The organism is Deinococcus arcticus (assembly GCF_003028415.1).
Lineage (GTDB): Bacteria > Deinococcota > Deinococci > Deinococcales > Deinococcaceae > Deinococcus > Deinococcus arcticus.
This window is the reverse complement of sequence record NZ_PYSV01000007.1, coordinates 57672-113356: the sequence shown is the minus strand read 5'-3', so window position 1 is coordinate 113356 and position 55685 is coordinate 57672. Positions and strand designations below refer to the sequence as shown.

The window sequence follows — 55685 nt, the reverse complement described above, 5'->3', positions numbered from 1 at the left end:
CCGGCCATGTCCAGGGTGGCCCGGCACACGCCCACACCCTGCCCCTGGGCGTCCAGGGCCACCACGCTCAGCGCGGGGTCAAAGCCCCCAGCGCCAGCCTGCGCGGCCTCGGGCGTGACCGCGTGGTGGCCAATGCGGTCTTCAAAGCTCTGCAGGGCGCGCAGGCGGGCCGGCGCCGGCGCCTCGGCCAGCGACACCAGCTGCACGCCCGGCGGGGGCGCGGCAACCCGGTACGGCGGGCGGCCCTCCAGGCGGCGGTAGGCGCCCACCTCGCGCCAGCCGGCCTGCAGCAGCGGCTCTGGGGAAAACAGGCGGCCATCGGCAAAGGCGTACACCCGTCCTAGGGCCTGCCGGGCGGCCCCGGCCAGCAGCGCCGTGACCTCGGCGCGGCGCAGGCCCCCGAAGACCCCGCCCAGCAGTTCGGCGCCGTGAGCGGGGCTGGGCCGGGCCCCGGCGGCGCCCACAACCACCTCGCGCGCCTGCCCCGAGACCACCTGCACCTCGGAGACCAGCCACGCAGCCTCGCAGCTGTCGGCCATCCAGGCCACGTCCTCAGGCGCCGTTTCGTACAGCGCGGCCAGCGCCGGCAACAGTGCCTGGGGCGCCACCCTCTCCACCTGCAGGTCGCCCAGCTGCACGCCGGGGCCCGTGCCCTTTGGCCCGGTCATGCCAGCCCCTCCACCGGCTTCAGAGGTGCCGAGCGCACAGCCTCGTACAGCCCCAGATAGGCGCCGGTGGGGCCGTCCCAGCTGAAGTCCAGGGCCATGGCCCGCTTCACGCGTGCGCGCCAGTCCACGCGGTCCTCGCAGGCGGCGCGCGCCTCACGGCAGGCGGCCAGGAACGCGTCCGGGGTGGCGGGGCCAAAGCGGAAGCCCACGTTGTGCGGCACGGTGTCTACCAGCCCGCCTGTTTCGCGCACCACCGGCAGGGTGCCGTAGCGCATGGCGATCATCTGTGACAGGCCGCAGGGCTCGAAGCGGCTGGGCATGGCAAAGGCGTCGGCACCGGCATAGATGCGGTGGGCCAGCGGCTCATTCATGCCCCCTACGTAGGCCACGCGCCCGTGCGCGGCCCAGTCCCGCAGGCCCGCTTCCAGCCGGGGATCGCCGCCGCCCAGCACGACCACATTCCAGTCCTGCACCAGTTCGGGCAGGGCTGAAAGCAGCAGGTCCATGCCTTTTTGCTCTGCGAGGCGGCTGACCACCCCCAGCACCGGGGCGCCGTCCAGGCCAAATTCGGCGCGCAGGGCCCGCCCGGCGGCCACCTTGCCGCGCAGGTCGCGGTAGGGGCGGATGTCAGGGTCGGTGCGCGGGTTCCAGCGCTCCTGGTCCAGCCCGTTCAGGATGCCGCTCAGGCGCCCTTCCCCGGCCAGCCGCTGCAGCAGGCCCTGCAGGCCCTCGCCGTACTCGGGGGTCAGGATCTCGCGGGCGTAGGTGGGGCTGACGGTGGTCACCTGCGAGGCGAACACCAGCCCCGCTTTCATCAGGCTCACGTCGCCGTAGAACTCCAGGGTGTCAGGGGTCAACGCCCAGCCGGGCAGGCCCGTCCAGGGGGCCGCCTCGGGCAGGTTCCAGCGGCCCTGGTACTGCAGGTTGTGAATGCTGAACACCGCTGGAATTCCGCGCAGCCGCGCCCAGGCCACCGCCAGCCCTGCCTGCCAGTCGTGGCCGTGCAGCACTTCGGGCACCAGCCCCAGCACGTCCAGCACTGGGCCCACCGCGCGGCCAAACTGGCTGTAGCGCCACACGTCGTCGGGGTGATACAGGCCGGGGCGGTCAAAGACGGGCAGGCCCAGAAAGAGGTGGCGCACGCCCTGAATCTCGGCCTCGCCCACGCGCACCTCGCCCAGCGCCGGATTCCCAGGGGCCCAGAGCTCGCCGCGCCACACTTCCTGCACCTCCTGGCGAATATCCGCGTACCACGGCGAAACCACCGTGACCCTGGCGCCCTGACGGGCCTGCACCGCTGGCAGCGCGCCCAGCACGTCGCCCAGACCGCCCGAGCGCGAGAACGGAAAGACTTCGGAGGCCACATGCACCGCACGCATAGCCCGCACTGTACCCGAGTGCCTGTGCCCGCAGGCGCCACGTTTGACAAGCGGTGAAGGGCGCTGCTACACTTCCCCTCGCCTTGAAGGCGGCCTGCCGAAAGGGCGGTGCCCACGGGCTCTTAGCTCAACGGTCAGAGCAGTCGGCTCATAACCGATTGGTTGCCGGTTCAAATCCGGCAGGGCCCACCACAGGTACTCAGATGGGCGGTTAGCTCAGCGGTAGAGCACTCGCTTCACACGCGAGGGGTCGTAGGTTCAAATCCTATACCGCCCACCACACAACCTCGGCTTTTGCCGGGGTTTTTTCGTTGAACTGGGATGGGCGCAGCTGGCCACACTCGCCGGTGACCTTCTGGCCTGTCCACGAACATGCGGCGCGGCCCCTGAAGATCACGGGGCCGCGCTGACTCTCGCCTCTCCTGCCGCCAGGGCTTGTGTGGGCCTCAGCTCACGGGCACGCGGGCGGTGCGGAAGCGGCAGCCCTGCCAGAACTTCACGATGTGCTCCACCTGCGCCATGAAGTCGCCCAGGCTCAGGGCCTTGACCAGAAAGGCGGTGGCCTGCAAGTCGTAGGCGCGGTCCACATCGTGCTGGGCCTCAGAGCCCGAGAGCATGATCACCGGCAGGTGGGCCAGTTCGGGCGTGGCGCGCAGTTGCGTGAGGAACTCAAAGCCGTCCATGCCGGCCATGTTCACGTCCACCAGCACGAGGTCGGGCAGGGGCAGCGAGCCGTCTCGCAGGTGGGCGAACGCCACCTGGGCGCCGCAGGCGGTGCGCAGCTGCACCGTGGGGGCATGGTCGCCAAAGACCTCCTGCGCCAGCAGCAGATCTGTCGGCGCGTCGTCGACCAGCAGAACAGACAGAGAACGGGACACAGCGCCGTTTATGCTGACGGCTTGCGGCCGTACGTGCCTTTAGCGTTTCCTGAATCTTGGGGGGACCAGACCCAGCCGCCGCACCGGCTCACCAGCCAGGACAGCAAGAGGCGGCCCCCAGCCCCCTGTTCTGGCAGGCCGGGTGAACGTTCCCCTCTGCCTTTACCGCGTGGAGAGCGACTCGCGGTGCTGCTTGAAGCGGCACTCGCGCCAGAACTGCACGAACTGGTCCACCTGCTCCACGAAGGCGGCAAAATTGCCCCGCTTGACCATGTAGGAGCTGGCAAACAGATCGTACGCCTGATCAATGTCCTTCTTACTGTCCGAGGTGGTCAGCATCACCACGGGCAGGTGCCGCAGTTCTGGGTCGGCCCGGATGGTGCGCAGCACCTCGAAGCCGTTCATCTGGGGCATGTTGATGTCCAGAATGACCACGTCCGGCAGCGTGTGCGAGCGGTCACGCAGGTAAGCCAGGGCCGACTCACCGTCCCGGCACGTGGAGACCGACACACCATCGGCATGTTCAGCAAACGCCTCTTGCGCCAGCAACAGATCGGCCGGGTTGTCGTCAATCAGCAGCAGGCACAAACGGTGCGACATGACCCCGATGATACCGAGTTCTGCGCGCCGGGCCGTCAATGTGCATTTGTCTCAAATGGCCGCCGTCTCTGTTGAGCAGCCCTCTCATACGGACTGCCGTCCATTTCCGTCACATCCGGGAAGAAGGGCGATGTTCCTCCAATTCCTAAGTAGCTCGCTGTTGATCTTTAGATCAACCGAGCGGAGCGAGTATCGAAAAAAGGACGTTGCACCGGGAGTGGAGACTTTGCGGTGCTCTCCTGCAAAGTCGTAACGTGAGGTGCAACGTCCTTAGAACTCCGTATTTATTCCTTCTCCCTCCGGTCGAAAAAATTCTGTAACGTGTTACGGAATTTTTCGGAAACCGTATCAGTTCAGCAGCCGCTCGCCCGGCGCCAGCACGAAAGGCGCGATGGGCGCGCGCACCTGTTCGCCCCAGGCTCCCTGCATGAGGTAATGCCCTCCCATGCGCCCCGGCGCGGCGTCCAGCGTGACAAAGGAATCGTAGACGAACACGCCGCCCGGGGCCAGCACCGGCTGTTCGCCCACCACGCCCTCGCCGTCCACCGTCACCGTGCGGCCCCGGGCGTCCACAATCTCCCAGTGGCGCGCCAGGAGTTTCCAGGTCTGATCGCTGCGGTTTTCAATGCGCACCACGTACGCGAACACCTGCCGCTCCGGGGTGCTGTGGCTCGCCAGATACTGGGGGTCCACCTGGACCTGGATCTCGGGCAGTTCGGGGGGCTCGGGGCGGGTCATGGGTCCCAGCATAGGGGCCAGGGGGCCGTGTGGGCGCGTAAACTCTCGGGTGTGACCTCAATCAACCGTGAATTTCTGTTTCAGCTGCTGGAGGTGGCTGCCCCCAGCGGTCTGGAGCGCCGCGCCGCCGACGTGTGGCTGCAGGAGGCCGCCACCTTTGCCCGCACCTCTGAAGACCATTACGGCAACGCCTACGCCGAGATTGGCCCCGAGAACGGCCCTGCCATTGCCCTGATGGGCCACCTGGACGAGATTGGGCTGATTGTCTCGCATGTGGGCGACGAAGGCTTTCTGAGCGTGCTGCCGGTGGGCGGCTGGGACCCGCAGGTGCTGGTGGGCCAGCGGCTGCGGGTGCTGGCGCCAGACGGCGACCTGATCGGTGTGGTGGGCAAAAAGGCCATTCACGTGATGGAGGCCGAGGAGCGCACCAAGGCCAGCAAGATTGAGGACCTGTGGATTGACGTGGGGCTGGGCAAGGAAGAGGTGCAGGCCAGAGTGCCCGTGGGCACCTACGCCGTGGTGGAACAGGGACCGCTGATGGTGGGCACCAAGATCGTGGGGCGCGCGCTGGACAACCGCGTAGGCGCGTTTATCGTGCTTGAAGCCCTGCGCGCGCTGAAGGACAGGGCGCTGCCCTACCGCGTGGTGGCCGTGGGCACCAGCCAGGAAGAGATTGGGGTATTTGGCGCGCAGGTGAGCGGTTACAGGCTGAATCCTGTGGCGGGCGTGGCGGTGGACGTGACCCACGAAACGGGGCAGCCCGGCGTGAGCGAGAAGAAGTACGGCGTGGCTCCGTTCGGCTCGGGGGCCAATCTGACAGTGGGGCCGATGGTGAGCCCGGTCGTCCTGCGCCAGATGACCCAGGCGGCGCGCGAGGCCGATATTCCCTTCACCCTCAGCGCCGCCGGCCGCTACTCCGGCACCGACGCCGACGCCCTGACGCTGGTGCGCGCGGGCGTGCCCACCGCTGTGGTGAGCATTCCCAACCGCTACATGCACTCGCCCAGCGAGATGGTGGACGAACGCGACGTGAAAGCCTGCATTGACATCATCGTGGCCTGGATTGAGCGACTGCCCGGTGAGGTGGACTTTACGCGGAAGGGGTGAGGCAGGAAGTGGGGAGTGGGGTGCCCGCTCAGCCACCCAACGGAAAGCGGTGGAGCTCTGAACTCCGCCGCTTTCCGTTATGCCGTTGCCTTCTCCCCCACCCCCGGCCGGGCGTCCAGCACACTTTCCGGCACGCCGGCCAGAGCACCGCGCACCACCTCTAACCCGGCGCCGGGCTTGTGACCCTGCTCCGAGAGGGTGCGCTTCCAGTGGCGGGCGCCGGGCTGACCGGCGAATAGGCCCAGGGTGTGCTTCATCATGCGGTTCAGGGGCTGACCCTGCGCCAGTTGCCCGGACACGTAGGGCAGGTAGGCCTCTATGGCCTCGCGGCGGGTAACCGGCGAGCCAGTTTCTCCAAACACCAGCTGGTCGGCGGTCGCCAGCAGATACGGCTCCTGGTAGGCCGCGCGGCCAATCATCACGCCGTCGGCCCAGGCCAGGGCCTCCTGCGCGGCGTCCAGGGTCAGCACGCCGCCGTTGAGCACGGTGATCAGGTGAGGAAAATCCACCTTCAGCTGGCGCACGACCTCGTAGCGCAGGGGGGGAATTTCACGGTTCTCTTTCGGGGACAGGCCGGAAAGCCACGCCTTGCGCGCGTGCACAATGAAGGTCTCACAGCCCGCCGCCGCCACCGTTCGCACAAACGTCGTGAGGTGCTCGTAACTGTCCAGGTCATCAATGCCAATCCGGTGCTTGACGGTGACGGGCAGGGTGGTCGCGCGGCGCATGGCCTCCACGGCACGGGCCACCACATCCGGGGTACCCATCAGGCAGGCGCCGAACGAGCCGTTCTGCACCCGGTCGCTGGGGCAGCCGCAGTTGAGGTTCACCTCGTCATAGCCCCAGTCCTGGGCCATGCGGGCGCACTCGGCCAGCGCGGCCGGGTCGCTGCCACCCAGTTGCAGGGCGAGGGGATGCTCCACCCCCGAAAACCCCAGGTGCCGCTCGCGGTCGCCGTGCAGAACCGCGCCCGTGGTCACCATCTCGGTGTACAGCAGCGTGCGCCGCGTAAGGGTGCGGTGAAAGACGCGGCAGTGCCGGTCGGTCCAGTCCATCATCGGCGCAACCGACAGCGTGTATGGGGGGCGGGCGGAGACGCTCATCAGCCCGTCAGTGTACGGGAAAGCCCCCGGCGCAAAAGGTGCCGGGGGCGGGATAAGGTGGGGCTTACTGGCGGGTGTCGTCGTTTGGGCCCGTGCCGAAGGTGGTGCCGGTGCTGGAACGGCCTTCGTCTGCCTGGTCCTGCATATCGCTGACGTGGCTGCCACCCACAGGGGTCTCGCTCAGGCCCGACTCGCTCTCATCAGTCTGCATGCTGCGCTCGCTCATGCCGTTGCCTGCGTCGGCAGGCAGGCCACTCTGGGTCTTCTGGTCGTCCATGTGGCACTGTCTAACGCGGGAGGTGGAAAGTGGTGAGTGGGGGGTAGAGAAAAGCTTTTCACCGCGCACCGCCAACCCCCTCCCGCGCACCCTCACGCCACCAAAGGGTGCAGGTCGCCCACGCTGACCAGCGCCAGCCAGTGCAGGGCGCGGCTGGCGGAGACGTACAGCAGGCGGCGTTCGTACTCGGTGCTTTCGTCGTAGGTGTCGGCGTTGGCGCTGGCCACAATGGCGGCGCTGAACTCCAGCCCCTTGGCCAGATTGACCGGCAGAATGACCAGCCCGCCCCGGAAGCGGTGTTCCTGCGTGGTGATGGGTTGGGCGTCGGTATCAAATTCGCGCAGGGCCTCGGCCAAGCGGTCGGCGTCCACACCCCGGCGGGTCACGATGGCGATGTTGGTGTGCCCGGCGGCCTGCGCGTCCTTCACCGCCTGGGCAATCAGAGGCAGTTCGCCGTGGGGGCTGTCCGCCGGGGCCACGTAACGCTGTACCTCGGCCCCATCGCGGTCCACGCCCTGCACAGCGGCGGCGCGGTTGTAGGTCGCGGCAATCCGCGCGCCCAGCTCTGTGATCTGGCGGGTGGACCGGTAGGTGCGGCCCAGCGTGCGCACCTCGGCGCCGGGCAGCTGGGCCTGCACTGCCTCCCAGGAACTGGGACCCTTATAGCCGTGCATCCCCTGGTTCAGGTCCCCCAGCGCCGTGATGTGGCCGGGGCGGGTGGCGCGGCCCAGCAGCGCGTACAGCAGCGGCGAGTAGTCCTGGGCCTCGTCCAGCACCACATGGTCAAAGGGTTCCAGGGTGCGGCCGTCCAGGCGGCCAATGCCGCCTGTGAACGCCTGCACGGCCAGCATCAGGGGGAGTTCGGTCACGTCGGCGTGGGCGCGGCGGGGGGTGGGAATACCGCTGAGGGGATCGGTGCCCAGCAGGGCAATCTCGCGCTCGGTCAGCAGGCCGCTTGCCGCCAGGGCCTCCGGGCTGCCCAGCAGGCGCCGGGCCTCGGTGATGGGGGTGGTGGAGGCGAACACGCGCCCCAGCAGGGTGGTCAGCGGGGTGGCCAGCTGACGCCGCACGCTGGGCTCCTCGTCTTCCGGCACGTGCAACTGGGCCAGGGCCTCGGCCTCAATGGCGCGGCGCATCCCCGTGCGGTAGCCCTCCAGAGGGTCGGCGGCAAACACGTCGCGCAGCATGGCGGCCAGCTGCGGCTCTTCCAGGGTGAACGTTTGCGGCTCACGGCCACGCAGCGCAACCGTCTCACTCAGGCGCTGGCCGCGCAGGGCCGCATTAAACCTGTTCCAGAGGTGGGTGCGCACCACGTCCAGCATGCGGGCGTCCCCCAGCAGCTTGGCCCGTCTCCAGGCCAGCGCGCGGCGGGTGTTGTCGCGGTCGGTCAGCAGCAGGCTCAGCGTTCGGTCGGTGACTTCCAGCTTTTCCAGGCCCAGCAGCCCGGTGGCCCAGGCTTCGGGGGTGGTGACCACCACGCGCTCAATGCCCAGTTCCGGCAGAATCCGCGCGGCGTAGGTGGCCAGCACGCGGTTGGGCATCAGGACCATGCAGGCCTCGGGGCGGGCGCGGTGGGGGCCGCGGTCGGCGTTGGTCATCCAGGTCAGGCGGTGAAAGCCGATGGTGGTTTTCCCGGAGCCTGCCGCCCCCTGAATGATGACCGGCATCCCCGCGGGCGCCCGCATGGCCTCGTTCTGCTCGGGTTGCAGGGTTTCCACCACGTCGCGCATGCCCGCCGTGCTGCCTTCCTGCAAGCGGCGCAGCAGCACTTCCTCGCGTCCGCCCGTGTCGCCGCCCTGCTCGTCGTCGTACAGGTCGGTCACGCGCAGCAGCCCCTTGGCGTGGATGTCCAGCTGGCGGCGGCGCTTGATCACCCCCGCGCTGCCCTTGCGCGGCGTCCAGCCCAGCGCCTGCGAGTAGAACAGGCTGCCCACCTCGCTGTCCCAGCTGACCACCGAATGCGGGCCCTTCACGTCCCGGAAGCCATGCTTGCCGATGTACAGGGTCTGTTCGCGCCCGGCCACGCGGACTTTTAAGCTGCCAAAGTACGGCTGGTGCACATGCGGCGAGAGCAGGGCGGCAAATTCCTCGGCCTGGTCCCCCAGGATGATGCTGGTTTCCAGGTCGGCGCCCATCTGGCGGTCGCGGTCTTCCCAGAATTCAATCTGCCGCAGCATGGCGGCCACAGTGGAGGCGAGGTGCTGGCTTTCCAGTTCAAAATCCGGGTGGGTTTCCGGACGTGATTCCGCAACAGGCATAACGTACAGAATACGGGAGTGGGCCAATTTTGGGGTGACTTACCAGAGGCGGCGCACGCGGTAGCCGGTTTGGTCGTCCAGTCGTACAGGCTCTGTGAAGGTGCGTGTAGACAGCCGCTGGGGCGGGCCAGTTTCGGTCCAACGGGTGCGCTGCTCAGTTGTGACAGCGGCGAACCGGGGCACCCGACCTTTCTGAACATAGATGCTGCGATTGACAGTCATCTGAACGGCGCCCAAGTCATCGCCATCTGGTGTGCTGCTCGAAGCGGACATACCACCCCAGAGTTTGAGGTTGCCCTTGGACCAGCCAAAGAGGTCGAGGTCCAATCCGCTGTTCGGGCCGTCCCCACACCCCACGACCAGCGCAAACTCCCGCTGCCCGTTCAGATCTAGGTCGCGCAGGGTATAGCCCTGGTGCCAGCCGCAGATGTTCATATTCCCCTTGGGCTCAATCAGCCACGCCGAGGACGTACCGGAACTGAGCACCACCAGCGCAATGGGCGGCTCACTCCTGTACACGTCAAAGACGGTCAGACGTTCGGGCTGAGCGGACCGGAATGGCGCCACCAGACTGAACTGCACACCAATCAGACTGAGCCCCCCGAAATACTCGTATTGCTTCTTCAGCGCCTGCACTTCGGGTTTGCGGTTCAGGGCGGCGATCAGTGCCGACAGACCAGCCTTTTCCTGCGCCGTGAAGGTCTGCTTCACCTCGCCCTCGCGGTACAGCACCGGCCAGCGTTCCACCTCGGCGCGGGTGAGGGCAGCGGCAGAACCCAGCAGCAGCAGGGGCAAGAGGAGACGGCGCATGAGGTCAGCCTAGCTTGACCCCCTCCCCCGCCGTGCCGCAAACTTGGGAGGCGTTGAGCCGCAGGAGTAACGCGAGGGGCCCCCTACGAGCGAGCCTGAGACGGTGAGAGTCAGGCAGGGCGAGGCGCGCGTGAAAGGCAGCGGGGAGCAACACAGCACAAAAGTGCCTGCTTTGGGGCCGCAGACAGCGGCGGCAGGAACTGGGGTGGAACCGCGCGTGACTTCATGCGTCCCCAGACGGCGAGATGTCCGTCTGGGGACGTTTCGTTGGATGGAGGTCGAAGGGTCGAGGGACTAAGAGTCTAGGAAAAACATCCGTTCCGTCTTTCCTTAGACCCTTTGACTCCTCGACCCTTTGATCCTCCGAAGGAGCCACACATGCCCGCAACCTCGATGGAAGAACTCGTCAGCCTGTGCAAGCGCCGGGGCTTTATTTTTCAGGGCTCCGAGATTTACGGCGGCCTGCAGGGCTTCTACGACTACGGCCCGCTGGGCGTGGAGCTGAAAAACAACATCAAGGCCGCGTGGTGGCGCTCGAATGTCTATGAGCGCGACGACATGGAAGGCCTGGACGCCAGCATCATCATGCACCGGCAGGTGCTGCGCCACTCCGGTCACGAGGCCACCTTCAGCGACCCGATGGTGGACAACAAGAAGACGAACAAGCGCTACCGCCTGGACCATCTGGTGAAAGACCAGAAGGCCGATGTGGTGGCCAAGGTGGCCGAGGGCATTGGCGCCGACGCGGGCAACTTTCCAGCCGTGATTGCCGCGCTGAATGCCAACCCCGCACAGGCCAGTGAGGCCCTGCGGGCGGCCGGCGTGCGCGACCCCTTTTCTGGCGAGGTGGGCGAGTGGACCGAGCCCAAGCCGTTTAACATGATGTTCAAGACAACCATTGGCCCGGTGGCCGATGACGAGAGCTACGGCTACCTGCGCCCCGAAACTGCGCAGGGCATCTTTACCAACTTCAAGAACGTGGTGGATTCCACCAGCCGCCGCCTGCCGTTTGGCATCGCGCAGATCGGCAAGGCGTTTCGCAACGAAATCACGCCGCGCAACTTTATTTTCCGTGTGCGCGAGCTGGAGCAGATGGAAATCGAGTTCTTCTGCGCGCCCGGCACCGATGAAGAGTGGCACCAGCACTGGCTGGAAAAGCGCCTGAGCTGGTGGGAAGCCCAGGGCGTGCCCCGCAGCAAGATCGAGATTCTGGATGTGCCCAAAGAGGACCTGGCACACTACTCCAAGCGCACCTATGACCTGATGTACGACTACCCCACCCTGGGCCACGAGGAAATCGAGGGCATTGCCAACCGCGGCGACTACGACCTGGGCAGCCACACGAAAAACCAGGCCGAGCTGGGGCTGGTGTCCAAGGTCGAGGAAAACCTCGACTCGATCGCCAAGCTGACCATTCCCCACCCAGAGACGAACAAGCCGGTCGTGCCCTTCGTGATTGAGCCCAGTGCCGGTGTGGACCGCGCGCTGCTGGCGGTGCTGAGCGAGGCGTTTACCAGAGAAATACTGGAGAACGGCAACGAGCGCATTGTGCTGAAGCTCCGGCCGCACCTCGCGCCCATCAAGGTGGCGGTTATTCCGCTGGCGCGCAACAAGCCCGAACTGGTGGAGCTGGCCCGCCGCATCAAGACGGACCTGCAAGGGCTGGGCCTGGGGCGCATTCTGCTCGAAGATAGCGGCAACATCGGCAAGGCGTACCGCCGCCACGACGAGGTGGGCACGCCCTACTGCGTGACCGTGGACTTTGACACCGTGGGCAAGGGCGAGGACCCCTCCCTGACCGACACCGTGACTGTGCGTGACCGCGACACGCTGGCCCAGGAACGGGTGAAGATTGCCGACCTGAGCACCCACCTGCAAGGAAAACTGCGGTGACCCTCCCCGAGGACCGCTTTCTGCCGGTGCTGAACAGCCTGGAACTGGCGGTGCTGGGCGTGTACGGCGAGCACCCGGACCTGACCGATGCCCAGGTGGACGCGGCCTACGAGGAACTGGCGCGGCGCTACCGGGCCGAGGCCACACACTTTCCCTTCAAGCCCGGCCACCTGGACGGCCTGCGCGCCGAGGTTCATGACGCCGCCCTGCGCCACCTGACCCTGATGCTGGACCACCTGGACACAGCCGACCGGCCCAGCGCCGAGGAGTTGCGCCAGTGCGTGAACCGCCTGCGGTCCAGCGTGAAGCGCTTCAGCCGTGAGGGCGGGCGCCAGGGCTACCTCAAGTTCATTGACCGTGAACTGAACAGCGAAGAAACGGACGAGTAGGAGAAGTCCGTCAAATCATGTCCCAATCCGGCCCCCGCCCCGCGCGGGGGTTCTTTATGCTGCGCAGAATGCTGGCGCCCTGGTCTGGTGTTGTGCTGCTCATCGTCTGCCCTCTCCTATGTCTGTGGGCGCTGCGGCGCCGCCGGGGGTGGCTGGCGGGCAGTGCGGGCGCGGCCTGTTTCACGGGACTGGCCTACCCCGCCCTGCTGCTGGGCGGCCCCAAGGCGCTGTGGTGGACCCGCCTGTACGGGTTGGAGCCGGGCAGCGGCTTTCCCGAGATCGGCCTGCTGGGCAACGCGCCCACGGTGCTGCCGGGGTTGGTGGGCCTGAGCGCAGGGCTCGCCCTGGTCTCCCTGTGGCGCGAGCGGTGGACGCTGGCGGCGGTCCCGCTGCTGGGCAGTGTCCTGGCCGCCCTTCAGTTCTGGGGATAGGCGCACCAAAGCCGGCTTTACTGCGGCGGGGACGCACGGAACTCTGCGCTCAGCAGGCCCCACAGAATTTGGGGGGTGGCCTGCGGGGGCAGGTGCCCCGTCATGACCAGCTGGGCCAGGCCATGCACTGCCGCCCACAGGCCCTGCGCCAGCACCTCGGGCTGGGCGGCGCGCAGGTCCCCGCTGGCATGGGCCTCGGCCAGAACCCGCGCCAGCAGCGCCTGATTGCGCTCAATCAGCGGCGTGAACGGGGAAACGGCGCCCGGCGGACACAGCTGCGGATCGAAGATCAGGGTAAAGGCGTGAGGCTGCTGCGCGGCGTAGGCCACGTAAGCCTCGCCCAGCGCCACCAGTTGCCGCAGCGGGGTGGGCTGGGCCGCCGCCGCCTGCTCCTGCGCGGTCACAAATTCGGTCATGCAGCCTTCACCCAGCGCCAGCAGGAGGGCGTGCCGGTCGCTGAAGTGGTGATAGGGCGCCGCGTGGCTCACCCCCGCATGCCGCGCCACCTCCCGCAGGCTCAGTTCGGCGGCGGGGCGCCCAGCCAGCAGAGCGCGGGCCGCGGCCAGCAGGCTCTGGCGCAGAAGGCCGTGGTGATAGGAACGGGCCGCTTGGCGCGAACTTGACATTGTCAACATTCTGCCGCACGCTGAAGGCAGGTCAAACTTGACACCGTCAAGATTCGCTGGCGGCACTCTGTGCGGCCCGGAGGCTCTATGTCCACCCTGGTCATCAACGCCCACCCCAACCCCGGCAGCTTCTGCCGCGCCCTGGCCGAACACTACGCCGAGGGCGCCCGCACCGCTGGCCCGGCCGACGTGATTCATCTGGCCGAGCTGACCTTTGACCCCATCCTGCACCGCAGCTATCAGGGCAGCCAGGCCCTGGAACCCGACCTGGAGCGGGTGCAGGCCCTGCTGCGCGGCTGCACCCACCTGTGCGTGGTCTATCCGGTCTGGTGGGGGGGGCCGCCCGCGCTGCTCAAAGGCTTTCTGGACCGCACCTTTCTGCCGGGCTTTGCCTTCCGGTACCGGGGGCGGGGGCTGCCCGAACAGCTGCTGCGGGGGCGCCGCGCGCGCGTGCTGGTCACCAGCGATTCGCCCCGCTGGTACCTGCACCTGACCGGCGACAGTGCCGTACGCAGCGTGAAAAACAGCACCCTGGCCTTCAGTGGCTTCCGGCCGGTGCAGGCCACCCGCCTGGGACCCGTGCGAACCAGCACCCCAGACCAGCGCGCCCGGTGGCTGGCCCAGGCGGGGCTGCTGGGCCAGCGCGACGGGCAGCGGGCCCGCCGGGAAGGAGCCCAGGGGACCGCCGCGCCCGCCTGAGGTCCAGGGGTTCTTCCGCCTTACTTCACCAGCGGGGCCAGCCAGCCGGTGATCCAGCGCGCCACCTGATCGCTGCGGGCCGCCGTGATGTCCAGGTGAGCCGCGCCCTTCAGGGTGTGGGTGGTCAGGCGGGCTTTGGTGGTGGCCGCAAAGGCGCGGTACTGGGCTTCCGTGACCACGCCCTCCCCGGCGGCAATTCCCAGCACCGGCAGGCTGAGGGTGTTCATGTGCCACACCGGCAGCGTCTTTTCAAAGGGTGTGGCGCGTGTGCCGGTGCGGGCGGCGGCCAGGTCCAGGGTCAGGCGCTGGGGAAAGTACCACTCGGCGTAGTCGCCCAGCGGGGTGATGTAGCGGCGCACAAAATCGGCGGCGTCAGTGGGCGCAGCAGGGTCAGACTGCCAGCCCACCGGCTGCCGGGTGTCTTTCGGACCGGCGATCCAGTGGCTGTCCCGACCACCCAGGGCCAGCGTGGCCAGGTTGGTGGCTTCTGTGGCGTTGGTGGCCTGGCCTGTCTTGAGGGCCATGAAGGGAATCAGGGCGTAGCGCTGTTCCAGTTGCGTCATGGCCGCTGCCAGGTTGGTGGCCGGGTACGGGGTCAGGCCGCCCCCGGGGGCCAGCCCGCCCGGATTCAGCAGGGCCAGCCGCGCCTGGGCCGCGCCCCGGCTGGCCAGGCGCGGGCTGAAGAACACGGCGTCCACATAGGGGGCCTGGGCCAGGCCGTCCAGGCCCGGCAGGGGGCCAATGGGGTTGCTGGCGCCCCGGCGGTAGGCCGCTTCGGTCATGGGCGCGCCGCTCAGCAGGCCCGGCAGCCCGTCCAGCATGACCAGGCCGCGCAGACCCTGCGCGCCGGGAACGCCGCCAAAGTTGTAGGCAGCGTACAGGCCACTCAGGACGCCGCCCATGGAATGCCCGCCCAGAACTACATTCGGCGTCAGGGCGCGCGCCGCCTGCACCGCCACCCGCCAGTCTTTCAGCGTGGTGTCCAGGCCCCAGTCCTTCATGTAGGCCACGCTCTGCGGCGCCCGCACCGGCAGGCCATTCTTGACCAGCCCGGCCAGGGCAGCAGGCCCCGCCTTCAGAATGGTGCTGTGGTCCTCCAGCAGGTTGCTGCGCCGGTCCACCGCCCAGACGGCCAGCGAGGGGTTCAGCGCCACGAGTTGCCGCGCCAGGCGGTCAAAACTGCCGGCCCCACCCAGAAAGCCGGGCATCAGCAGCAGCACAGCGCGCGGCTTGGCAGTGCCGTAGCGCACGGTGATGCTGGCATTCAACCCTGCCGGGGTCCCTGCCACCGGGGCGCCGCTCATCACCACGCGGGTGGCCGGCACAGCATTCAGCTGGGCCTCGGTGGGGGCGGCAGCGGCCAGGGAACCGGGCAACAGCGCCAGCGTCAGGGCAAGGAAACGGCGAACAGACATGGGCCCATGCTCCGCCGGGGCCAGGGGGCCAAACGTGCGCCGCGTCCCGATGCGTATTGGGACTTCGTGCAGCGCTTCTTCATGTGCCCGGCGAAGCGACCCCGGCCGCGCTACGCCAGTTCGAGGTGCAGTTGCCGGTTGCGCTCGTCCACATGCACCACGCGCGGCTGCAGGGTGCGCGCCTCTTCTTCCGTGAAGTTGCCGTACGCGGCGATAATCACCAGATCGCCGGGCTTCATCAGGTGGGCGGCGGCGCCGTTGATGCCAATCACACCGCTGCGGCGCGGGCCGCTGAGCGCATAGGTGCTCAGGCGGTTGCCATTGGTGATGTTGTAGATGTCCACGCGCTCATTGACCAGGATGTCGGCCGCGTCCAGCAGGTCCTGGTCAATCGTCACGCTGCCGACATAGTCCAGGTCGGCCTGCGTAACAGTCGCGCGGTGAATCTTGGCCCTGAACATGATGCGTTCCACAAAGCGGCATTGTACGCGTTTTGAGGGGCGGGACAGGGTGCGCCTTACTTTCCGCTCTCCCCGGCTCCGCTGGCCCCGCCACTTCCTTCTGTGGGCAGGGTGCCGTCCACGAAAACTGTTTTCTGGTCGGTGTAATGCACCTGCCCGGCCGGCGCGCCCCGGGGCCGCCACACGTGCTTGATGCGGGTGTAGTCCACCGGCACGTTGCTGCTGCCGCGCGCCTTGGAATGGGCGGCCGCCAGCCGGGCGGCGTACAGGATGTCCGGCAGGTCCAGGTCGCGCCCGCCCGAGCGCACGAGCACGTGGCTGCCCGGATACCCCTGGGCATGAAACCAGTGGTCCATGGACTTGCCCAGTCGGTGCGTGAGGGCCGCGTTTTCCTTGTTGTTGCGGCCCACCAGCGCCTCGAACCCACCGGGGGTGGTAAAGCGCGCGCCGTAGGGACTTCTCCCGGGCCGCCCGGCCTGCACCTGCACCGACAGCGTTTCCAGGGCTTCCAGTTCGGCGGTGTCCAGGGCGGCGAGGCGGGCCTCAGCCTCCTGCAATTCGGCGCGCAGGCCCGCTTCGCGGTCGGCCAGCCGCAGATACACCTCCTCGCGGCGCCGGGCGCGGGTATAGCGCTTCTCGGCGTTCTGCACCGCGCTCAGCATGGGTTCCAGGGCCACGGGCTGCTCGCCGCTCCCGTCGAAGGCCGGCAGTACGGCGCGCTCAGTCCCCGCCGGAATGGTGTGGGCGTAGGCCATCAGCAGGTCGGCCTCGGCGCGGTCGCGGGCGGCGTCGTCCAGGCCGGCCTCGGCGCGCGCCACATCGGACAGCTGGTTGCGCAGCAGGGTCAGGCGCTTGTCCAGCGGTTCGCGCAGGGCCTTGCGCAGGGCCGCCGCCTTTTCGCCGCGCGCCGCTGCCCGCGCGCCGCCGTGCAGCACCCCCTCGCTCACGGTGGGGTCCTGCACCAGTTCGCGCAGGGCGCGGAGCACCTGCGGCCAGCGCTCGCCCGGCGCCTCGGCCGGGTCCAGCGCGGCCCGCCGGGCCAGTTCCGCGCCCAGCAGCGGGCCCAGGCCGTCCAGCCGCTCGCGCCAGCGGCCAATGGGCAGGGCGGCCAGCTTCCCGGCTTCCTCTTCGGTCAGGGTGCGGGGGTCCAGCTTGTCGTAGGGCGGCGGCGGGGTGTAACGCCCGCCTGTGCGCACGGTGCGGAAGCGGTTGCGGCTGCCGGTAATTTCCCGCGCGGCCATCACGATGCGCCCAGCAAAGCCTTCGCCCTCATCCAGCACCAGCAGGTTGGCGTTGCGGCCTGTGACCTCGAACACCAGCCGGGTGGGCGCCTGGTCCACGAAGCCCGCCTCGCCGCTCAGGTGCAGGGCAATCACGCGGTCGAGCTTCAGTTGCTCGGCCCGCAGCAACTCGCCGCGCACCCGCGCCACCAGAAAGCGCTGGAAGGGATTGTGGGGCTCGCCGCGCAGGCGCTCGCGCGACAGAAACACCACTGGCGTGGGCGGCCGGTAGCTGAGCACCAGATTGCGCCGGCCGTCCAGCCCGGGGCCGTCCAGCAGCAGTGCAGCGGTGGTCTCGTCGGGAAAGGCCCAGCCCAGCGTGCGCAGCGGCAGCGCCGGGCCCAGATCGCGCAGCACCCGCGCGAGCATCAGCCCTTCCACAGGCGGCCTCCAGGGGGGTGGGGAGCGGTCATCGGGGCATGGTAGCAGCGCACGCCGGCTGATGGTCTATGGCAAATGGCAGATGGCGGGTCCTCCCCAGCCACCTGCCATTTGCTTTCAGCCATCTGCCGGCTTTACCAGAAGTTGCCCAACCGGAAGTAGAACTTACCCTGGCCCGTCTGGGGGCTGAAGCCGTAGTCGAAGCGCAGGCTGGGCAGCAGGGTGCCGCCAATGCCCAGGTTCAGCTGCACGCCCGCGCCCACGCCGTACTTCAGGTTGGGGGTGGGGTTGGCGCTGCCGCCCCAGGCGCTGCCGGCGTCGGCAAAGACCACGCCGTACAGGCCCTGGGCAATGCCCGCCTTCAGGCCAAAGTCATAGCGGTATTCGGCGCTGGCCGTCAGGTAGTTGGGGCCGAACAGTTCACCGTCAGCGAGGCCGCGAATCTGGCGCGAGGTGTTCACGCTGCCGCCGCCCACGCTGTAGCCGGTGCCCACGGGCGCGGTGCCCAGGCCCAGGGTGGTGCCGGCGTTGGCGCGCACGGCGAACACCTGCTGCTTGTTGGTCACACCCAGGTTCTTTTCCAGGGTGCGGCCAAAGCCGAAGTAGGTGCTGGCCCCGCCCTGCACCTCGGTCCAGCGCACACCCACGTTGTTCTGGTTGCCAAAGCGGTAGTTCACGCCCAGGTTGGCGCGCACGCCGCTGCCGGGAAAGTCGCCGTTGTCGGTAGAATCGTAGTTCAGGCCCGCGCTCACGCCGCTGATCAGGGAGTTCGTGGGCACCAGGCCCCTGACGTCACCCTCGGCAAAGGTGCGGCTCTGGTCGGCGCCGCTGGCGTCCTTGTAGGTCACCGTGTTCTTGTCGTCTTTCTGCAGCGGCTCCAGGTAGTAGGTGTTGTAGCCCACGCCAAAGCCCACGGTGGCGAACAGGTTCCTGGCGAGGTTGCGCCCGGCGCTCACGCTGAAGCTGGTGGTGCGGGTGGTGTAGTCCCAGCCGGTGTCGGTGCTCGCCGGGGTGTCGGTGGGCCTGGTAAAGAGCGGCTGGTTGCCCGTCACGCCGGTGCCCAAGTTCACCGACAGACTGGTGGGGGTCTTGCGGAAGTCCAGGAAATCCAGGTCCAGCCAGGGAATGGTGTAGGCCACGTTGCCCACCAGATTCTGGCCAGCCTCGTTCTGCTGGCCGCCCACGGTGGCCGTGAAGTTGTGGCCCAGGCCGAACACGTTGTTGTTCGTGTATCCGGCCTCGCCGCCAAAGCCACCGGCAAACGAATCGTAGGTCAGCGCGAGGTTCACCGGAATACCGCTGGTGGTTTCGGCCACGCCCAGCACGTAGGTGATGTTCTCGGGGTTGGCGGGGTCAGAGCGCACCTGCTCGCTGACCACGCGCACGAAGCCCAGGCGGGCAATGCGGCCCAGCGCAGCGTTCAGTTCCTCGCGGTTAAAGGCGCGCCCGGGCTCAGGCAGTTCGCGCAGAATGACGCGGTCCACCGTCTTGTGCTGGCCCTGCCACTGCAGCTCGTAGCCCGCCACCCGCACCTCGCGGATATTGAAGGTCAGCGCGCCGTTTTCAAAGGTGATGGCGTCGCGGGTGCTGATTTCATAGCCGGCCTTGCGGTAGGCGTCGCGCAGCGCGAAGAAGTCGTCCTGCGCCAGCTGGGGGCTGTACACGTCGCCCACCTTGGTTTTCACGGCCGAGAGCAGCGTGGCGGTGGGCACCAGGGTGTTGCCCTGCACCGCAATGGTCTTGACCGGGCCACTGGCCACGCCCGCCGAGCCGAACAGCACCGTCACCTGCGCCGGGTTCTGGGGGTTGGGGCGCAGGGCAAAGCCCACGGGCTGGCCGGTCTGGTTGGCCAGGGTGCGCACGTCGGCCTGCAGGCGCTCCAGCGAGATGGGCTGCCCGGGACGGGTCTGCAGCGTCACCTGGGGGTTTTGCAGGTCGCTCAGGTCCACGGCCGCCACCTGCCCTTCAATCACGCGCACCTTCAGCACGCCGCCCTCCAGGGCCGTGGTCTGGGTGTTCACGCCGGCCTGCAGGTACCCGGCCTCGTCGTACGCCTGCTGCAGCCCCTGCACGGCCGCGTAATAGGCTTCCGGGGTAAAGCGCCGGGCGTCGTACAGCGGCTTGAAGAGGTTGGTCACCGTGCTGGCGGGCAGCAGGGTCACGCCTTCGACCTCCACGCGGGTAATGGGCGCAGTCTCGTCCACCACAAAGTTCACGGTGACCGTGCCGTCGGCTCCGGTCTTCACGTCGCTGCTGATACTGGGGGCAAAGGGGTAGCCCTCGCCCTGGTAGTTGCTGGCCAGGGCCTCCTTGGCTTCCTCAATGCGCACATTGTTCAGCGTGGCGCCGGGGGCGATGTTCAGCAGGTCCGCCACGCTCTTTTTAAAGCCGTCAGCAGGGAGGAAGGTCAGGCCCGTGACCGTCACGTCCTTGATGGTGGGGTTGGGCGCCACGGTAATCACCAGGGTGTCGCGCCCCGAGACGCTGCGCAGTTCGGCCACAGCGGTCTTGAAGTAGCCGCTGGCCAGCACTTCCTGTTCCACCTGACGGAGGTTCACGCTGGACAGCGGCGCGCCGGCCTGCACCGAGAGGGTGGCGCGCAGGAAATTGGTCAGCAGGTCGCTGGTGCCAACCACCGTGACTTCCTGCACCGTGCCGGCCGTCTGGGCAACGGCGGGCGCGGCGAGGACAACAGTCAGGGCAAGGGTAAGGGGGTGTCGCATGCTTCTCCTAGTGTCGCACAGGCTCCTGAAATCGCCCCCGGCCCTGTGGCAGGCGGGGGCAGGCGCGGCGAGTCCTGCCCACACTTGCGACTTCGGCTCTGAGAAGGGTGAAGATTGGGTGCAGCTGCGCCCGGCTCAGGCTGGGCGGGCCTGGGGCGCGCGGCGCTTGAGCCTGCCGGCAGCGTGGGTGAGAATAGGCGCGTGAGTGCTCACCAACCCTTCGGGCTTGTGCCCTGTCTGCCACGCCGGGACCGGCCATGAGCCTGCCAGAGGTGCTGTCCAGCATCCGCGCCGCCGAGGCCCGGGCGGGGCGTGTGCCCGGCAGCGCCCGGCTGGTCGCCGTGACCAAGGGGCAGAGCCTGGAGGCCATTGACCGCTGCGTGCTCGCCCACGGCGCCTTTCCGCTGGGCGAGGGCCGCGCCCAGGAACTGCGCGACAAGGCCGCCCTGCGCCCCGGGCAGGAATGGCATTACCTGGGGCCGCTGCAGCGCAACAAGGTCAAGTACCTGCGCCCCGTCGCTCTGGTCCACAGCCTGGAAGCCGTGTGGCAGGCCGAGGCCATCGCCCAGGCGGCCCAGGGCTGGGGCCGGGCGCCCGGGGTGCTGCTGCAGGTGCACAATGGAGAAGCCCAGAAGCACGGCATAGACGCAGGCGCGCTGTCCGGCACGCTGCGCGAGGTGCAGGCCACCGGGCTGAGCGTGCGCGGCCTGATGGTGATGGCGCCCGATCTGGACGGCGACCCGGCGCGTGAGGAGCGGCTGCTGGCCCTCTTTACAGACACGGCGCGGCGCGCGCACGATCTGGGTCTGTCAGAGTTGAGTATGGGCATGAGCGGGGACTACCCGCTGGCCGTGCACGCCGGAGCCACCCTGGTGCGGGTGGGAAGGAGTTTGTTCTCGTGAAATTCACCCCCCTTGACGTGCGCCACCAGGAGTTTCCCAGCCGGCTGGGCGCCTATGACCGCGCCGCCGTGCGCGGCTTCCTGAACGACCTGTCCGATGACCTGGAAACCCTGCTGCACGAACAGCAGGCCCTGCGCGAGCAGGTGCAGACCCTGCAGCGCCAGCTGGACGAGCAGCGCCAGAATGAGGACGAGATTCGCCGCGCGGTGGTGGCGGCCGAGCGCATCTCGCACGAACTGCGCGAGAACGCCGTGCGCGAGGCCGACCTGATGGTGACGCAGGCCCGCACCCAGCGCGACGCGCTGGACGCAGAGACGCAGGCGCGGCGCGAGGCCCTGGAAGCCACCCACCACGCGCGCATGGCGGAGCTGGAGCAGAGCGCAGTGACCCGCGCCGCCGAACTGGAACGCGCCCACCACGACCTCAGCGCCAGCCGCGAGCGCGCCCAGGCCGAGCGCGTGGCCGGGCTGGAGCGGGCCTTTAGCGAGCGCCACGCCGAACTGACGGCCCGCCTGACCGGCGCACGGCAGGAATACGCGCAGTTCCTGAGCGCCTACCGCGCCCTGGTGGGCTCGTTTGCCGAACTGGCGGCGCGGCATGGCCCCCCCGAGGACAGCCCGCTGCCCCTGGGCACCCTGCCAGCGGCCCCGGGCAGCGCGGCGGGCCCGGCGCCGGGCCGCCCGGCTGCCACGCCACCCGCGCCCACAGAAGCCGCCGATGCCCAGGCGGCCCGGCGCGCCGCTGTGGCGGCGGGCGTGGCCCTGCTCACCCGCCTCTCGCCCGACAGCCCCGAGGAACAGCGCCCCGTGCGGGTGGAAGGGCAGCAGTTCCTTTGAGCGCCCCGCCGGCCCACGCGGACTTGCCGGCCTTCACCCTGCCGCTGGAGGACCCGGCCTTCCTGCGTGACCCCTACCCGCTGCTGGCCGAGTTGCGCGCCCGGTGGCCCGCCTTCTACGACCCTGGCATGCGGCGCGTGGTGCTCACCCGCCACGCCGAGATCTCGGCGGCGCTGCGCGACCGGAGACTGGGCCGCAGCGCCCTGCACCGCTACTCGCGCGATGAACTGGGCTGGCCACCCCCCGATCCCCGGCAGGCCAGCTTCGACGCCTTCAACAGCAACCACCTGCTGGATTCCGAGCCGCCCAAGCACACCCGGCTGCGCTCGCTGGTGGGGCTGGCGTTCACGCCCCGGCGGGTGGACGCGCTGCAGGGCCGCATCGAGGCCATTCTGGAGGCGCAGTTGCGTGGCCTGGGCGCGGCGGGGCCCTTTGATCTGGTGGCCGACTACGCCGAGCCGCTGCCGGTGACCGTGATTGCCGAGCTGCTGGGCGTGCCGGAGGGGCAGCGCCGTGGGCTGCGGCCCTGGTCAGCCGCGATTGTCAAGCTGTACGAACCGGCTCCCACCGCCGCCGATCAGGCCGAGGCCGAACGCGCGGTGCTGGAGTTCAGCGCCCTGCTGCGCGAGCTGGTGGCCGCCCGGCGCGCGCAGCCGCAGGACGACCTGATCACGGCACTGGTGCAGGCTGAACAGGAAGGCGACCGCCTGACCGAGCAGGAACTCGTTGACACCTGCATTCTGCTGCTGAACGCCGGGCACGAGGCCAGTGTGAACGGGCTGTCGGCGGGGGTGCTGGCCCTGCTGCGCCAGCGCGAGCACTGGGACACGCTGGTGGCCGCCGCCCACGCGCCGGACAGCCTGCCCGTCTTCCGAAAGGCGGTAGAGGAACTGCTGCGCTTTGACACGCCGCTGCCCCTGTTCGAGCGCATTGTGCTCGACCCCCTCACGCTGGCCGGCGCGGACCTGAAACCTGGGGACCGGGTGGCCCTGCTGTATGCCAGCGCCAACCGCGATCCGGCCAGATTCGAGGCCCCCGACGACCTGCGTCTGACCCGCGACCCCAACCCGCACCTGACCTTTGGCCTGGGCATTCACTACTGCCTGGGCGCCCCGCTGGCCCGGCTGGAACTGGCCCTGAGCCTGCGCGCCCTGTGCCGCGCCCTGCCGGGGCTGCGTCTGGCGGACCCCCATGAGCCGGGCCAGTACACCGGCGGCTTCGTGATTCGCGGGCTGGCGCGGCTGGACGTGCAGGCCGGGTGAACCCCGGCGCCCCGCCCACCCCCGCCGACCTGGCCCCGCACTGGCCGCTGGGGGCAGGGGCACAGCTGCAGGCCCTAGCGGGCGGCAGCATCAATGGGGCCTACCGCGTGCAGGCGCCACAGGGCTCCTTTCATCTGCGCCTTTACCGTGACCCCCGCCCGGAGCGGGCCCTGCGCGAGCACTGCGCCATAGAGGTGGCCCGCGCCGCTGGCGTGCCCACCCCGGCACCACTGCCCACACGGCAGGGCGGTCCCCTGGCCCAGTTGCCCCAGGGCTGGGCGGCCCTGTTCGAGGTGGCCCCCGGTCAGCCTGTGCCCCGCCACGCCCTGACCCCGGCCCACGCAGCGGCGCTGGGGACTTTCCTGGCGCAACTCCATGAGCAGTTGCCCGTCAGCGTGCCCTTCGAGGTGCCGGCGCTGGCCGCGCCCGCTGCGGTGGCCCTCACGATTGAGCGGCTGGACGCCGTTCGCGCAGCCATCGAGGCGCGGCCAGCGCCGGACGAGGTGGACCGCTGGGCCCTGGCCCGCACCCGGCAGCGGCTGGCCCACCTGCACACCGGGCCCCGGCTGGACACCGTACCCAACCTGCCGAGCCGCTTTGTGCATGGTGATTATCACGACGGCAACGTGTTTTTTCGGGAACAGCAGCCCGTGGCCCTGACCGACTGGGAGCAAACCCGGCTGGCCCCCCGCGCCTGGGAGGTGGTGCGCACCCTGCACCTGAGCCTGGGGTTGAGCGCGACCCTGTGCCGCCCCTTCCTGGCCGGCTACCGCACGCGTCTGGCGCTGCCCGGGGATGAACTGCAGGCTGGGGCCGACCTGTACGCCACCCTGCAGGAGCGCAATGTGTGGACTTTCGAGACCGTGTACCTGAAAGGCAATCCGGGGCCCCGCCGGTTTATTCGTCCGCCGCCCTACGTGCCTTTTGAGGTGGCCTGGGCGAGGGCCGGGCTGCGCTGAAGGGCCTGCCACCATACCGGGGCCAGTTCGCCCTGTGCCGCTTCAGCCTGCGCCTGGGTGGACTGCCCCAGCACCTGCAAGGCCAGCACCCGCGCCGGGCTGCGCGGCGCGCTGCGGTCCAGGGCTTTCTGGGCGGTGGCCTGGGCCTTGCGGGGGTTTAAGCGGGCCTGCACGCAGGCCAGCACGGCCAGCAGGTGGGAGTCAGCCGGCTGGGCACTCAGCTCGGCCACCTTCAGCCCCTCGGCCAGGGTGCGCAGCGGGGCGTGGGGCGAGGGCACCTGCGCGTACTCCTGCTCGGCCAGCAGAATGACCGCCGCCACCAGCGCCGCGCTGTCGCCTGCCGCTCTGGCCAGGGCGCGGGCTTCCCGGGCGGTCTCTGGGGCGGTGGGCTGGCCCAGCTGGTGCTCGGCGCGCGCCCGCAGCACCTGTACCCGGGGCCCGCCGGGCAGGGGTCGCAGGTCGTTCAGGGCCCCGCAGGCCTCGCCCAGCCGCAGGGCCGCCGCCGCGCGCACCAGGGGATCGGCCGCCCAGGCCAGCGCCACCCGGGGCCGCCCCAGGCTCAGGGCCAACGCGGCGGCCCCGGCCTGCTGTGGGGGCGCCAGCCCCTTATACAGCGTGACCGCCGCCTGGGGATCGTCCTGCAGGGCGGCGGTCAAGAGCGCGAGCGGGTCCGTCATGGCCGCCACTATGCCAAGTTTCTGGGGTGCAGTGCTGCGGGGTCCTGGCACCAGTCCAGGTGGCCGCTTGGCGGGGCCGAGCCACAAGCCAGGCGCCGCTTCTGCGCCTCTCCCGGCAGGCCCCAGCCTTACGCGCTCAGTGCCAGATCCAGGCCCAGGAAGCGCCACAGCGAACGGCGGGGCACGCGCAGGCCACTGGGGTGCTCCACGGCTCCCAGGCGCCCGTCTCTGATCCAGCGGCGCACGGTGCGTTCGTGGGTTCCGGTAAAGTCAGCAACCTCGCTGACCTTGAGGAGCTTGGGCATGTTCTGGTACTGGTCGGATAAGGTCACGCATTGCCTCCTTAAACGCAGCGGGGCTGCACAGAGGCAGCCCCACCTTTACACTCAGTTTTCACGGCACCGGACTGCTTTTGCAGCGCCACATGGCCTCCCCACACGCCACCCGGCCCACCGCAGAGGCGCGGCCCGGAGGGAAGGAGAGAGGCAAGGCGGTTCAACTTGCGAGCAAGGTACCACACCCCCTGTCAACGCCGGGTCAGGGTTGCCTTGCCCTTTTCTTGAGCCGCCTGCGGAGCGCCGGTGCCACGGCGTCCGGCAGGCGTGGGCGGCCACCCGGCGCGGTGCTTTACAGTCAGCCGGATGAGTCTGCTTGACCAACTGTCCGGGACGCTGGTGAATGTGGGAACGGTGCTGGCGGGCACCGCCCTGGGCCTGCTGGTGGGGCACCGCCTCCCCGAGCGCACCCAGCGCACCCTGCTGCAAACCCTGAGTCTGGTCACGCTGTTTCTCGGCCTGGACATGGCCGCTTCACTCAACCGCGTCAGCGGGGGCGCGGTCCCCGGGGTCATTCTGGCGCTGATCAGCCTCGCTGCCGGGGCCGTGCTGGGCGAGGCGCTGGGCATTGAGGAGCGACTGGAAGGACTGGGCGAGCGCCTCAAACGGCGCTTTCGGGGCGGCGGGCGCTTCACTGAGGGGTTTGTGGCCGCCAGCCTGCTGTTCTGCATTGGGCCCATGACCGTGGTGGGCGGCCTGCAAAACGGCCTGACCGGCGACGCTTCCACGTACATTCTGAAAAGCACGCTGGACGGCATTGCGGCGCTGGCGCTGGCCGGAGCCTACGGCATAGGTGTGGGCTTCAGCGCCCTGACGGTGCTGCTGCTGCAGGGCGGCATCAGCCTGGCTGCAGGGGCGCTGGCGGGCAGCCTGCTGGGCGGCGCCGACCCGGAAAGCCTGAAGACGAACCCGGCCGTGCTGCTGATCACGGGCACTGGCGGCGTCACCATTGTGGGCATCAGCTGGAACCTGATGCTCGCTGGCCTGGGGATCGAGGACCGCCGCGTGCGGGTGGGCAGTCTGCTCCCGGCGCTACTGCTTGCCCCGCTGGCTCTGTGGCTGAGCCGCCTGCTGGCCTGAGGGCCAGGGCCTCATGGCGGGCCACAGGATGGCGGCTGGCCTTGAGGCGAACTTGAAGCAGACTTGAGAAACCCTTGTGGGAGGCCTTTTTTTCAGCCGCCGGTCAGTTTGGCGTCTTACGGTGACCCCATTCAAGGAGGCACCATGAACCTGAAACGCATGACCACCATCAGCACACTGCTGGGCCTGAGCCTCGCTGCCGCCAGCCCCGCCAAGATCACGGCGCAGAGCATCATCGTCAACCCGGTGGAAACCAAGTTGAATGTAGACGTCTGGGTGAACAAGGACCCGGGCGGCCAGGGCAATCCCGTGTACCGCAAGGGCGAACGCCTGAGTGTGGGCCTGAAAACGAACCAGGACGCCTATGTGTACCTGTTCAACGTGAATGCCAACGGGACCGTGGATCTGTTCTTTCCCAACAATTACGAGGAAAGCAATTTCGTAAAGGCGGGGGTCACGCGTGTGTTTCCGCCCCAGGGCGCCAAATACACCTTCACGGTGGGCGGCCCCAACGGCCAGGACCGGCTGCTGGCGCTGGCCAGCAAGCGCGAACTGGACCTGAATGACATTGCCCGCTTTGCCCAGGGCCAGGGCTTTGCCGAAGTGCGCGTGAAGGGGCAGGAGAATCTGGCCCGCGCCCTGAGCATTGTGGTGAACCCGCTTCCGGCCGAGAGCTGGACCACCGACGTGGTGACGTTCCGGGTGGGCGGCACGCCCGTGACCCCTGCCCCGGCGCAGGGCGGCGCCAGCGGTACCGTGACCATCAACCCTGGCCAGGGCCAGCCGGCGCAGCCTCAACCCCAGCCCAGCCAGCCGCAGCCCACCCCCACCACCAGCATTGACCCGGGTGAAAAACGCGATGGCAGCCGCGATCAGGCCATGGTGGACGCCTACGCCCGCCTGAAGGGTGACGAGAGCCTGGGCGCCGCCACCACCTACGCGGTCCCCTGGGGCGACGGCTGGTGGCAGAAGTTCCGGGGTGTGGGTGCCTACGGCGACGCCGTGCTGCTTCACGCCAATGGTTCCAGCCGGGCCTACGCGGTTCACGGCATGTTGCTGGAGCGGTATCTGGCCCTGGCCCGGGCCGAGAATGACGCGGCGCGGCCCCCCAGCCGCCTGGGCTGGGCGGCTGGCGACGAGAAGGTGATTCCGCGCAACACCTACGGCACCAGCGGCCTGTACGGCTTTTTCCAGAATGGCGCGCTGTACGGCACCGAGAAATACGGCACCTTCTGGCTGACCGGCGACGTGCTGAAAACCTACCAGGGTCTGGGCGGCAGCGGCTCTTTCCTGGGCTTTCCCACCCGCGACCAGTACCAGATTGGTGGGGCCTGGGCAGCCGATTTTGAAGGCGGCACCATCCGTACCGTGAACGGCGTACCAAAGGTGTACCGCAAGTAATCCAGACTTCGGCCCCAGCGCCTGCAAAAGCGGTTCAGTCCGAGCGAGACCAGCAGAAACTCCACGCCCGGAAGCCGTACAAATCCTCCTCTCCCCTGCCCCGGCCTGTGCGCCGGGGTTTTCGTGTGGTGGCACGGATGGGCCGCAGTGAACCAGCACACGTCTGGGGTTGGTCAGGTCCCTGAACACGGGCAGCAGGTCTGAACAGGAGGAGCGTTCATACGGACTGCCGTCCATTTCCGTACCATCCGGGAAAGAGCCGGATGTTCCGCTCCTACGGAGCCTTTCAGGTTCAATTCCCGGAACTCCGTCTTTTTCCTTCTCCCTCTGGTCGGAAAAATTCCGTAACGTGTTACGGAATTTTTCGGAATCCGTATCAGACGTGGCCATAGATGGAACTGTGGCCCTCAGGCTGACGAAGCATGAGGCCGGAGATGAGCTGTGCTGGGCGGCCATTCAGCCGCTCATCAGGCCCGGCGGGTACACTGCCTTGACCGTAGAGGTTAAGACCACTCCCACCCTCCTCGCCGCTGGGTTCCGGCCCAGCACTGGCTTCTCCCGCCCTCCCCACCGCAGTGTGCGCGGTGGTCTGCGGGTTTCAATCGGCCCCAGGTGTCGCTGGCCCCGCACCTGCCCCCCTCGCCTCTCCACGCTCTGGTTTTTCAGCATGACGCCGCGCCCCTGGCCAGGGCGCGGTGTCATGTCGTGCGCCTGTGGAACAGGGCTGTGCAGCGCCCGGCCGGGCCAGCTGTCCGTGGGCTTATGGGGAAGCGGGGTCCCAGGCTTCCTGCTGTGCCCGCACCGCCTGAAAGGTCTGGCGCAGCAGGCGGGCGGCCTCGCGGGCGCGCACGCCCCCGGTGATGCGGGGGCTGTGCCCCCAGTGGGCGGCCAGCAGGTCGCTGACCCCTCCCAGGGCTCCGGCTTTGGGGTTGGACGCGCCGTAGACCATGTGCTCCACGCGGGCCTCCAGCGCCGCGCCCAGGCACATGGGGCATGGCTCCAGGGTCACGACCAGGGTGCAGCCTGTCAGATACGGCGTGCCCAGCGTGCGCGCGGCGTCCCGCAGCGCAGCCAGTTCGGCGTGGCGGGTCATGTCGCCGTGTTCGCGGCTGGCGTTGCGGCCCCGGCCCACCACAGCGCCGTCCGGGCCCAGCACCACCGCGCCCACCGGCACCTCGCCGGCCTGCGCCGCCTGCCGGGCCAGCGCCAGCGCCTCGCCCATGGCGGCGTGCAGAGGGTCGGGCGGCACCTGGGCAGCCGCCTGCGCGCCCAGCCCCCACACCGGCGGCTGCAGCCCCACCCACTCCACGCCCCGCTCAGACACCAGCAGCGGCACCCGGTCGCGGGCCTCGCGTGGAATCTTGCGGTCAGTCAGCACATCGCTGAGCAGGCGCGTGCCGCCCGGCAGCACCATCCGGTCCCCCGGCTGCCGGGTGCGCCGTGTCCAGCCTGGGGGCAGGGCAAAAGCCGGTTCAGGGAAGGTGGGGGGCTGCAGATACAGGTGCCCCCCCGTCACGGTCACGGGGTGGGCGCCGGGCAGCGTGAGGTGCGCGGTGTCGCCGGCCCCCAGCGCCCCGGCCAGGGCGTCCAGGTGCCCGGTATGCACGTCCAGCCCGGCGGCCCGTACCTGGGCGCGCACCCAGCGGCGCAGCACGGCGGGCGGCTGGCCCTGCAGGGGCGTGTGGGCCCTCAGGCGCGCGGCCTGGGCCCGCAGCGCCTCGTCATCCTGCGCCTGATGGCAGGCCACGCGGGCCAGCGTCTCTTCCAGGGCGGGAAAGCGGGCACTCAGGACCGGCATGGCCTCGCGGCGCAGCCAGGCGCGGGCATAGGTGGGGTCGGCGTTGGTGGGGTCCTCGCGCCAGTCCTGGCTCAGGGCGCGCAGGAAGGTTTCAATGTCGGCCCGGGGCACGGCCAGCCAGGGGCGGACCACGCGGCCCCGCATAGGGGGAATGCCGCGCAGCACGGCTTCACCGCGCAGCAGGGCCAGCAGGACTGTCTCGGCCTGGTCGCGGCGGGTGTGGGCGGTCAGGATGGCCTGTGCACCGCGCCGCCTGGCCACGCGACCCAGCAGGTCGTAGCGCAGGCGCCGGGCGGCATCTTCCACGTTCCAGCCGCGCTTCCGGGCCACCGCCGCCACGTCGACGCGCACACTTTCAAAGGGCAGCTCCAGCGCAGCGGCCAGTTCGCGCACCCACGCGGCGTCCTGCGCCGAATCGGGCCGCAGGGCGTGGTCCAGGTGGGCCACCACCGGGCGCGCGTCCACTGCCACCAGGGCGCGCAGCAGCGCCACGCTGTCGGCCCCGCCGGACACGCCCACCACCACCGGCTGCCCGGCAAAGGGGCGAAGAGGGGCAAGCAGGGACTTCACCCGCGCATTCTACGAAGCGGCGCCCGGCGCGGCCGGCCCGCCGTGTGGTCTAGACTCCGCCCATGACCCTCCGTGTTGGTCAGTCCGCCCCCGACTTCACCCGCCGCAGCGACGATGGCCGCGAGATCAGCCTGGACGCGCTGCGGGGCAGGTGGACCGTGCTGTATTTCTATCCCCGCGCAGGCTCGGCCGGCTGCTCCATAGAGGCCCAGCGCTTTGAAGCTGCCCTGCCCGAGTTCGAGCGCCTGGGCGCGCAGGTGATTGGCGTCAGCACCGACACCGAGGCGAAGCAGGCGGCCTTCCGCGACAGCTGCTCGCTGAGTTACCCCCTGCTCCCCGACAGCGACCGCAGCCTGTGCCGCGCCTACGGCGTGATGGGCGGGCTGGGCGGCCTGCTGAACATGGCCGCCCGCGCCACCTTTCTGATTGACCCGCAGGGCACGGTGGCCTGGACCCACCGCAGCGCCAACCCCATGAGCCACGTGACCGGCGCCCTGAAGGCACTGGAACAGCACCAGCAACCGTGAGAGCTGGGAGGTACTCGCCACTCTGTCCTACACTCGGCGGGTGACACCTCCCGTCCTTTCTGCCGCCCGGCTCCGGGGTCTGGCGCTGGCTTTACTTGGCTTGGGCAACGTGGCCGCTGCCCAGATCCTCCTGACCGGCACCGTCAAAGACCAGTCTGAAGACACTGACGAGGCCCTGATTTCCGTGCCGTGGCGGGGCGGCGCCGGTCAGGTGGAGGGCTGGGTGGCCAGCAGCGCAGGCGTAAGCAAGGTCATTGTGAGCACCCCCATGAGCGCTGACGGCCGGTTCAGCCTGAAGCTGCCCGCCACTCTGGAAGCCAGCCTGTTGCCCCCAGCGGGCCAGTCACCCCTGCCCACCTCCTGGGCGGCCCCGCACCCGGCGGCCACCTGCGCCGGCGCCGTCAAGATCAGCGATCCGGGCGCGCGCGTGGTGCAGCTGGGCCTGAATGTCAGGGCGCGCACCAGCGGCAACATCTTGCCGGTGCTCAGCAGCGGCCACTACGATGAAGCCCAGGCCACGGGCCACACCCGCACTCAGCAGGGTCTGGTGTATTACGCCGAGCGCTCCGTTCAGATCAGCGGCACCCAGGTCTGCCAGTGGACCGAGGGCGGCTTTCTCAACAAGATGACCTACGTGGCCGCTGCCCAGCTGGCGCAGGGCTGGACTCGCCTGACCCTGGACAGCACCACTGTTTCCAGGCAGAGCGGCGTGGAGATCACGTTCCGCCTGACGGGCGGCGCCCTGCCTACAAACGACTGGACCCTGCTGCCGGACGCCGCTCTGCCCTAAGACAGAGAACGTGGCGTGTGGTGGGGACAACCCCAGACCACACGCCACGTTCCACAGCGGGCGCGCCTTATACGGATTCCGTCCATTTCCGTAACATCCGGGAAAGAGCCGGATGTTCCGCTCCTACGGAGCCTTTCAGGTCCAATTCCCGGAAATCCGTATTTTTCCCTTCTTCCGCTGGTCGGAAAAATTCCGTAACACGTTACGGAACTTTTCGGAACCCGTCTTACTTCAGTTCTCTCAGCGTCTCGCGCATGATCTCCAGGCCCGTTTTCGCTTCTTCCTTCGTCAGAATCAGGGGCGGGCTGATGCGAATGACGGCCTCGCCGCAGTCCAGGTTCAGCAGGCCCTTCTCGAACATCGCCATGCTGGCGCGGTCACGCAGGGCGCCGTCGGGGCGGCCGTCGGGCGTCACGAACTCCAGGCCGATGAACAGGCCCCGGCCGCGCACGTCGCCCAGGAAGGGAAATTCGGCCTGCATGCCCTTCAGCTCGGCCATGATGTATTCGCCAACCTCGTGGGCGTTTTGCATCAGGTTGTCGCCGCAGCCGGGGTGCTTGACCACGCCTTCAAGCAGGTCCAGCGTGGCGTGAGACGCTGCCGCCGCCACCGGGTTGCCGCCGTAGGTAGAGCCGTGCGAACCCACCGGCCACGTCATCACGCTGTCCTTGGCCAGCAGCGCGCCCAGCGGCATGCCCGAGGCAATGCCCTTGGCAGACGTGATGATGTCCGGCTGCACGTCGAAGTGCTGGAACGAGAACATCTTGCCGGTGCGGCCCATGCCGGCCTGCACCTCGTCGAAAATCAGCATGATGCCGTGCTTGTCACACAGGGCGCGCAGGCCGGGCAGAAAGTCGGCGGGCGGCACGATGTACCCGCCCTCGCCCTGCATGGGCTCCACGATGATGGCGGCCACTTCATCGGCGGGCAGGATGCCCACGAACAGCGACTCGATGTGCTCCAGCACCGCCTGACCGCAGGTTTCAGGCGTGGAGCCCAGCGGCGGCCGGAATGGGTTGGGGTACGGCACGTGAGAGACGGCGGGCAGCAGTGGACCAAACCCGCGCTTGTACTTCGTCTTGGAGCCCGTCAGCGTGATCGCGCCGTAGGTACGCCCGTGGAATGAGCCCATCGTGGAGATGATGTGCGAGCGGCCGGTGTGGTTGCGCGCCAGTTTGACGGCGGCTTCCACGGCCTCGGCGCCCGAGTTGGAGAAGAACACGCGCCACTTCTCGCCGGGCTTTTCGACATGTTTCACCAGACGTTCCGCGAGGCTGGTGGTGATTTCCTGCGGGTAGTCCGTCAGGCAGACGTGCGTGAACTTGGCGACCTGCTCCTGCACACCCTTGACGACATGCGGGTGGGCGTGGCCGGTGGTGCTCACGGCAATCCCGGCGAAGAAGTCCAGCATGGTGTTGCCGTCCACATCGGTCAGCCACACGCCCTCGCCGCGCTCTGGGACGAAGGGATAGGGGCGCATGTAGGAGGTGGAGAGGTGCTGGCGGTCGCGCTCCATAATGGCGGCCGTGTTGGGGCCGGGGAGGGCGGTTTTCAGTTCAGGCTGGCGTGGTTTGGGGAGAGTGGTCATTGTTTGGTCCTCAGGGGTGAAGGGCAACTGTGTGTTAAGCGCGGACAGACCCACGGGCATCCAGTTCAGTCCAGATAAAAGCAGGCACCCCATTCTCCCAACCAGCCGTCAGAGAAGCGAGGTCAATCTGGCGACCGGGGATGGGGGATTTCAGAGCGGCAGGGACAGGTGAAACCACAGGAACATCGGCATAGACGAGAAGTTCGCGGCTGGGGTCATAGCCGAGATCAGACGCCGGGAATTCACCAGCCAGGAACAACCGCTCAATCTTCTTGATGAGATTAAAGCCCAGCTGCGCGTAAGCCGGCACCTCACTGCGATCGGCATACTGAACATAGAAACCGGCACCCAGTGCCCAGTACATCGCGAGCGCAACGGCGCGATCACACCTTCCAGAGCGAATCATCCAGCGCAGGGCGTCGACTGCAATGTCGTGGTTGGTGTTCAACACAAACGCTAACCACATGTCCTGCGGCTGCTCGTCCAACCACTGCGTGACGAGTTGCATCGCGGGGTCCATCTTTAAGGGTGTTTGACGTCGCGCCATAAAAGCTCTGTTGTTGTCAGTCGCCGCTGACGGGCTGCGCTTCACCCTCAATGGGCTGAGGTGTCTGCACCATGCCGTCGGGGGCGGTGTCGGTGACGGCGCCAGCCTTGCCAATGCCGTGGGCGGCCCACTTGTCCTCGCGGCTGTTCAGGCGGTGCACAGTCGCGCCGGGGCGGTTGCGGCTCTCGCTGAATTCCTTGGGCTCAATGGAAATGCGCTCGCCTTCCATCAGGCCAAAGATGCCGCTCTGGCCGGGTTCCTTACGCTGCCAGTCCTCGGGGACCACCATGTCGGGGCCGGTGTAGTCGGTGGGCTCGGAGTACGCGGCGATGTAGCCCTCGAAGTTGCGCAGAATCAGCTTTTCGGGGCTGTGGGACAGCACGTAGTTGGGCGCCACCGGAATCTTACCGCCGCCGCCGGGGGCGTCTACCACGTAGGTGGGCACGCTGTAGCCGGAGGTGTGGCCGCGCAAGCTCTCCATGATTTCCAGGCCCTTGCTGACGGTGGTGCGCAGGTGCCCGGCGCCGTGCACAAGGTCGCACTGGTAGATGTAGTAGGGCCGCACACGAATCTTGACGAGTTCGCGCACCAGCTTCTGCATGATGACTGGGTGGTCGTTCACCCCGCGCAGCAGCACGCTCTGGTTGCCCAGCGGCACGCCCGCGCGGGTCAGGCGGTCGCAGGCCTCGGCCACTTCGGGCGTGATCTCGCGCGGGTGGTTGACGTGAATGTTCATCCAGACCGGGTGGTTTTCCGCCAGCACGTCGCACAGTTCCTGCGTTACACGCATGGGCATGAACACGGGCACGCGGGTGCCGATGCGGATGATCTCAATGTGCTCGATCTTGCGCAGCTCGGCCAGCAGGCGGCCCAGCACCTTGGGCGCCAGCGTCAGCGGATCACCGCCAGAGAGCAGCACGTCGCGCACCTGGGGCGTGTTGCGCAGGTAATTCAGCTGCGCTTCGTATTCGGCGGGGTTAAAGGTCTCGGTAGGGTCCCCCACGATGCGGCTGCGGGTGCAGTAACGGCAGTAGCTGGCGCACTGGGTGGTCACCAGCATCAGCACGCGGTCGGGGTAACGGTGCACCAGGCCGGGCACGGGGCTGTGCTTGTCCTCGGCCAGGCTGTCTTCCATCATGGAGGTAAAGGGCTCCAGCTCGTGGTGCGTGGGAATCACCTGACGGCGCACCGGGCAGGTGGGGTCTTCGGGGTCCATGAGGGACGCAAAGTAGGGCGTGATGTCCAGACGGAAGATGCCGTCGGCGCTGGCGCCTGCATGCTCACTGGGGGTCAGGCGAATGACCTCTTCCAGTTCGGCCACGGAGTTGATGCGGTTCTTGAGTTGCCACTTCCAGTCGTACCACTGTTCGTCGGGCACATCGGCCCACTTGGGCGCGCGGTGGTTGCGGGGCAGCATCTGCTGGCTGCGGACTGTGGCCTGGGGATGAATGGGCATGGAAGAGCCTCCGGGGAGAAAGGGTGAAACAGAAATTGAGTTCTCCTTCATTTTCCACGTTCTGTACGCCACTTTGGAATGCCCGCCGACCCATACAAAGCGCAGGCGCGGAACACAGAAAGCTCGCAAACGCCACTCACAACCTTCCAAATGCTAAGGTGGTCTCCATGAGACAGTCCGGCGGCGCCCTCGATCCTCTTGACCACCGCATCCTGCAGGAACTGCAGACCGATTCGCGCCTGAGCATGCGGGAACTGGGCCGCCGGGTCGGCCTGTCGGCGCCGGCCGTGACCGAGCGGGTACGCCGCTTAGAGGATGCGGGCGTGATCCTGGGCTACGGCGTGCGGGTGGCCAGCAAGCCGCTGGGCCGCACCATCACGGCGTTTATTGGCGTGCAGGACAGTGGCCGCAACGACCCCACGCTGGTCCGCTGGGCCGGCAAGCACGACGGCGTGCTGGAGTGCCACTCGGTGACAGGCGACAATTCCTGCATTCTGAAAGTGGCGGTGCCCGATGTGGGCGCCCTGGAAGCCATGCTGACGGAACTGATCAACATGGGCTTTACCTGCGACACGAGCATTGTGCTGAGCACACCCCTGGAAGGGAAACTCATGCTGCCGCCGAAGTGAGGCTGCCGTGCCACGTCCCCTCCTGAGTGTGCTGATCCCCACCCACAACCGCGGCGCGCTGCTGGACGAGGCCCTGAGCAGCGTGCTGTCGCAGCAGGAAGACTTTGAGGTGGTGGTGGTAGACGACGCCAGCACCGACGATACGCTGGCCCGACTCAGCAGCTGGGCTGATCCCCGGCTGCGGGTTGTGACGCTGACCCGGAATGTCGGCGTACACGGTGCGCTGAACGCAGGGCTGGCCCACTGCCAGGGCGACCTCGTGGCCCGTCTGGATGCCGACGACCACATGGCTCCCGGCCGGCTGGCTGCGCAGGCCGCCTTCCTGGCCGAGCATCCAGAGGTGCTGGCGCTGGGGGGGCAGGTTCAGACCTTCGGGGCCCAGGAGCGGCGCCTGGACTACCCCACTGGTCCCGCGCAGGCACGCGCCTGGGCGCTGTTTTCCTGTCCGCTGCCCCATCCGGGCACCACGTTCCGCCGTTCGGCTGTCCCTGCCTACCCGGCTGTGCCCTTCGCTGAGGATTACATGCTGTGGGCCCAGCTGCTGGAACGCGGCGAGGTGGCCAACTTGCCCGTGACCGTGCTGCGCTGGCGTCTGCATGGGGGGCAGGTCAGTGTGCAGCAGACAGCGGCGCAGCGGCGCGGCACCCGGCTGGCGTGGGCCCGGCAGCTGGCGCGGCTGGACCTGTACCCAACCCCGGCGCAGTGGCAAGCGCACGCGCAGCTGCAATACGCCCGCTTTCGCGCCCTTCCGGTCTCGGCCGTACAGTGGCGCGCGGCCCGGGCCTGGGCCCAGACGCTGGAGCAGGCCAATGCTCGCCGCCGCCTGCTGTGTTCAGAACAGTTGCAAGGGGAACTGGCTCTGCGTCTTGGCGGCTTGCAGCCAGGAGCAGTGGGCCTGGCCTGAACCCGCCTGACCCGAAGAAAGAAGCGCGTGCCTCTGATACGGGTTCCGAAAAGTTCCGTAACGTGTTACGGAGCTTTTCCGACCAGCGGAAGAAGGAACAAATGCGGATTTCCGGGAATTGGACCTGAAAGGCTCCGTAGGAGCGGAACATCCCCCTTCTTCCCGGATGGTACGGAAATGGACGGCAGTCCGTATGAGGCCTGCTGGTGCTCGGGCGAGGGGCCGCGCAGCGGGGGTGAAGGGAACGGCAAGGAGGAGGTGTTGAGAAACGCCCTACCTCTTCGCCACGCCGCGCTGCGTGTGGGCCGCGTAGCGCTCCAGCATGGCCCAGCCCTGCCCGCCGCGCATGACCTCGCGCGCCTGCGCCACCCCCTCACGGATGGTGGCTGCCCGCCCCGCCGTGCGCAGGGCTGCCCCCGCGTTCAGGGCCACGATGTCGCGCTGGGCCGGGGTGCCGCCGCCGGTCAGAAGGGCGCGGGTAATCTCGGCGTTCTCGGCCGGGCTGCCGCCCGTGATGTCGGCGCGGGAATACAGGCTGACCCCGGCCTCTTCGGGGTGCAGTTCGCGGTCAATGACCTCGCCCGCCCGCAGGCCCGAGACGGTATTGACGCCGCAGACCGTGAATTCGTCCAGGCCGTGGCCATGCACCACGGTGGCGCCGCGTGCCCCCAGCAGCCGCAGCACCTCGGCCAGGGTGCGCGTGAGTTCGGGCTTGAACACGCCCACGACCAGGTGGGTGGCGCCCGCCGGATTGGCCAGCGGGCCCAGGATGTTGAACACCGTTCTGGCCGCCAGTTCCGAGCGCACGGGCGCGGCGTGGCGCAGCGCCGGGTGGTAGTTGCGCGCGAACATGAACCCCACGCCCAGGGTGTTGATGGCGTCTTCCACGACCTCGCGCGGGGCATCCAGATTCACGCCCAGGGCTTCGAGCACATCCGCGCTGCCCGCCCGGCTGCTGGCGGCGCGGTTGCCGTGCTTGGCCACCGGCACGCCGGCACCCGCCACCACGAACGCGGTGGTGGTGGAGATGTTGAAGGTGTGCGCGCCGTCGCCCCCGGTGCCCACCACATCCAGCAGCACCTCGCGCGGGCGCACGTTCACCCGCACGGCGTGCTCGCGCATGGCCTGGGCAAAGCCCGCGATTTCTTCCGGGGTCTCGCCGCGCACCCGCAGGGCCGCCAGGGCCGCCGCCAGCCGCACCCCGCTCAGGTCACCCGTCATGACCTCGCGCATAAAGGCCGCCGCCTCGGTCTGCGAGAGCCGTTCCCCGTTCATCAGCCGCGCGTGCATGGCGATCACGCCCCGGCCCCACTGCCTTGCCCCGTCATGCCCCGATGCTCGCGCACGAGCGCCAGAAAGTTGCGCAGCATGTCCATCCCGCCCTGGGTGGCCAGACTTTCAGGGTGAAACTGCACGCCGTACACCGGAAAGTCCCGGTGGCGCAGCGCCATCACGATCTCTTCTTCGAGGTCGGTGGTCCAGGCGGTGGCCACCAGTTCGGGGGGCAGGTCGCGCACCACCAGCGAGTGGTAGCGGGTGACGGTTACTGTCTCTGGCAGCCCGGCAAAGAGGTCCGTGCCCTGGTGCCGCAGCGGGCTGGTCTTGCCGTGAACCGGCTGCAGCGCCCGCCCCACCTGCGCCCCAAACGCCGCGCCGATGCTCTGGTGGCCCAGGCATACGCCCAGCAGCGGGTACTGCGGCCCCAGTTCCCGGATAACCGCGACGCTCTGCCCCGCCTCGGCCGGCGTACACGGCCCCGGCGACACCACGATGGCGTCGGGGTTCAGGGCCCGCACCTCGTCCAGCGTAAAGGCGTCGTTGCGCCACACGGTCAGGTCGCAGCCCAGCTCTCCGAAATACTGCACGAGGTTGTAGGTGAAGGAGTCGTAGTTGTCGATCAGCAGGATGTGGAGCGTGGAGCGTGGAACGTGGAATGTGGTTTCGGCAGGCATCACAACCGGGTCTCCTGGTATTGAATGAATCGGTTTAATCGTTTGAGCAAGCGTTCAAGGCCAAGCAGGACACTCTGGGTCTCCTTGGTGTCGCTCATGCCCAGCTGAGTGCCCAGATGCAGCAGGGTAGGCAGTTCATACACGCTGCCCAGCGCAATACGGGTGAAGCGGATGATCTCTTTCGGGCTGCCGCGACCCACCCCTTCGGCAATGTTGGCGGAAATGGACACGGCTGCTCGCCGCGCCTGACTGGTCAGGCCGTATGTTTCCTCCCTGGGCCACCCCGCACTGAGGCGGTACACCTGACCTGCCACCTCCAGACCCTGCATCCAAACCTCCGGCTTTCGGAGATTTCCCGGACTTTCAGACCGTTCTGTTGCCCGCCCTTCGCCGTTTCCACGCTCCACGCTCTACCCCCTACAATCCGCTGGCCGCCATCTCCACCGCCCGCATCAGCGCCGCCGCCTTGCTGCGCGTCTCCTGCTCCTCGGCGGCCGGGTCGCTGTCGGCCACCACGCCGGCCCCAGCCTGAATATGCAGGCGGCCCCCCACAATCACCATGGTGCGCAGGGTCAGGGCCATGTCCATGCTGCCGTCATGGGCGATATAGCCGAATGAGCCGCCGTAGGGTCCGCGCCGCACCGGCTCCAGCTCGTCAATAATCTGCATGGCGCGGATCTTGGGGGCCCCCGAGACCGTGCCCATGGGCTGCACGCTGGCCAGGGCGTGCAGGGGGGTCTGACCGGGGCGCAGCTGCCCCGTCACGCTGGACACGATGTGCATGACATGGCTGTAGCGCTCGATGGTAAAGGCGTCGTGCACCCGCACGGTGCCGTAGGCGCTCACCCGGCCCAGGTCATTGCGGCCCAGGTCCAGCAGCATCAGGTGTTCGGCGCGTTCCTTCTCGTCGGCCAGCAGTTCGGCGGCCAGGGCCTCGTCGGCCTCAGGGGTGTGGCCACGCGGGCGGGTGCCGGCGATGGGGCGGGTGGTCACCGCCCGGCCGTCGCTGGCCAGCAGGCTTTCGGGGCTGCTGGCCACCAGGGTGACTGGCCCCAGTTGCAAGTAGCCCAGGTAAGGGCTGGGGTTCACGCGGCGCAGCGCCCGGTACAGGGCAAAGGGGTGCAATTCGCCCAGCTCTGCGCTGAACCGCTGGCTGGGCACCACCTGAAAGATGTCCCCCGCGCGGATGTAATCCAGCGCCTGCTCCACCGCCGCGCGGAAGCCCTGGGGCGTGAAATTGCTGGCAAAGGTGGGGGCGGCGGCGGGCGCCTGACCGGGCACCGGGGGCAGCGGCCCGCGCAGCCGCCCGGCCAGCGCCTGCACCTCGGCCTCGGCCCGCGCCGGGTCGGGGGCGGTGGCCACCGCGATCAGGCGGTGTTTGAGGTGGTCATAGATCACCATGCCGCGCGGGGCCACGAAACAGGCGTCGGGCACGCCCAGTTCATCGGGGTTGTCGTCCGGCAGGCGTTCGTAGCAGCGAATCAGGTCATAGGCGGCGTAGCCCACCGCGCCCCCAATGAACGCCGGCAGCCCGGCTGGCAGCGCGGCCGGGCGCACCGCCGCGTGGTACAGCCGGGCCAGGGGATCAGTTTCTGTGCCTTCAAAGTCGCCAAACACGCCGCTGCTGGTCACCTGGGTGCCCCGGGCTTCAAAGCGCCCCTGTTCACCCACCCCGATAAACGAGTAGCGGCCCAGCTGTTCCCCGGCCTCCACGCTTTCCAGCAAGAAGGCCACGGTTTCACCCTGCGCGGCTTTCAGGTAGGCGGTCACCGGCGTGTCCAGGTCGGCGTTCAGCTCCTGCACGGCCACCGCCAGTGGGGCGGCGGACAGTGAAAAGGCGGCAGGGTCGGGGTGGGTCATGGGTCTCCTGTGGGGCACACGAAAAAGCGCCCAGTGGCAAGAATTCCACCTGGGCGCGGCTTGAAACGGCAACAGCAGTCAGTCCCAGGTGAACCTGGGCCACCACCACAGGCCGGTTGCGGTCATGGGGCCCAGGATAGCGCGCCAGGGCCGGCCAAAGGCGCCCCAGGCGCCGGCGGCTGTCTACACAGTGCGGGGCGGCCACGGGGCGCGGGTTGAGGCCGCAACGGTGGGCGCTTCAGTGTTGGGCCAGAGAAGCGTTCCACTGTGCCTGCCTCTCCGCTTAGCCCTGCTCCAGCACCCCCCCATCCAACTCCAGGTCTTCCAGCGGGGCGAACAGCCGGTCCAGGTCCGCCGAGGTCAGCTGCGTGGCGTCGCTCAGGCCGCCGTCCAGCACGCCGCGCGCCAGGCTGGCCTTGCGGGCCTGCAGGTCCAGAATGCGCTCCTCCACGCTGCCGGCCGCAATCAGCTTGTACACGAACACCGGCTTGTCCTGACCAATGCGGTAGGCGCGGTCGGTGGCCTGGTCCTCGGCGGCGGGGTTCCACCAGGGGTCGTAGTGGATGACCGTGTCGGCTGCCGTGAGGTTCAGGCCCACGCCCCCGGCTTTCAGGGTAATCAGGAACACATGCGTCTGCCCACTCTGAAAGGCGTCAATCTGGCGCTGGCGGTCCTGGGTGCTGCCGGTGATCATGGAATACGGCAGCCCTTCCTCGCGCAGCCAGCCTTCCAGGTGGCGCAGCAAGGTGGCAAAGCCGCTGAAGATCAGCACGCGGCGGCCCTCTTCCACCATCTGGGGCAGGTGGGTGTGCAGCCACTCGAGTTTCGCGTTGCCCTGCACCCCGCGCGCCGCGTCCAGCTTCACCAGCCGGGGATCGGTGGCCGCCTGACGCAGCTTGAGCAGCGCGTCCAGGATGGCAATGGTGCTGCGCGAGAGCCCGCGCGCCCGCAATTCCTCGCGCACCCGGGCCTCGGTGGTCACGCGCACAGTTTCGTACAGATCACGCTGATCGCCGTCCAGGGTCACGCGCACCGGAATCTCGGTCTTGGGGGGCAACTCGCGCGCCACGTCGCGCTTCTCGCGCCGCAGGATAAAGGGGCGCACCCGCGCCGCCAGGGCCGCGCGGCGGCTGGCCTCGCCCCGCTTTTCAATAGGCGTGCGGTACAGCTCGCGGAAGGTCTTTTCATCGTGCAGCAGGCCCGGCGCCAGGAAGTTGAACTGTGACCACAGCTCGCCCAGGTGGTTTTCCAGCGGGGTGCCGGTCAGGGCCAGCCGGTGCCGGGCCGAGAGGCTGCCCGCCGCCTTGGCCGCCGCCGTGCGCGTGTTCTTGATGTTCTGCGCCTCATCCAGAATGACCAGGTGGTACTCGTGAGCCCCCAGCTCGGTGATGTCGCGGGGCAGCAGCGGGTAGGTGGTGAGCACCAGATCGTGCGCCGGAATCTGGCCAAACAGGGCGCGGCGGTCCTTGCCATGCAGGGTCAGCAGCCGCAGCCCCGGCGCAAACCTGGCGGCCTCGGCCTGCCAGTTGCCCATCACGCTGGTGGGCGCCACGACCAGGCTGGGCCGGTCGGCGCGGCCCGATTCTTTCTCGATGAGGAGGTGGGCCAGCGTTTGCACCGTGTTGTGCGTGACGATGTAGCCTTCTGTGACATAGAGCCGGTCGGCAGCAGCCACGGCAATGCACTGGGCCTCTTTCCGGCCCACATATTCAATGCGCCGCATGCCCCGGCTGGGCGGGGACTTGCTGGAGCGGCGGTAGGCCGCCAGTTTGGCCGGCAACCGGAACGGGTCAAGGTGCGGGGGCAGCTTCAGGGCGACCCGCCAGGCCTCGCCTGTTCGGCGTTCGCCCCCATAAACGTGGGTGGTCGCCTTCTGCCGAATGCGGGCCGTGCCTCCCAGCGACTGCACGAGTTCCACCACGCCGCGCGCCAACGCCTCGGAGACGCTGACGTACTCGACGACCACGCCTGCATGGCCGTCCGTGTCCAGCAGGCCTTGCAGGGCGGCCAGCCGCTGATCGGGACTGCCGCGCAGATACGATTCCGGGATGAACTTGGCGCAGTCGTTACAACCATGCAGGCCCAGGGCTTTCAACTCGTCTCTCAGCGGGTTGGGTGTGAGGCGTCCACCGCTCACCAGCCGGTAGGTACTCACCCGCTCCGTCAGGCGCTCAGCGTGCCGGGCTTCCACACCTGTTGGCAGCGTCAGGGCCCCGACCAGTTCGTCCTCGGAGGTGATCCCCAGCCCACGCGTGAGGTGGCCGTCGCCCAGGAGAGCCCCAAGGGTGTAGGGGTCAATGGGCAGGGGCTGCGGGGCGAACTGTACGGCCTCTACCACCGGGAGGTAGTGCTTCAGATTCCCGGCTGCGTCGGTCAGCGAATCCCGAATCTGGGCGGTGGTCAGCACCTGTTCCGGCAGGCCGCGCCGCTTGCGAACAGGCGTATTGACGGCCCACAGATGCTCCTCGTCAACCTCCGTGCTGGCGCCGTCAGTGAGGGTGACGCGGTAGATAGGGCGCTCTCCCTGCGGATAAACGCCAATCACGCGTGTGGGGCGGCCGTCGCGGCCGATAACGTGGTCGCCCACTTGCAGCTCGCCCATTCGGCGCCAGCCCAGAGGCGTTAGAACGCGGGCGTCCAGCGGCTGGGCCTTGCCCAGCCCCATGTCGTCGGCCAGAATGCCGCCCACGCCGTATTCACGCAGGAACTGCAGCCACGCCACGCCCTGAAGCTGGTAGGGGCGCAGTTCGGCCCGCAGGCCCGCAGGCGGCTCAATCTCCTGCACGCCGGTAAAGTCGCGCAGGCGGCGGCCCAGGTCCAGCAGGCGCTCGGCGCCCAGCCAGCGGGCCTGCACCGCCTCTTCCAGCTGCGCCAGCCGGGCGGCGTCCAGCAGGGGCAGGCGCAGCGGCCCCGGCGGCAGGTCGCGCAGGTTCAACTCGACCAGCACGCCCAGAATGGCGCGCACCCGCCCGGCCGGCAGGGCCACGCGGCGGCCATCATCCAGTGACGCGTGCAGCACCTCATCGTCCGGCAGTTCGGCCAGGGCCTCGGGGGCAAACAGGTGGGGCTGCCGGGCAATCAGGTCGGCCAGAATGGGCAGCAGCGACAGGCGCTGCCCGTCCACCACAATCCCCAGGTCCAGCGTGAACCAGCCGCCGTGGCTGTCGTCGGCCTCGCCGTACCAGTCGGTGATCTCGGCGTAGTTCAGGGGGAAATCGGGGTGCAGGTGAAGGCTCAGGCCCTGCGCTTCCAGTTCGGCGCGGCCCCCACCCTGCAAAAAGGCCATCCAGGCGGCCTCGTCGCCCAGGGTGAGCAGGCGGTCAGCCTCCGGCAGGGCGTAGTCGTGCCCGAACGCCTCTTCTACCGTCATGAAGCCGGCCAGGGCCACGGTGCGCGCCGCGTCGCGCTCGGCCGCCGGGTCGCGGCTCACGCGGGTCAGTACACCACCCCGGAACACCGCCGGGCCCGCGCTGTCCTGCAGGTCAGGGACCGTCAGGCCTGCGTAGGCGTGGCGCAGTTCGGCCACCGGCAGGGTCACGGCGGTGCGGGCGCCGCTGTAGGCGTGGAAGGTGGCGGGCCGGGCCAGCAGGTGCAGCTGCGGCGTGTACGGCAGGCGTTCCTCGCGCACCTGCACCGTCTGCGGAATGGGCAACCTCAGGCCGGAGGCCGTGATGGCGTGGGCCAGGGCCACCGCCTGGGCGGGCGGCAGGGTGGGCCCCGCCAGAAAGCGGGCCACCGTCTCGGGCGGGGCGCCGGTCAGCACGCGGCACAGCTGACCGGCGGCCGGCAGCGCGGCCCAGGGCCGGGGCGTGGGCAGCACTTGGGCGTCCGGGTGATCGTCCACATGCAGGGTGGGCGTCTGGGCGCCCCGGGCGTCGGGCAACCACGCCAGTTGGCCGCGCAGGTCCGGGCCCCGGGTCAGCAGGAGTTCGGGGCGCTCCCAGCACAGGCGGCCAGTGGCCAGTAGTTCGTCCAGCAGCAGGTCAGCGGCGGGGTGGTCGTTCAGGGCGTGCAGCTCTTCCTGCCAGCGGCCGGGCTGGTGGGTGGGGGTGGCCGCCACCTCCAGCAAACGCAGCAGTCCGGCGTCGCGCCGCGCAAAGGCCGGGGCGGTGGACAGCGTACGCGGCAGGGCGTAGGGCTCGGCTCCGCGCAGGTCGGCGCCCTCGCCGGCGCGCAGGGGTAGGCGCACCAGCTTCAGGGCTACGCGCCGCCCCCCACCTCCCGCTGTGGCCGGGGGCAGCAGGCGCAGCACGTAGCGCAGTTCAAACTGCCGGCCCCGGCCGGGGCTCTGCTGTTCACCAAAGGCGGCCAGCCACTGCTGGGTGCGCGCGTCCAGCGGTTCCTCGGTAGGCGGGGCGTCGGCCGGCAGCTCCCGGGGCGCCGGGCGCGGGCCGGGCGGGGGGTCGGTGGCCAGCACCAGCGCGGCCACATGGCGGCAGCGGTAGCGCCCGCAGGTGCAGCTGGAGCCGCGCAGCTGCGGGTCCGGGGGCGGCAGCAGGTCCACGGTCGCGCGGTACACGGCGCCGTCGTCATGCACATTGGCCTCGGCGTGCCAGCCCAGATCGGTCCAGCAGCGCTCGGTGTCCCGCACCGCTTCCTCACGCAGCGCCAGGCCCTGCGCGGCGGTGTCCAGCGCAAAACCGGGGGGCAGTCGGCTGAGCTTCATGCGGCGCCAGGGCCCCGGGGGGCGGCCCGTCCCGGCACAGAAGCGAGGAGCGGCGGTGCGGCGGGAACAAACACGCCCCCGAGTCTAGCGCGCCTGGGCAAAAAGAGCTGTGGGGTCTGGGGCAGGGCTCAGCGGGCCTGGATGCGCCACACCCGGCCGGCACCGTCGTCGGTGAGCAGCAGGGCGCCGTCCGGGGTCACGGCGAGGTCCACCGGGCGCCCGCTCACCGCGCCGCCCTTCAGGAAACCGGTCAGGAAATCGGCGCTCTGGCCCGTCTGGGGATCCACGGTGATGACCTTGTAGCCGCTCTTTTCCGTGCGGTTCCAGCTGCCGTGCAGGGCCACGAACATCTGCCCCTGGTAGCGCGCCGGGAAGGTCTTGCCGGTGTAGAACGCCAGCCCCAGCGGCGCCGAGTGCGCAGTGGTGAGCGCCAGGGCCGGCACGGCGCCCGTGCAGGTCGCGGCCGTGCGCTTGCCAAAATTGCTGTCCCACACCTGTGGCTGCCCGGGCTGGGTGGGGTAGCAGTAGGGCCAGCCGTAAAAGCCGCCGTCGCTCAGGCGCCAGAAGGCTTCGGGTGGAATGTCGTCGCCCAGCTGGTCTCGGCCGTTGTTGGTGGCATACAGTTGCCCGCCAAACCACTCCAGGCCCACCGCGTTGCGCAGGCCGCTGGCGAACAGGCGGCCATTGCTGCCGTCCGCGTCGTACACCCAGACCGCCGCGCGCCGGGCATCGGTTTCCTCGCAGACATTGCAGGTGCTGCCCACCGAGACGTACATGCGCCCGTCCGGGCCAAACACCACCGTGCGGGTGGAGTGTCCGCCGCCCCCAGGCAGCGACACCACCGGCTGCGCGGGCCCGCTGGCCTTCACGTCACCCGCCGCATAGGGAAAGCGCACCACGCCGTCGGTGTTCGCCACGTACAGAAAGCCGCCGTGCAGTGCCAGCCCGTGCGGCTGGTTCAGGCCGCTGGCGTAAACCTCCTTACGGTCGGCGGCGCCGTCACCGTTGCGGTCGGGCAGCACGTACACGGTGCCCGCCCCGGTGTCGCTGAGCAGCACGTCCCCGTTGCCCGCCACCGCCATCAGGCGCGGCTTTCTGAACCCCTCGGCGTAGGGGGTCACGCTGAAGCCCGCCGGCACCGTGAAACCACTGGTGTCCGGCGGGGTACCCGGGGCGGGGCTGGGCCCGGCTCCCAACTGGGTGCAGGCGGTGCCCGTCAGGGCCAGGGTCAGCAGGGCGGCGCAGATGTGGGGCGTCATGCCCCATCACACCAGCGCCTGGTGAGGCCGGGATGGTCCGGTGCTCAGGGCGGGCTTAGGGACGCAGGACCAGCCCCAGGACTGCCCTCAACTCTCGTACTTGCTGAGCACCTGCTCGGTGCGGGCGTGTTTGACCCGGTTGACCAGCCGCTCGTGCTCGTGTTTGTCGCGCAGGCTCTTGCTGAGGGTGAGGGTGCTGGCGGTCAGGAACAGGGTGCCCATGTACAGGTAGCCCTTGATCCACCAGTTCACCGGAATGAAGTAGATGCCCAGCAGCAGCAGGCTGAGGCTGGCCAGAAAGGCAATCCAGATAAAGCTGAGCCACGCGGGCGAATCGCCCTGCAGATCGGGGTTCACGTACTGGGTCATGGGCGGGCCTCCTTGGGGGCGCTGAACAGGCTGACCCGCAGTGTAAAAGGGCCCGCCGCGCCGCGCTGCCCAATGTGAACAGGGTGCAGCCGGCAGGGGCGTAAACCTTCGGAGGATGACGGGGGGCGCGGGAGGCGGGCGCGCAGGCACGGCCCCTGTGCCAATCCTGTGCCAAACCAGAAAAAAGGGAACACGGCATCAACCGTGTTCCCTTCTTGGTGGAGGCTTGGGGATTCGAACCCCAGACCCTCCGCTTGCAAAGCGGATGCTCTCCCGCTGAGCTAAGCCCCCTCAGCGCCCGGCACTGTAGCAGAGCCTTTCCGGCTTGGCAAGCGTGGCCCCTTACCCGGCCGGCGGCGCTCGCCAGATGGCGGATGGCCACCCCGGGGCAGGGGCGCGTAGCATGCGCGCATGTTTCGCCGCCGCCCTCCCCTGCCGCCCTTCCCGCCCGGCGCGCTGCTGGTGGGCGGCGCGGCGCGCGACTGGCTGCGCGGGGTGGCCGCCAAGGACTACGACTGGGCGGTGCCGGACCCCAGGGCGGCGGCGCTGGCCCTGGCCGGGGCCACCAGGGGCGCGGCCTTTGTGCTGGACGACGAACGCGGCTACTGGCGGGTGCATGCCCCGGACGGCGTGCAGCATGACCTGGTGCCACTGCCCGCCGACCTGAACGCCGATCTGCAGCGGCGCGATTTCACGGTCAATGCCATGGGGATAGACGCGAATGGGCGGGTGCTGGACCCCACCGGCGGCCTGGGGGATCTGCGGGCGCGGCGGCTGCGCATGGTGGCCCCGGAGAACCTGCGCGCCGATCCCCTGCGGGCGTGGCGCGCGGCGCGCTTTGAGGTCACGCTGGGCTTCCGGCTGGAGGCCGCCACCGAAACGGGGGTGCGCGAGGTGGCGGCCGGTCTGGCGGGCGGCGCCCTGCCCCCGCCGGCCCCGGAACGGGTGCGCGACGAACTGCACGCCCTGCTGGGCCACCCGGAGGCGGCGCGCGGCCTGCTGCGCCTCGAAGCGCTGGGCCTGCTGGCCCTGACCCTCCCGGAGCTGCGCGAGGGACTGGGCCTGATCCAGGGCGGCTTTCACCACCTGGATGTGTTTCACCACAACCTCGAAGCCCTGCACCAGCTGCTGGCCCGGGAACCCCACGCGCCACTGCCCCTGCGCTGGGCCGCCCTGCTGCACGACGTGGGCAAGCCGCGCACCCACGCGCGTGATCCCCAGACCGGGCGCCAGTCCTTTCACGGCCATGACAAGGTGGGCGCGGCCCTGACCACGCAGATCCTGACCCGGCTGAAACTGCCTGGCGACGACATCCGCCGCGCCTCGGCGCTGGTGGGGGCGCATATGGTGCCGCTGCCGGCCACCGAGCGCGAGGCCCGGCGCTTTGTCCACCGCCGCCGCGAGCTGCTGCCGGCGCTGCTGAGTGTGATGCTGGCCGACCGGGAAGCCGCGCGGGGCCCGGCGAGTTCTGGGGCCAGCCGCCACGCCTACGCCCAGGCGATGGCCCGGGTGCTTGCGGCGCTTGAAGACCAGCCCAGCGCGCCGCCGCCCCTGCTGCGCGGCGAGGACATCATGGCGCTGCTGGGCACGCCGCCCGGCCCCCGCGTGGGGCAGGCCGCCCGCGCCCTGGCCGAGGCCGCCGCCCTGGGCGAGGTGCGCACCCCGGACGAAGCGCGGGCCTTCGTGCGGCGCTGGGCCCAGGACCCGCCCGGCTGAAGCCCGGCCCTGTCCAGTTTTTGTTTCCCCTGTCAGAGGCGCGAGAGCCTGGGGCCGCTATCCTCTCCCGGACATGGAAGCGCTCCACCCTGACCAGCATCTCGCCCCGCATCCCATCACGCCCGAGTGGGTGACAGACGCGGTGTTCTATCAGATTTTCCCTGACCGCTTCGCCCGCTCTGGCCGCGTCGGGGGCCTGAACCTGCAGCCCTGGGGCGCCCCGCCCCATTTTCAGAAATACATGGGGGGCGACCTGTGGGGCGTGGCCGAGAAGCTGGACCACATCGCCTCGCTGGGCGTGAACGCCATCTATTTCTGCCCGGTGTTTCAGTCGGCGGCCAACCACCGCTACCACACGCACGACTATTACCAGGTGGACCCCATGCTGGGCGGGAACGCGGCGCTGCGCTTTCTCATTGATGAGGCGCACGCCCGGGGCATCCGCGTGGTGCTGGACGGTGTGTTTAACCACGCCAGCCGGGGCTTTTTTCAGTTCAGTGACCTGCTGGAACAGGGCGAGGGCAGCGCCTACCGCGACTGGTTTCACCCATCGGGCTGGCCGCTGAACGCCTACGATGAGAGCAAGCCCGCCCACTACGCGGCGTGGTGGGGCAACCGCGCACTGCCCAAGTTCAACACCGACACCCCGGCCGTACGCGAATTTCTGTGGGACGTGGCCGAACACTGGATTCGCTTTGGCATAGACGGCTGGCGCCTGGACGTGCCCAACGAGATTGACGACGACGCCTTCTGGCAGGAGTTCCGCCGCCGCGTCAAGGCGATCAACCCCGAGGCCTACATCGTGGGAGAAATCTGGGGCGACGCGCACCGCTGGCTGGCGGGCGACCAGTTTGACGCCGTGATGAACTACCACTTCACCCGGCCCTGCCTGGCCTTTTTCGGGGCCCGCACGCTGGACCACCCCATGAACGAGCGCAGCGGCACCGGGCGCGTGGACCCCATGGACGCCGCCACGTTCGGCGCGCGCATGACTGAAGTGACGCAGATGTACCACCCGGACGTGGTGCGCGTGCAGCTGAACCTGCTGGACTCGCACGACACCGCGCGCTTTCTGACCGCCGTGGGCGGCGACGCCAGCGCGTACCACCTTGCCACCATCTTCCAGATGACCTATGTGGGCGCGCCCTGCATCTATTACGGCGACGAGATCGGCCTGCCCGGCGGCCCCGACCCCGACTGCCGCCGCGCCTTTCCCTGGGACGAGCGCGAATGGAACATGGACACGCTGGCCCTGACCCGCCGCCTGACCGCTGCCCGCCACGCCACCCCCGCCCTGGGACGCGGCACCTTTGAAGTCACCCACGCGCAGGGGGAAGGCCTGGTGTACGCCCGGCGCCACGAACGCGGCGACGCCTACGTGGGCCTGAACACGGGCCTGAGGGCGGCGCACCTGCCCTTTACCGGCGTTCAGCCCGGGGCCTACCGCGACGTGCTGACCGGCCGGGCTGTTCACCTGACCGGCGACACGCCCCTGGGCGTGCCCGCGCGGGGTGGACTGGTGCTGGTGCCGGCTTAACCCGAGGCGGGGCGCGGGAAGCAGTACGCGGAAAGAAACCCGACCCTGCCTCCCGCGCCCCGCGCCCTGCACACTACAAAAGCAGCACCTCCACCTCTTCCCCCGCCGCCACTGGCTGCCCCTGGGGCACCACCACCAGGGCCTGGGCCTCGCTGAGGGAGCGCAGGATGCCGCTGCCCTGGGCGCCGTAGTCGTGCGCGGCGCCGTCCTGAAGAATCGCGCGCCAGAAGGCCGTTTTGTCCGGCAGGGCGGCAAAGGGCGTGGCGGCGCGCAGGCGCAGGGTCGGCGGCGCCTGCCCGGTCAGGACCGGGCGCACAATCACCCCGAACACCACGAGGCTGCTGACCGGGTTGCCGGGCAGGCCAAACACCGGCAGGCCGTTCCAGCGGCCCAGCAGGGCGGGGCCGCCGGGGCGCATGCGCACCTTCCAGAAACTCACCTCGCCGCGTGCCAGCAGCAGGTCGCGCAGAAAGTCGTATTTGCCCATGCTCACTCCGCCGCTGCTCAGCAGCAGGTCGGCGCCCCCGGCCTGTTCCAGGCTGGCCGCCAGGGCCTCCGGGGAGTCGGGGGCGTGGCCCAGGGGCACCACCTCGCAGCCGCACTCGGCCAGCAGGGCGTGCAGGCCCACGGAGTTGGCGTCGTACACCTGCCCCGGGCGCAGGGGCTGGCCCGGGGGCACCACCTCGTCGCCGGTGGCCAGCAGCGCCACCCGCCGCCGCCGGCGCACAGGAACCTGGGCATGGCCCAGCGCGGCAGCCAGGGCCAGCCGCGCCGGGGTCAGGAGCACGCCGGCGCGCAGCACCACTGCCCCGGCGAGGAAATCCCCGCCCTCGGCGCGCACGTCACCGGGGCGGGCGGGGCGCCGCAGGGCCACCCGGTCGCCCTCGCCGCTCAGCTGTTCCACCGGGCAGATGGCGTCGGTGCCGGGGGGCAGGGGCGCGCCCGTGTAGATGCGCACGCACTCGCCGGGGCCCACCACGCCCACGAAGGGAAGGCCGGCGCGGCTCTCACCCACCACCCGCAGCCACACGGGCGCCGCCGGGCAGGCGTCCTGCGTGTCGGCCTCACGGGCGGCGATGCCGTCCAGGGCGCTCTCGGTGGCGCTGGGGTGGCTGACCAGAGCGGGCAGGTCGGCAGCCAGGGTGCGGCCGTGCGCCTGCAACAGCGGCAGCGTTTCGGGCGGAGGCACAGGCAAAAGGACCGCCAGATGGGCGCGGGCCTCCTGAACAGTGACGTGCATGGGGAAGTCGGGCCGGGTCATGAAGGCAGCATAGGCGCGCGGCGCACCCGGCGCGGGCCCGCGCCGCCTACCCTGAGGCATGGGCGCGTGGTGGTGGGTGCGTCGGGCGCTGTGGGCGCTGGCCTGGACCCTGGGGCTGTTTGCCCTGGGCCTGTGGGGGCTGCGGCAGGCAGGCTGGGGGCCAGGCCAGGACGAGGCTGTGCAGGCAACCCAGCCGGCCCCGACCCAGGCAGGTGCAGCGGGGCCAGCCGATCAACCACCACAACCGGCGTCATTAACAACTGTTTCCCCAAGCAGCCCGCAGGCCACGGCTGCTGTGCAAGCTCCACAGGCGCCCCGGCCCCTTCTGACGCCCCCTGCTCCGTCCGGGGCGGCGGAGGCCCCGGCAGCCAGTCCCACGGCCTCCAGCCCGGCTGCCCTGGCACCCCTGAACGCCGTGCGCCGCCGCGCGGGCACGGCTCCAGTGACGCTGCAGGCCGCGTGGGCGCCCGGCTGCGCCGCCCACGCCCGCTACCTCGTGCGCGAGGACCGTGCCGAGCACCGCCAGGACCCCAAAAGCCCCTACCGCAGCGCAGCGGGCGAGGCCTGTGCGCCGGGGCACTACTTCGTGTCCTCGCAGCCGGATTCTGGGGCGGGCCGGGCCGTGAGCTACTGGGCCAGCGGGGCCTTTCATCTGCCGCAGTTGCTGGACCCCCGCCTGAACCGCGTGGCGCTGGGCGTGGCCCACGACCAGGGCGGCGCCCTGCGCACGGCGGTGGTGCTGGACGTGCGCCGTGGGCTGGGCCGGGCGGCCGGGCGCTACCCGGTGCGGTATCCGGCCCCCGGGGCAACGGCGCCCGGCGGCCGGGCCGCCGCCGGCGAGTGGCCCGACCCCACCGCCGGCTGCGCGGAGCTGAGCGGCGCCCCCGGCGCTCCGGTGGCGCTGCTGCTGGGCCCGGGGGGGGCAGCGGTGCGCTCGGCCGGGCTGTGGGTGAATGCCCGCCCACAGCCCGCCTGCCTGCTGACCGCGCAGACCTTCCGGGGCGCAAGCGACGGCGAAACCCGCGCCGGGCGGCAGATTCTGGCGGCGCAGGGCACGGCGGTGCTGCTGCCCCGCGCGCCGCTGCCCCCGGGCGCGCGGGTGAAGGTGCAGTTCAACACGGTGCGCGGTCCGGTGAGCTGGACTTTCCGGGTGCGCTGAGCGGCCGGCCCCCGCACGCCCGGCAGCGCCTACCCCCTGGTAGACTCCGCTCAGGCGCCAGCGCCCACCCGGCCGCCCCCCTCCCTGGACGGCCGGGGAACGGAGACCCCATGAACATCACCCAGGACAAGGTTGTCGAACTCGACTACACGCTGACTGTGGACGGCGAAGTGATTGACCAGAGCGAAAGCGGCGAGCCGCTGACCTACCTGCACGGCCACAGCAACATCATTCCGGGCCTGGAACGCGCCCTGGAAGGCAAGGCAGCGGGCGAGAGCCTGCAGGTCACCGTGGCCCCCGAAGACGGCTACGGCGAGCGCGACGAGGACAACGTCGAGGAACTGTCGCTGGAAGACTTCGAGGACGACGTGGAAATCGGCGCCACCTACTACGCCCAGGCCGAGGACGGCAGCGTGATGCCCTTCAGCGTGATGGCGGTGGAAGGCGACCGCGTGCAGGTGGACTTTAACCCCCCCCTGGCCGGCATGACCCTGAACTTTGACGTGAAGGTGCTCAGCGTGCGCGACGCGACCGCCGAGGAGCTGGAACACGGTCACGCCCACGCCGACGGCGACCACAACCACGAGTAAAGGCCCAACAGCGCGCCCCCACCCAGTTGTGGTGGGGGCGCGCTGTTGGCCATGGGCCATGAGCATTGGGGTTCCGCATGGCCCAGCGCCCATGGCCCCTCTATTCCTGATCGTCGTACAGGTGCAGCAGCTCGGCTTCCGGGTCACCGCCGGGATGGTGATGACGGGCCACCAGACGGGCCACGCGGGGGCGCGCGCCGGCGTGGGCCAGCAGGCGGGCGCCCAGTTCGGGGTGGTGCGCGCGGATGCCCAGGGCGCCCAGGGGCGGCAGCAGGCGGGTCAGGCGGTTGGGAATGAGGCCCACGGCCACCCGCTCCCACAGGGCGTAAGGGCGCAGGCTCTTGCCGCAGTCGTGCAGCAGGGCCGCCGCCAGCAGTTCGCTCTGGGCGCCCGGGTGCTCGCGCAGCAGGTGCCGGGCCACGCGGCAGGCGTGGTCGCGGTCACGGGGGTCCATGCTGCGGTACACGTGCGCCTCGGCCTCGGTCAGGAAGCGCGCGGCCCAGGCATCGTCAGGCTGGGCGTCGTCGGGGCTCATGGAGCGCCACAGCCGGCTGGCCTTGGCGCGGTAACCGTTCACCTTGCGGCGAATGCGGGCGCTCAGGGTGCGGTGGGGCATACCCAGAGCATAAAGCCCGCCCGCCCGCAGGGCGCGGGCGGGCCCAGGGACGGGGGTCAATCCGCCGCCGTCTCGGCTTCCACTTCCAGGGCGGCCAGGGCGCGCTCGGCGCTCATGGCGGCGCGGGTGCCGGCGCCTACACTGGTGCCCAACTGGCGGTAGATGTAATCACTCACGTCGCCGGCCGCGAACAGCAGGGGCACGCTGGTGTAAATCTCGTCGGTCACGTCCACGTAACCGTCAGGGCGCAGCTTGACGGTGTCTTTGACAAATTCGGTGTTCGGCACATGCCCGATGAAGATGAACACGCCGTCGGTGGCCCTGTCCTGCACCTCGCCGGTCTTCAGGTTCTTCAGGCGCACACCCGTCACGGTGTCATCGCCCTGAATTTCCTCCACAGCCGTGTCCCAGATGAACTTCATCTTGGGGTTGGCAAAGGCGCGGGCCTGGGCCACCTTGTTGGCACGCAGGGTGTCACGGCGGTGAATCAGGGTCACCTCGTCGGCAAACTTGGTCAGGAACAGGCCCTCTTCCACGGCCGCGTCGCCGCCGCCCACCACGACCACCTTCTTGCCCCGGTAAAAGAAGCCGTCACAGGTGGCGCAGGTCGAGACGCCCTTGCCCCAGAAGTGCTCCTCGCCGGGCACGTTCAGGCGCTTGGGGTTGGCGCCGGTGGCCAGAATCACGGCCTTGGCGCGGTAGGTGCCGCCGTAGCCCGTGACCGTGAAGGGATACTCGTGATTCTGCTCGTCGCGCACGATGGCCTGCACCTCGTCCATCTCGATCACGCCACCAAACTTCTCGGCCTGCTGCTGCATGCGGCCTGCCAGTTCCATGCCGCTGATGGGTTCGGGAAAGCCAGGGTAATTCTCCACCTCTTCTGTCTGGGCGATCTGGCCGCCGGGCAGGCCCTTTTCCAGAATGAGGGTCTTCAGGCTGGCGCGGCCAGTGTAAATCGCAGCGGTCAGGCCGGCGGGGCCGCCGCCGACGATCACCACGTCATAGGTGTGGGTGTTGCCCGTCATGGCTGAAGCGTACCACCGGCCACGATTCGGGATGGTCAGCCATGCACAGTTTATTTTCTAAAGCACTTCAGAGTCTTTGAATGCGGGGCCACTCAGGGCAGGGGGGTGAACGCCGAGACCGTCCACTCGCCGTAGCCGTCGGCTATGCCGTTGTCGCCCCGGCCGCTGTACAGGTACACCGGAAAGCCCAGCGCCGCATCGTAGCGCACCTGCACCTCGGGGCAGGGGGTGGTGGCCTGATATTGCAGCGTCTGCGCCAGGCTGGCGAAGCGTCCCTCCACGGTCAGCCGGGCCAGCGTATTGACCGGCCCCGGCTGCACGGGGGCGGCCAGCACGGCGCCGTCCTTTACCGTCACCTGTGTGGCGGGCAGCAGCACCGGCGCGGCCACCTGCCGGATCTCGTAGCGGTACCGGGTCAGGCCCTGGGCGGCCCAGCGGGCGCGGGCCTGGGCCAGCTGGCGGTTCAGGGCCGCAAAGTCGGGGCGCACGTAACCGGGTCGGCAGCCCGGTACCGCAGGCTGGGGCGCCCCGGCCCCCCCGGCCTGGGCCAGCGGCGCGGCCAGGGAGGCACAGACAGTCAGGGTCAGCAGGGCCGCGCGCAGGGGGGCAGACATGGCCCCAGGCTAACGGGCCCGGCAATGTCCCGTCTGAAGCTGGCCTTCAGCTCTGGGGCATTCACAGCGCCTCTGGGACCCGGGGCCTGCCCGGCGGGGCGTACCCTGAACGCCATGACCACGCCGCCCCCCTTCCTCGACCTGGGGTACTCGCTGTGCCCGAACGACACCTTTATCTTTCACGCGCTGCATGCGGGGCTTGTTCCCGCGCCGCTGCCGGTGCGCGAGGTGCTGGAAGACGTACAGACCCTGAACGAGTGGGCGGTGGCAGGCCGCCTGCCCATGACCAAGATCAGCTACCGCGCCTACTTCGAGGTGATGGACCGCTACGTGGCGCTGCGTTCGGGCGGCGCCCTGGGGCGGGGCGTGGGCCCGCTGGTGGTGACGCGGGGCGACCTGGAGAACCTGAATGGCCGCACGGTGCTCTCCCCCGGCGCCCTGACCACGGCCGAGCTGTTGCTGCGCCTGGTCTTTCCCAGGGTGCAGGTGGTGCGCGCCCGCTACGACGAGATCATGCCGGCGGTGGCCCGGGGCGAACTGGCGGGCCAGCCGGTGGACGCCGGACTGATCATCCACGAATCGCGCTTCACCTACCCGCAGCACGGCCTGCACCGGTTGCTGGACCTGGGGGCGTGGTGGGAGGGCGAAACCGGGCTGCCGCTGCCGCTGGGCGCCATTCTGGTG

Annotated in this window: 51 protein-coding genes and 3 tRNA genes (2 of these 54 cut by a window edge); 22 read left to right on the top strand and 32 right to left on the bottom strand. The window is 69.2% G+C overall.

The annotated features are described in order from the left end of the window. Together C8263_RS08945 and C8263_RS08940 are read right to left on the bottom strand one after the other, a co-directional pair. Positions 1-668, bottom strand: partial view of a hypothetical protein gene (locus C8263_RS08945; RefSeq protein ID WP_146160639.1) — the 5' portion only. Its footprint begins 280 nt before the window's first position; 668 of the gene's 948 nt are visible here — the first part of the coding sequence; the start codon lies at positions 666-668; its stop codon lies off the left edge, out of view. Next, positions 665-2047 carry a glycogen synthase gene (locus tag C8263_RS08940; RefSeq protein ID WP_107137773.1) on the bottom strand — a complete coding sequence of 461 codons (1383 nt, stop codon included), beginning with the start codon at positions 2045-2047 and terminating at the stop codon, positions 665-667. Before C8263_RS08940 ends, C8263_RS08945 begins: the two co-directional genes overlap by 4 nt. A gap of 116 nt (positions 2048-2163) precedes the next feature. On the opposite strand from C8263_RS08940, the gene C8263_RS08935 reads away from it, so the two are divergent. Together C8263_RS08935 and C8263_RS08930 are read left to right on the top strand one after the other, a co-directional pair. Beyond that, a tRNA-Ile gene (locus C8263_RS08935) sits at positions 2164-2239 on the top strand. A 13-nt stretch (positions 2240-2252) separates the two neighbouring features. After that, positions 2253-2327, top strand: a tRNA-Val gene (locus tag C8263_RS08930). A 166-nt stretch (positions 2328-2493) separates the two neighbouring features. Here C8263_RS08930 and C8263_RS08925 read toward each other — a convergent pair. The 3 genes from C8263_RS08925 to apaG form a co-directional block, all read right to left on the bottom strand. Continuing rightward, positions 2494-2925, bottom strand: coding sequence for a response regulator (locus tag C8263_RS08925; RefSeq protein WP_158263775.1), 432 nt, complete (start codon positions 2923-2925; stop codon positions 2494-2496). A gap of 162 nt (positions 2926-3087) precedes the next feature. Continuing rightward, positions 3088-3525, bottom strand: coding sequence for a response regulator (locus C8263_RS08920; protein ID WP_107137771.1), 438 nt, complete (start codon positions 3523-3525; stop codon positions 3088-3090). Between the two features lie 348 nt (positions 3526-3873). Further along, entirely contained in the window at positions 3874-4263 is a 390-nt protein-coding gene (gene apaG / locus C8263_RS08915; RefSeq protein ID WP_107137851.1) for a Co2+/Mg2+ efflux facilitator ApaG/CorD, read from the bottom strand. Between the two features lie 51 nt (positions 4264-4314). Here apaG and C8263_RS08910 point away from each other — a divergent pair, with 51 nt between their 5' ends. Further along, positions 4315-5370 carry a M42 family metallopeptidase gene (locus C8263_RS08910; protein WP_199188355.1) on the top strand — a complete coding sequence of 352 codons (1056 nt, stop codon included), beginning with the start codon at positions 4315-4317 and terminating at the stop codon, positions 5368-5370. Positions 5371-5447: 77 nt separating this feature from the next. Here the strand turns inward: C8263_RS08910 and dusA are convergent, their stop codons facing one another. From dusA to C8263_RS08890, 4 genes are all read right to left on the bottom strand, one after another. Continuing rightward, on the bottom strand, positions 5448-6473 hold the full coding sequence (gene dusA / locus C8263_RS08905; RefSeq protein WP_107137769.1) for a tRNA dihydrouridine(20/20a) synthase DusA: 1026 nt from the start codon (positions 6471-6473) through the stop codon (positions 5448-5450). 64 nt (positions 6474-6537) lie between these two features. After that, a complete protein-coding gene (locus C8263_RS08900; protein WP_107137768.1) occupies positions 6538-6750 on the bottom strand; it encodes a hypothetical protein in 213 nt (70 codons plus the stop codon). Positions 6751-6842: 92 nt separating this feature from the next. Further along, a complete protein-coding gene (locus C8263_RS08895; protein ID WP_233218734.1) occupies positions 6843-9008 on the bottom strand; it encodes a HelD family protein in 2166 nt (721 codons plus the stop codon). A 39-nt stretch (positions 9009-9047) separates the two neighbouring features. Then, positions 9048-9818, bottom strand: a complete 771-nt coding sequence (locus tag C8263_RS08890) for a hypothetical protein (protein WP_107137767.1) — start codon at positions 9816-9818, stop codon at positions 9048-9050. A gap of 378 nt (positions 9819-10196) precedes the next feature. On the opposite strand from C8263_RS08890, the gene C8263_RS08885 reads away from it, so the two are divergent. The 3 genes from C8263_RS08885 (at position 10197) to C8263_RS08875 (ending at position 12531) form a co-directional block, all read left to right on the top strand. Next, positions 10197-11711, top strand: a complete 1515-nt coding sequence (locus tag C8263_RS08885; RefSeq protein WP_107137766.1) for a glycine--tRNA ligase — start codon at positions 10197-10199, stop codon at positions 11709-11711. Beyond that, positions 11708-12100, top strand: coding sequence for a hypothetical protein (locus C8263_RS08880; protein WP_233218732.1), 393 nt, complete (start codon positions 11708-11710; stop codon positions 12098-12100). The genes C8263_RS08885 and C8263_RS08880 overlap by 4 nt, the downstream gene beginning before the upstream one ends. Before the next feature lie 68 nt (positions 12101-12168). Beyond that, a complete protein-coding gene (locus tag C8263_RS08875) occupies positions 12169-12531 on the top strand; it encodes a hypothetical protein (RefSeq protein WP_107137765.1) in 363 nt (120 codons plus the stop codon). 17 nt (positions 12532-12548) lie between these two features. On the opposite strand, the gene C8263_RS08870 is transcribed toward C8263_RS08875, so the two are convergent. Next, a complete protein-coding gene (locus C8263_RS08870; protein ID WP_158263774.1) occupies positions 12549-13157 on the bottom strand; it encodes a TetR/AcrR family transcriptional regulator in 609 nt (202 codons plus the stop codon). A gap of 87 nt (positions 13158-13244) precedes the next feature. Here C8263_RS08870 and C8263_RS08865 point away from each other — a divergent pair, with 87 nt between their 5' ends. Further along, positions 13245-13856, top strand: coding sequence for an NAD(P)H-dependent oxidoreductase (locus tag C8263_RS08865; protein WP_107137763.1), 612 nt, complete (start codon positions 13245-13247; stop codon positions 13854-13856). A 20-nt stretch (positions 13857-13876) separates the two neighbouring features. Here the strand turns inward: C8263_RS08865 and C8263_RS08860 are convergent, their stop codons facing one another. From C8263_RS08860 to bamA, 4 genes are all read right to left on the bottom strand, one after another. After that, positions 13877-15271 carry an alpha/beta fold hydrolase gene (locus C8263_RS08860; protein WP_107137762.1) on the bottom strand — a complete coding sequence of 465 codons (1395 nt, stop codon included), beginning with the start codon at positions 15269-15271 and terminating at the stop codon, positions 13877-13879. Between the two features lie 110 nt (positions 15272-15381). After that, the gene (gene panD / locus C8263_RS08855; protein WP_107137761.1) at positions 15382-15744 is read right to left on the bottom strand and encodes an aspartate 1-decarboxylase; all 363 of its coding nucleotides are present in this window, start codon (positions 15742-15744) and stop codon (positions 15382-15384) included. A 44-nt stretch (positions 15745-15788) separates the two neighbouring features. Further along, complete coding sequence (locus C8263_RS08850) at positions 15789-17393, bottom strand: Rqc2 family fibronectin-binding protein (protein WP_107137760.1); 1605 nt, start codon at positions 17391-17393, stop codon at positions 15789-15791. Between the two features lie 134 nt (positions 17394-17527). Beyond that, positions 17528-20116 (bottom strand): outer membrane protein assembly factor BamA, encoded by a 2589-nt coding sequence (gene bamA / locus C8263_RS08845; protein WP_107137759.1) that lies wholly within the window; start codon positions 20114-20116, stop codon positions 17528-17530. Between the two features lie 257 nt (positions 20117-20373). Here bamA and C8263_RS08840 point away from each other — a divergent pair, with 257 nt between their 5' ends. From C8263_RS08840 to C8263_RS08825, 4 genes are read left to right on the top strand one after another with little or no spacing between them, the layout of a single operon-like run. Further along, the gene (locus tag C8263_RS08840; protein ID WP_107137758.1) at positions 20374-21018 is read left to right on the top strand and encodes a YggS family pyridoxal phosphate enzyme; all 645 of its coding nucleotides are present in this window, start codon (positions 20374-20376) and stop codon (positions 21016-21018) included. Next, the gene (locus C8263_RS08835) at positions 21015-21854 is read left to right on the top strand and encodes a DivIVA domain-containing protein (protein WP_107137757.1); all 840 of its coding nucleotides are present in this window, start codon (positions 21015-21017) and stop codon (positions 21852-21854) included. The genes C8263_RS08840 and C8263_RS08835 overlap by 4 nt, the downstream gene beginning before the upstream one ends. Beyond that, positions 21851-23116, top strand: a complete 1266-nt coding sequence (locus C8263_RS08830; RefSeq protein ID WP_233218731.1) for a cytochrome P450 — start codon at positions 21851-21853, stop codon at positions 23114-23116. Before C8263_RS08835 ends, C8263_RS08830 begins: the two co-directional genes overlap by 4 nt. Then, positions 23113-24075 (top strand): phosphotransferase enzyme family protein, encoded by a 963-nt coding sequence (locus C8263_RS08825; RefSeq protein WP_107137756.1) that lies wholly within the window; start codon positions 23113-23115, stop codon positions 24073-24075. Before C8263_RS08830 ends, C8263_RS08825 begins: the two co-directional genes overlap by 4 nt. On the opposite strand, the gene C8263_RS08820 is transcribed toward C8263_RS08825, so the two are convergent. Both C8263_RS08820 and C8263_RS08815 read right to left on the bottom strand, forming a co-directional pair. Then, a complete protein-coding gene (locus C8263_RS08820; RefSeq protein ID WP_233218730.1) occupies positions 24030-24752 on the bottom strand; it encodes a hypothetical protein in 723 nt (240 codons plus the stop codon). The two genes, C8263_RS08825 and C8263_RS08820, sit on opposite strands and share 46 nt — an antisense overlap. Positions 24753-24880: 128 nt before the next feature. Further along, a complete protein-coding gene (locus tag C8263_RS08815) occupies positions 24881-25105 on the bottom strand; it encodes a helix-turn-helix domain-containing protein (protein ID WP_332888938.1) in 225 nt (74 codons plus the stop codon). A 288-nt stretch (positions 25106-25393) separates the two neighbouring features. Between C8263_RS08815 and C8263_RS08810 the strand changes: the two genes are divergently transcribed. Together C8263_RS08810 and C8263_RS08805 are read left to right on the top strand one after the other, a co-directional pair. Beyond that, positions 25394-26167 (top strand): DUF554 domain-containing protein, encoded by a 774-nt coding sequence (locus C8263_RS08810; RefSeq protein WP_107137755.1) that lies wholly within the window; start codon positions 25394-25396, stop codon positions 26165-26167. Positions 26168-26311: 144 nt separating this feature from the next. Continuing rightward, a complete protein-coding gene (locus C8263_RS08805; protein WP_107137754.1) occupies positions 26312-27568 on the top strand; it encodes a DUF4384 domain-containing protein in 1257 nt (418 codons plus the stop codon). 760 nt (positions 27569-28328) lie between these two features. Here C8263_RS08805 and tilS read toward each other — a convergent pair. Beyond that, entirely contained in the window at positions 28329-29936 is a 1608-nt protein-coding gene (tilS, locus tag C8263_RS08800; RefSeq protein WP_107137753.1) for a tRNA lysidine(34) synthetase TilS, read from the bottom strand. Positions 29937-29998: 62 nt separating this feature from the next. Here tilS and C8263_RS08795 point away from each other — a divergent pair, with 62 nt between their 5' ends. Then, on the top strand, positions 29999-30463 hold the full coding sequence (locus tag C8263_RS08795; RefSeq protein WP_107137752.1) for a peroxiredoxin: 465 nt from the start codon (positions 29999-30001) through the stop codon (positions 30461-30463). Between the two features lie 40 nt (positions 30464-30503). Continuing rightward, positions 30504-31253 carry a hypothetical protein gene (locus tag C8263_RS08790; RefSeq protein ID WP_146160638.1) on the top strand — a complete coding sequence of 250 codons (750 nt, stop codon included), beginning with the start codon at positions 30504-30506 and terminating at the stop codon, positions 31251-31253. Positions 31254-31479: 226 nt separating this feature from the next. Here C8263_RS08790 and C8263_RS08785 read toward each other — a convergent pair whose 3' ends face one another. Genes C8263_RS08785 through C8263_RS08775 form a run of 3 tightly spaced genes read right to left on the bottom strand, consistent with a single transcriptional unit; the run spans position 31480 to position 34844 of the window. Continuing rightward, the gene (locus C8263_RS08785; RefSeq protein WP_107137750.1) at positions 31480-32841 is read right to left on the bottom strand and encodes an acetyl ornithine aminotransferase family protein; all 1362 of its coding nucleotides are present in this window, start codon (positions 32839-32841) and stop codon (positions 31480-31482) included. Between the two features lie 34 nt (positions 32842-32875). Continuing rightward, complete coding sequence (locus tag C8263_RS08780) at positions 32876-33361, bottom strand: DUF4274 domain-containing protein (protein ID WP_199188354.1); 486 nt, start codon at positions 33359-33361, stop codon at positions 32876-32878. A gap of 43 nt (positions 33362-33404) precedes the next feature. After that, positions 33405-34844: a KamA family radical SAM protein gene (locus C8263_RS08775; RefSeq protein ID WP_107137748.1), complete on the bottom strand. Its 1440-nt coding sequence runs from the start codon at positions 34842-34844 to the stop codon at positions 33405-33407. A 167-nt stretch (positions 34845-35011) separates the two neighbouring features. On the opposite strand from C8263_RS08775, the gene C8263_RS08770 reads away from it, so the two are divergent. Both C8263_RS08770 and C8263_RS08765 read left to right on the top strand, forming a co-directional pair. Then, on the top strand, positions 35012-35473 hold the full coding sequence (locus tag C8263_RS08770) for an Lrp/AsnC family transcriptional regulator (RefSeq protein WP_107137747.1): 462 nt from the start codon (positions 35012-35014) through the stop codon (positions 35471-35473). Positions 35474-35480: 7 nt separating this feature from the next. Further along, complete coding sequence (locus tag C8263_RS08765) at positions 35481-36377, top strand: glycosyltransferase family 2 protein (protein ID WP_107137746.1); 897 nt, start codon at positions 35481-35483, stop codon at positions 36375-36377. 273 nt (positions 36378-36650) lie between these two features. Here C8263_RS08765 and trpD read toward each other — a convergent pair whose 3' ends face one another. From trpD to C8263_RS08725, 8 genes are all read right to left on the bottom strand, one after another. Continuing rightward, positions 36651-37667: an anthranilate phosphoribosyltransferase gene (trpD, locus tag C8263_RS08760; protein ID WP_107137845.1), complete on the bottom strand. Its 1017-nt coding sequence runs from the start codon at positions 37665-37667 to the stop codon at positions 36651-36653. Positions 37668-37672: 5 nt separating this feature from the next. After that, positions 37673-38329, bottom strand: a complete 657-nt coding sequence (locus tag C8263_RS08755; RefSeq protein WP_107137745.1) for an anthranilate synthase component II — start codon at positions 38327-38329, stop codon at positions 37673-37675. After that, complete coding sequence (locus C8263_RS08750; RefSeq protein ID WP_107137744.1) at positions 38329-38658, bottom strand: four helix bundle protein; 330 nt, start codon at positions 38656-38658, stop codon at positions 38329-38331. Before C8263_RS08750 ends, C8263_RS08755 begins: the two co-directional genes overlap by 1 nt. A gap of 88 nt (positions 38659-38746) precedes the next feature. After that, complete coding sequence (gene trpE, locus C8263_RS08745) at positions 38747-40189, bottom strand: anthranilate synthase component I (protein ID WP_107137743.1); 1443 nt, start codon at positions 40187-40189, stop codon at positions 38747-38749. Positions 40190-40472: 283 nt separating this feature from the next. Continuing rightward, positions 40473-44855 (bottom strand): SNF2-related protein, encoded by a 4383-nt coding sequence (locus C8263_RS08740; RefSeq protein WP_107137742.1) that lies wholly within the window; start codon positions 44853-44855, stop codon positions 40473-40475. 128 nt (positions 44856-44983) lie between these two features. Further along, on the bottom strand, positions 44984-46114 hold the full coding sequence (locus tag C8263_RS08735) for a PQQ-dependent sugar dehydrogenase (protein WP_107137741.1): 1131 nt from the start codon (positions 46112-46114) through the stop codon (positions 44984-44986). An 87-nt stretch (positions 46115-46201) separates the two neighbouring features. Next, complete coding sequence (locus C8263_RS08730) at positions 46202-46483, bottom strand: YiaA/YiaB family inner membrane protein (RefSeq protein ID WP_107137740.1); 282 nt, start codon at positions 46481-46483, stop codon at positions 46202-46204. Between the two features lie 216 nt (positions 46484-46699). Continuing rightward, positions 46700-46774, bottom strand: a tRNA-Ala gene (locus C8263_RS08725). A gap of 120 nt (positions 46775-46894) precedes the next feature. Here C8263_RS08725 and C8263_RS08720 point away from each other — a divergent pair. Continuing rightward, positions 46895-48199 (top strand): HD domain-containing protein, encoded by a 1305-nt coding sequence (locus tag C8263_RS08720; protein WP_107137739.1) that lies wholly within the window; start codon positions 46895-46897, stop codon positions 48197-48199. A 73-nt stretch (positions 48200-48272) separates the two neighbouring features. Then, positions 48273-49736, top strand: coding sequence for a glycoside hydrolase family 13 protein (locus C8263_RS08715; RefSeq protein WP_107137738.1), 1464 nt, complete (start codon positions 48273-48275; stop codon positions 49734-49736). Positions 49737-49809: 73 nt separating this feature from the next. Here the strand turns inward: C8263_RS08715 and C8263_RS08710 are convergent, their stop codons facing one another. Then, positions 49810-50997: a molybdopterin molybdotransferase MoeA gene (locus C8263_RS08710; RefSeq protein WP_107137737.1), complete on the bottom strand. Its 1188-nt coding sequence runs from the start codon at positions 50995-50997 to the stop codon at positions 49810-49812. A 58-nt stretch (positions 50998-51055) separates the two neighbouring features. Between C8263_RS08710 and C8263_RS08705 the strand changes: the two genes are divergently transcribed. Together C8263_RS08705 and C8263_RS08700 are read left to right on the top strand one after the other, a co-directional pair. Further along, positions 51056-52156 (top strand): CAP domain-containing protein, encoded by a 1101-nt coding sequence (locus C8263_RS08705; RefSeq protein ID WP_107137736.1) that lies wholly within the window; start codon positions 51056-51058, stop codon positions 52154-52156. Between the two features lie 110 nt (positions 52157-52266). After that, entirely contained in the window at positions 52267-52746 is a 480-nt protein-coding gene (locus C8263_RS08700; RefSeq protein WP_107137735.1) for an FKBP-type peptidyl-prolyl cis-trans isomerase, read from the top strand. Between the two features lie 100 nt (positions 52747-52846). Here C8263_RS08700 and C8263_RS08695 read toward each other — a convergent pair whose 3' ends face one another. The 3 genes from C8263_RS08695 to C8263_RS19815 all read right to left on the bottom strand — a co-directional run bounded on the left by C8263_RS08695 (position 52847) and on the right by C8263_RS19815 (position 55001). Next, positions 52847-53362 carry an HD domain-containing protein gene (locus tag C8263_RS08695; RefSeq protein ID WP_107137734.1) on the bottom strand — a complete coding sequence of 172 codons (516 nt, stop codon included), beginning with the start codon at positions 53360-53362 and terminating at the stop codon, positions 52847-52849. Positions 53363-53418: 56 nt separating this feature from the next. Further along, on the bottom strand, positions 53419-54387 hold the full coding sequence (gene trxB, locus C8263_RS08690) for a thioredoxin-disulfide reductase (protein WP_107137733.1): 969 nt from the start codon (positions 54385-54387) through the stop codon (positions 53419-53421). A gap of 92 nt (positions 54388-54479) precedes the next feature. Further along, a complete protein-coding gene (locus tag C8263_RS19815; protein ID WP_107137732.1) occupies positions 54480-55001 on the bottom strand; it encodes a DUF6174 domain-containing protein in 522 nt (173 codons plus the stop codon). 114 nt (positions 55002-55115) lie between these two features. On the opposite strand from C8263_RS19815, the gene C8263_RS08680 reads away from it, so the two are divergent. Beyond that, positions 55116-55685, top strand: the 5' portion of a protein-coding gene (locus C8263_RS08680; protein WP_107137731.1) for a 1,4-dihydroxy-6-naphtoate synthase. 279 nt of this gene lie beyond the right edge of the window; only the first 570 of its 849 coding nucleotides appear in the window; the start codon lies at positions 55116-55118; the stop codon falls past the right edge of the window.

Bases quoted from the DNA above. Each gene is read 5' to 3' on its own strand.
- C8263_RS08940 (WP_107137773.1), bottom strand. From the start codon at position 2,047: ATGCGTGCGGTGCATGTGGCCTCCGAAGTCTTTCCGTTCTCGCGCTCG.
- C8263_RS08920 (WP_107137771.1), bottom strand. From the start codon at position 3,525: ATGTCGCACCGTTTGTGCCTGCTGCTGATTGACGACAACCCGGCCGAT.
- apaG (WP_107137851.1), bottom strand. From the start codon at position 4,263: ATGACCCGCCCCGAGCCCCCCGAACTGCCCGAGATCCAGGTCCAGGTG.
- dusA (WP_107137769.1), bottom strand. From the start codon at position 6,473: ATGAGCGTCTCCGCCCGCCCCCCATACACGCTGTCGGTTGCGCCGATG.
- C8263_RS08900 (WP_107137768.1), bottom strand. From the start codon at position 6,750: ATGGACGACCAGAAGACCCAGAGTGGCCTGCCTGCCGACGCAGGCAAC.
- C8263_RS08895 (WP_233218734.1), bottom strand. From the start codon at position 9,008: ATGCCTGTTGCGGAATCACGTCCGGAAACCCACCCGGATTTTGAACTG.
- C8263_RS08890 (WP_107137767.1), bottom strand. From the start codon at position 9,818: ATGCGCCGTCTCCTCTTGCCCCTGCTGCTGCTGGGTTCTGCCGCTGCC.
- C8263_RS08885 (WP_107137766.1), top strand. From the start codon at position 10,197: ATGCCCGCAACCTCGATGGAAGAACTCGTCAGCCTGTGCAAGCGCCGG.
- C8263_RS08875 (WP_107137765.1), top strand. From the start codon at position 12,169: ATGCTGGCGCCCTGGTCTGGTGTTGTGCTGCTCATCGTCTGCCCTCTC.
- C8263_RS08870 (WP_158263774.1), bottom strand. From the start codon at position 13,157: ATGTCAAGTTCGCGCCAAGCGGCCCGTTCCTATCACCACGGCCTTCTG.
- C8263_RS08865 (WP_107137763.1), top strand. From the start codon at position 13,245: ATGTCCACCCTGGTCATCAACGCCCACCCCAACCCCGGCAGCTTCTGC.
- C8263_RS08860 (WP_107137762.1), bottom strand. From the start codon at position 15,271: ATGTCTGTTCGCCGTTTCCTTGCCCTGACGCTGGCGCTGTTGCCCGGT.
- bamA (WP_107137759.1), bottom strand. From the start codon at position 20,116: ATGCGACACCCCCTTACCCTTGCCCTGACTGTTGTCCTCGCCGCGCCC.
- C8263_RS08840 (WP_107137758.1), top strand. From the start codon at position 20,374: ATGAGCCTGCCAGAGGTGCTGTCCAGCATCCGCGCCGCCGAGGCCCGG.
- C8263_RS08820 (WP_233218730.1), bottom strand. From the start codon at position 24,752: ATGACGGACCCGCTCGCGCTCTTGACCGCCGCCCTGCAGGACGATCCC.
- C8263_RS08810 (WP_107137755.1), top strand. From the start codon at position 25,394: ATGAGTCTGCTTGACCAACTGTCCGGGACGCTGGTGAATGTGGGAACG.
- C8263_RS08805 (WP_107137754.1), top strand. From the start codon at position 26,312: ATGAACCTGAAACGCATGACCACCATCAGCACACTGCTGGGCCTGAGC.
- C8263_RS08795 (WP_107137752.1), top strand. From the start codon at position 29,999: ATGACCCTCCGTGTTGGTCAGTCCGCCCCCGACTTCACCCGCCGCAGC.
- C8263_RS08785 (WP_107137750.1), bottom strand. From the start codon at position 32,841: ATGACCACTCTCCCCAAACCACGCCAGCCTGAACTGAAAACCGCCCTC.
- C8263_RS08780 (WP_199188354.1), bottom strand. From the start codon at position 33,361: ATGGACCCCGCGATGCAACTCGTCACGCAGTGGTTGGACGAGCAGCCG.
- C8263_RS08775 (WP_107137748.1), bottom strand. From the start codon at position 34,844: ATGCCCATTCATCCCCAGGCCACAGTCCGCAGCCAGCAGATGCTGCCC.
- C8263_RS08770 (WP_107137747.1), top strand. From the start codon at position 35,012: ATGAGACAGTCCGGCGGCGCCCTCGATCCTCTTGACCACCGCATCCTG.
- trpD (WP_107137845.1), bottom strand. From the start codon at position 37,667: ATGCACGCGCGGCTGATGAACGGGGAACGGCTCTCGCAGACCGAGGCG.
- C8263_RS08755 (WP_107137745.1), bottom strand. From the start codon at position 38,329: ATGCCTGCCGAAACCACATTCCACGTTCCACGCTCCACGCTCCACATC.
- C8263_RS08750 (WP_107137744.1), bottom strand. From the start codon at position 38,658: ATGCAGGGTCTGGAGGTGGCAGGTCAGGTGTACCGCCTCAGTGCGGGG.
- trpE (WP_107137743.1), bottom strand. From the start codon at position 40,189: ATGACCCACCCCGACCCTGCCGCCTTTTCACTGTCCGCCGCCCCACTG.
- C8263_RS08740 (WP_107137742.1), bottom strand. From the start codon at position 44,855: ATGAAGCTCAGCCGACTGCCCCCCGGTTTTGCGCTGGACACCGCCGCG.
- C8263_RS08735 (WP_107137741.1), bottom strand. From the start codon at position 46,114: ATGACGCCCCACATCTGCGCCGCCCTGCTGACCCTGGCCCTGACGGGC.
- C8263_RS08730 (WP_107137740.1), bottom strand. From the start codon at position 46,483: ATGACCCAGTACGTGAACCCCGATCTGCAGGGCGATTCGCCCGCGTGG.
- C8263_RS08720 (WP_107137739.1), top strand. From the start codon at position 46,895: ATGTTTCGCCGCCGCCCTCCCCTGCCGCCCTTCCCGCCCGGCGCGCTG.
- C8263_RS08715 (WP_107137738.1), top strand. From the start codon at position 48,273: ATGGAAGCGCTCCACCCTGACCAGCATCTCGCCCCGCATCCCATCACG.
- C8263_RS08710 (WP_107137737.1), bottom strand. From the start codon at position 50,997: ATGACCCGGCCCGACTTCCCCATGCACGTCACTGTTCAGGAGGCCCGC.
- C8263_RS08705 (WP_107137736.1), top strand. From the start codon at position 51,056: ATGGGCGCGTGGTGGTGGGTGCGTCGGGCGCTGTGGGCGCTGGCCTGG.
- C8263_RS08700 (WP_107137735.1), top strand. From the start codon at position 52,267: ATGAACATCACCCAGGACAAGGTTGTCGAACTCGACTACACGCTGACT.
- C8263_RS08695 (WP_107137734.1), bottom strand. From the start codon at position 53,362: ATGCCCCACCGCACCCTGAGCGCCCGCATTCGCCGCAAGGTGAACGGT.
- trxB (WP_107137733.1), bottom strand. From the start codon at position 54,387: ATGACGGGCAACACCCACACCTATGACGTGGTGATCGTCGGCGGCGGC.
- C8263_RS19815 (WP_107137732.1), bottom strand. From the start codon at position 55,001: ATGTCTGCCCCCCTGCGCGCGGCCCTGCTGACCCTGACTGTCTGTGCC.